Origin of the sequence: Streptomyces yangpuensis (genome assembly GCF_024666385.1) — a bacterium.
Taxonomy (GTDB): domain Bacteria; phylum Actinomycetota; class Actinomycetes; order Streptomycetales; family Streptomycetaceae; genus Streptomyces; species Streptomyces yangpuensis.
The window spans coordinates 1,185,017-1,240,141 of the sequence record NZ_CP102514.1 but is presented as its reverse complement, the minus strand read 5'-3'; the positions used below and the strand labels follow the sequence as shown (position 1 = coordinate 1,240,141).

General features: G+C 73.1%; 56 protein-coding genes and 1 pseudogene (2 of these 57 only partly in view). 32 read left to right on the top strand and 25 right to left on the bottom strand.

The window, feature by feature from the left end; all coding sequences use genetic code 11:
* Positions 1-613 carry the 5' portion of a DMT family transporter gene (locus NRK68_RS05725; RefSeq protein ID WP_257855249.1) on the bottom strand. 404 nt of this gene lie to the left of the window's left edge, so only the first 613 of its 1,017 coding nucleotides appear in the window; it begins with the start codon at positions 611-613; its stop codon lies beyond the left edge, outside the window.
* Between the two features lie 74 nt (positions 614-687).
* Here NRK68_RS05725 and NRK68_RS05720 point away from each other — a divergent pair, with 74 nt between their 5' ends.
* Entirely contained in the window at positions 688-1,596 is a 909-nt protein-coding gene (locus tag NRK68_RS05720) for a LysR family transcriptional regulator (protein ID WP_257855248.1), read from the top strand.
* A 6-nt stretch (positions 1,597-1,602) separates the two neighbouring features.
* Here the strand turns inward: NRK68_RS05720 and NRK68_RS05715 are convergent, their stop codons facing one another.
* On the bottom strand, positions 1,603-2,061 hold the full coding sequence (locus NRK68_RS05715; protein ID WP_183068910.1) for a pyridoxamine 5'-phosphate oxidase family protein: 459 nt from the start codon (positions 2,059-2,061) through the stop codon (positions 1,603-1,605).
* Between the two features lie 76 nt (positions 2,062-2,137).
* Between NRK68_RS05715 and NRK68_RS05710 the strand changes: the two genes are divergently transcribed.
* The gene (locus NRK68_RS05710; protein WP_183068911.1) at positions 2,138-2,785 is read left to right on the top strand and encodes a cysteine hydrolase family protein; all 648 of its coding nucleotides are present in this window, start codon (positions 2,138-2,140) and stop codon (positions 2,783-2,785) included.
* Between the two features lie 276 nt (positions 2,786-3,061).
* Positions 3,062-3,490, top strand: a complete 429-nt coding sequence (locus NRK68_RS05705; protein WP_257855247.1) for a subtilase-type protease inhibitor — start codon at positions 3,062-3,064, stop codon at positions 3,488-3,490.
* 73 nt (positions 3,491-3,563) lie between these two features.
* On the opposite strand, the gene NRK68_RS05700 is transcribed toward NRK68_RS05705, so the two are convergent.
* The gene (locus NRK68_RS05700) at positions 3,564-4,994 is read right to left on the bottom strand and encodes a DUF2252 domain-containing protein (RefSeq protein ID WP_257855246.1); all 1,431 of its coding nucleotides are present in this window, start codon (positions 4,992-4,994) and stop codon (positions 3,564-3,566) included.
* A gap of 223 nt (positions 4,995-5,217) precedes the next feature.
* Positions 5,218-5,556, bottom strand: a complete 339-nt coding sequence (locus tag NRK68_RS05695) for a carboxymuconolactone decarboxylase family protein (RefSeq protein ID WP_046780762.1) — start codon at positions 5,554-5,556, stop codon at positions 5,218-5,220.
* A gap of 267 nt (positions 5,557-5,823) precedes the next feature.
* Between NRK68_RS05695 and NRK68_RS05690 the strand changes: the two genes are divergently transcribed.
* The 9 genes from NRK68_RS05690 to NRK68_RS05650 all read left to right on the top strand — a co-directional run bounded on the left by NRK68_RS05690 (position 5,824) and on the right by NRK68_RS05650 (position 14,673).
* The gene (locus NRK68_RS05690; RefSeq protein WP_257855245.1) at positions 5,824-6,828 is read left to right on the top strand and encodes a hypothetical protein; all 1,005 of its coding nucleotides are present in this window, start codon (positions 5,824-5,826) and stop codon (positions 6,826-6,828) included.
* Between the two features lie 52 nt (positions 6,829-6,880).
* Complete coding sequence (locus NRK68_RS05685) at positions 6,881-8,515, top strand: MFS transporter (protein ID WP_257855244.1); 1,635 nt, start codon at positions 6,881-6,883, stop codon at positions 8,513-8,515.
* An 84-nt stretch (positions 8,516-8,599) separates the two neighbouring features.
* Positions 8,600-9,448, top strand: a complete 849-nt coding sequence (locus tag NRK68_RS05680) for a HipA family kinase (RefSeq protein WP_257855243.1) — start codon at positions 8,600-8,602, stop codon at positions 9,446-9,448.
* The gene (locus NRK68_RS05675) at positions 9,445-9,828 is read left to right on the top strand and encodes a DUF3037 domain-containing protein (protein WP_257855242.1); all 384 of its coding nucleotides are present in this window, start codon (positions 9,445-9,447) and stop codon (positions 9,826-9,828) included. The genes NRK68_RS05680 and NRK68_RS05675 overlap by 4 nt, the downstream gene beginning before the upstream one ends.
* Positions 9,829-9,963: 135 nt before the next feature.
* Positions 9,964-10,725 (top strand): 3-oxoacyl-ACP reductase FabG, encoded by a 762-nt coding sequence (gene fabG / locus NRK68_RS05670; protein ID WP_030820472.1) that lies wholly within the window; start codon positions 9,964-9,966, stop codon positions 10,723-10,725.
* Positions 10,726-10,754: 29 nt separating this feature from the next.
* Positions 10,755-11,516, top strand: coding sequence for an SDR family oxidoreductase (locus NRK68_RS05665; RefSeq protein WP_183068917.1), 762 nt, complete (start codon positions 10,755-10,757; stop codon positions 11,514-11,516).
* 152 nt (positions 11,517-11,668) lie between these two features.
* Positions 11,669-13,252, top strand: a complete 1,584-nt coding sequence (locus NRK68_RS05660; RefSeq protein ID WP_183068918.1) for an ABC transporter substrate-binding protein — start codon at positions 11,669-11,671, stop codon at positions 13,250-13,252.
* 111 nt (positions 13,253-13,363) lie between these two features.
* Positions 13,364-14,032, top strand: coding sequence for a uracil-DNA glycosylase (locus tag NRK68_RS05655; RefSeq protein WP_183069066.1), 669 nt, complete (start codon positions 13,364-13,366; stop codon positions 14,030-14,032).
* Between the two features lie 50 nt (positions 14,033-14,082).
* Complete coding sequence (locus tag NRK68_RS05650; RefSeq protein WP_257855240.1) at positions 14,083-14,673, top strand: hypothetical protein; 591 nt, start codon at positions 14,083-14,085, stop codon at positions 14,671-14,673.
* A 169-nt stretch (positions 14,674-14,842) separates the two neighbouring features.
* On the opposite strand, the gene NRK68_RS05645 is transcribed toward NRK68_RS05650, so the two are convergent.
* Together NRK68_RS05645 and NRK68_RS05640 are read right to left on the bottom strand one after the other, a co-directional pair.
* A complete protein-coding gene (locus NRK68_RS05645; RefSeq protein WP_257857990.1) occupies positions 14,843-15,301 on the bottom strand; it encodes a hypothetical protein in 459 nt (152 codons plus the stop codon).
* A gap of 197 nt (positions 15,302-15,498) precedes the next feature.
* Entirely contained in the window at positions 15,499-16,023 is a 525-nt protein-coding gene (locus NRK68_RS05640) for a DinB family protein (RefSeq protein ID WP_183068920.1), read from the bottom strand.
* Positions 16,024-16,107: 84 nt separating this feature from the next.
* Between NRK68_RS05640 and NRK68_RS05635 the strand changes: the two genes are divergently transcribed.
* Positions 16,108-17,022: a Gfo/Idh/MocA family protein gene (locus NRK68_RS05635; protein ID WP_183069067.1), complete on the top strand. Its 915-nt coding sequence runs from the start codon at positions 16,108-16,110 to the stop codon at positions 17,020-17,022.
* Here the strand turns inward: NRK68_RS05635 and lnt are convergent.
* The 5 genes from lnt to NRK68_RS05610 form a co-directional block, all read right to left on the bottom strand.
* Positions 16,958-18,532 carry an apolipoprotein N-acyltransferase gene (gene lnt / locus NRK68_RS05630; RefSeq protein WP_257855239.1) on the bottom strand — a complete coding sequence of 525 codons (1,575 nt, stop codon included), beginning with the start codon at positions 18,530-18,532 and terminating at the stop codon, positions 16,958-16,960. The genes NRK68_RS05635 and lnt overlap by 65 nt on opposite strands.
* A 79-nt stretch (positions 18,533-18,611) precedes the next feature.
* Positions 18,612-19,079 (bottom strand): nuclear transport factor 2 family protein, encoded by a 468-nt coding sequence (locus NRK68_RS05625; RefSeq protein ID WP_257855238.1) that lies wholly within the window; start codon positions 19,077-19,079, stop codon positions 18,612-18,614.
* A gap of 69 nt (positions 19,080-19,148) precedes the next feature.
* The gene (locus NRK68_RS05620; protein ID WP_106967693.1) at positions 19,149-19,325 is read right to left on the bottom strand and encodes a DUF8839 family protein; all 177 of its coding nucleotides are present in this window, start codon (positions 19,323-19,325) and stop codon (positions 19,149-19,151) included.
* A 113-nt stretch (positions 19,326-19,438) separates the two neighbouring features.
* On the bottom strand, positions 19,439-20,317 hold the full coding sequence (locus tag NRK68_RS05615) for an undecaprenyl-diphosphate phosphatase (RefSeq protein ID WP_046780752.1): 879 nt from the start codon (positions 20,315-20,317) through the stop codon (positions 19,439-19,441).
* A 48-nt stretch (positions 20,318-20,365) separates the two neighbouring features.
* Positions 20,366-21,094 (bottom strand): TVP38/TMEM64 family protein, encoded by a 729-nt coding sequence (locus tag NRK68_RS05610; protein WP_183068924.1) that lies wholly within the window; start codon positions 21,092-21,094, stop codon positions 20,366-20,368.
* A gap of 49 nt (positions 21,095-21,143) precedes the next feature.
* On the opposite strand from NRK68_RS05610, the gene NRK68_RS05605 reads away from it, so the two are divergent.
* From NRK68_RS05605 to NRK68_RS05590, 4 genes are all read left to right on the top strand, one after another.
* Positions 21,144-21,863 (top strand): DNA alkylation repair protein, encoded by a 720-nt coding sequence (locus NRK68_RS05605; RefSeq protein WP_257855234.1) that lies wholly within the window; start codon positions 21,144-21,146, stop codon positions 21,861-21,863.
* Between the two features lie 280 nt (positions 21,864-22,143).
* Entirely contained in the window at positions 22,144-23,325 is a 1,182-nt protein-coding gene (gene tuf / locus NRK68_RS05600; protein ID WP_183068926.1) for an elongation factor Tu, read from the top strand.
* 108 nt (positions 23,326-23,433) lie between these two features.
* The gene (locus NRK68_RS05595) at positions 23,434-24,291 is read left to right on the top strand and encodes a patatin-like phospholipase family protein (RefSeq protein WP_257855233.1); all 858 of its coding nucleotides are present in this window, start codon (positions 23,434-23,436) and stop codon (positions 24,289-24,291) included.
* Between the two features lie 100 nt (positions 24,292-24,391).
* Complete coding sequence (locus NRK68_RS05590) at positions 24,392-25,183, top strand: spermidine synthase (protein WP_257857780.1); 792 nt, start codon at positions 24,392-24,394, stop codon at positions 25,181-25,183.
* Here the strand turns inward: NRK68_RS05590 and NRK68_RS05585 are convergent.
* Both NRK68_RS05585 and NRK68_RS05580 read right to left on the bottom strand, forming a co-directional pair.
* The gene (locus NRK68_RS05585; RefSeq protein ID WP_257855232.1) at positions 25,170-26,552 is read right to left on the bottom strand and encodes an MFS transporter; all 1,383 of its coding nucleotides are present in this window, start codon (positions 26,550-26,552) and stop codon (positions 25,170-25,172) included. The genes NRK68_RS05590 and NRK68_RS05585 overlap by 14 nt on opposite strands.
* 75 nt (positions 26,553-26,627) lie before the next feature.
* The gene (locus NRK68_RS05580) at positions 26,628-27,674 is read right to left on the bottom strand and encodes a DUF8017 domain-containing protein (protein ID WP_183068929.1); all 1,047 of its coding nucleotides are present in this window, start codon (positions 27,672-27,674) and stop codon (positions 26,628-26,630) included.
* Between the two features lie 96 nt (positions 27,675-27,770).
* On the opposite strand from NRK68_RS05580, the gene NRK68_RS05575 reads away from it, so the two are divergent.
* The 4 genes from NRK68_RS05575 to NRK68_RS05560 all read left to right on the top strand — a co-directional run bounded on the left by NRK68_RS05575 (position 27,771) and on the right by NRK68_RS05560 (position 31,961).
* Positions 27,771-28,223 (top strand): DUF4442 domain-containing protein, encoded by a 453-nt coding sequence (locus NRK68_RS05575; RefSeq protein WP_189973593.1) that lies wholly within the window; start codon positions 27,771-27,773, stop codon positions 28,221-28,223.
* 145 nt (positions 28,224-28,368) lie between these two features.
* Complete coding sequence (locus tag NRK68_RS05570; RefSeq protein WP_183068993.1) at positions 28,369-28,569, top strand: type II toxin-antitoxin system VapB family antitoxin; 201 nt, start codon at positions 28,369-28,371, stop codon at positions 28,567-28,569.
* 115 nt (positions 28,570-28,684) lie between these two features.
* Positions 28,685-31,222: a beta-glucosidase family protein gene (locus NRK68_RS05565; RefSeq protein ID WP_257855230.1), complete on the top strand. Its 2,538-nt coding sequence runs from the start codon at positions 28,685-28,687 to the stop codon at positions 31,220-31,222.
* A gap of 58 nt (positions 31,223-31,280) precedes the next feature.
* The gene (locus NRK68_RS05560; protein ID WP_183068995.1) at positions 31,281-31,961 is read left to right on the top strand and encodes a DedA family protein; all 681 of its coding nucleotides are present in this window, start codon (positions 31,281-31,283) and stop codon (positions 31,959-31,961) included.
* A gap of 52 nt (positions 31,962-32,013) precedes the next feature.
* Here the strand turns inward: NRK68_RS05560 and NRK68_RS05555 are convergent, their stop codons facing one another.
* On the bottom strand, positions 32,014-32,565 hold the full coding sequence (locus tag NRK68_RS05555; protein ID WP_183068996.1) for a gamma carbonic anhydrase family protein: 552 nt from the start codon (positions 32,563-32,565) through the stop codon (positions 32,014-32,016).
* Positions 32,566-32,712: 147 nt separating this feature from the next.
* Between NRK68_RS05555 and NRK68_RS05550 the strand changes: the two genes are divergently transcribed.
* A complete protein-coding gene (locus tag NRK68_RS05550) occupies positions 32,713-33,516 on the top strand; it encodes an acyltransferase (protein ID WP_257855229.1) in 804 nt (267 codons plus the stop codon).
* Positions 33,517-33,531: 15 nt separating this feature from the next.
* Here NRK68_RS05550 and NRK68_RS05545 read toward each other — a convergent pair whose 3' ends face one another.
* Positions 33,532-34,398, bottom strand: coding sequence for a DMT family transporter (locus tag NRK68_RS05545; protein ID WP_183068998.1), 867 nt, complete (start codon positions 34,396-34,398; stop codon positions 33,532-33,534).
* Between the two features lie 106 nt (positions 34,399-34,504).
* On the opposite strand from NRK68_RS05545, the pseudogene NRK68_RS05540 reads away from it, so the two are divergent.
* Positions 34,505-35,071: pseudogene (locus NRK68_RS05540) on the top strand (helix-turn-helix domain-containing protein); the annotation flags it as partial.
* Positions 35,072-35,168: 97 nt separating this feature from the next.
* Here the strand turns inward: NRK68_RS05540 and NRK68_RS05535 are convergent.
* Complete coding sequence (locus tag NRK68_RS05535; RefSeq protein WP_183068999.1) at positions 35,169-35,573, bottom strand: CoA-binding protein; 405 nt, start codon at positions 35,571-35,573, stop codon at positions 35,169-35,171.
* Positions 35,574-35,704: 131 nt separating this feature from the next.
* Here NRK68_RS05535 and NRK68_RS05530 point away from each other — a divergent pair, with 131 nt between their 5' ends.
* The 3 genes from NRK68_RS05530 (at position 35,705) to NRK68_RS05520 (ending at position 40,594) form a co-directional block, all read left to right on the top strand.
* Positions 35,705-36,331, top strand: a complete 627-nt coding sequence (locus tag NRK68_RS05530; protein ID WP_183069000.1) for a YigZ family protein — start codon at positions 35,705-35,707, stop codon at positions 36,329-36,331.
* Between the two features lie 85 nt (positions 36,332-36,416).
* Entirely contained in the window at positions 36,417-37,586 is a 1,170-nt protein-coding gene (locus NRK68_RS05525) for an exonuclease SbcCD subunit D (protein WP_257855228.1), read from the top strand.
* Entirely contained in the window at positions 37,583-40,594 is a 3,012-nt protein-coding gene (locus NRK68_RS05520) for an AAA family ATPase (protein WP_257855226.1), read from the top strand. Before NRK68_RS05525 ends, NRK68_RS05520 begins: the two co-directional genes overlap by 4 nt.
* Here NRK68_RS05520 and NRK68_RS05515 read toward each other — a convergent pair.
* Positions 40,584-41,030: an Lrp/AsnC family transcriptional regulator gene (locus tag NRK68_RS05515; protein ID WP_183069003.1), complete on the bottom strand. Its 447-nt coding sequence runs from the start codon at positions 41,028-41,030 to the stop codon at positions 40,584-40,586. The two genes, NRK68_RS05520 and NRK68_RS05515, sit on opposite strands and share 11 nt — an antisense overlap.
* 94 nt (positions 41,031-41,124) lie before the next feature.
* Between NRK68_RS05515 and NRK68_RS05510 the strand changes: the two genes are divergently transcribed.
* The gene (locus NRK68_RS05510; protein ID WP_183069004.1) at positions 41,125-41,640 is read left to right on the top strand and encodes a rhodanese-like domain-containing protein; all 516 of its coding nucleotides are present in this window, start codon (positions 41,125-41,127) and stop codon (positions 41,638-41,640) included.
* A 120-nt stretch (positions 41,641-41,760) separates the two neighbouring features.
* Here the strand turns inward: NRK68_RS05510 and NRK68_RS05505 are convergent, their stop codons facing one another.
* From NRK68_RS05505 to NRK68_RS05490, 4 genes are all read right to left on the bottom strand, one after another.
* Positions 41,761-43,464 carry a DUF885 domain-containing protein gene (locus tag NRK68_RS05505; protein WP_183069005.1) on the bottom strand — a complete coding sequence of 568 codons (1,704 nt, stop codon included), beginning with the start codon at positions 43,462-43,464 and terminating at the stop codon, positions 41,761-41,763.
* 242 nt (positions 43,465-43,706) lie between these two features.
* Complete coding sequence (locus tag NRK68_RS05500; RefSeq protein WP_257855225.1) at positions 43,707-45,134, bottom strand: GNAT family N-acetyltransferase; 1,428 nt, start codon at positions 45,132-45,134, stop codon at positions 43,707-43,709.
* 111 nt (positions 45,135-45,245) lie between these two features.
* Complete coding sequence (locus NRK68_RS05495) at positions 45,246-46,814, bottom strand: alkaline phosphatase D family protein (RefSeq protein ID WP_183069007.1); 1,569 nt, start codon at positions 46,812-46,814, stop codon at positions 45,246-45,248.
* 223 nt (positions 46,815-47,037) lie between these two features.
* Positions 47,038-47,892, bottom strand: coding sequence for an alpha/beta fold hydrolase (locus NRK68_RS05490; RefSeq protein ID WP_183069008.1), 855 nt, complete (start codon positions 47,890-47,892; stop codon positions 47,038-47,040).
* 295 nt (positions 47,893-48,187) lie between these two features.
* Between NRK68_RS05490 and NRK68_RS05485 the strand changes: the two genes are divergently transcribed.
* On the top strand, positions 48,188-48,955 hold the full coding sequence (locus NRK68_RS05485) for a GntR family transcriptional regulator (RefSeq protein WP_183069009.1): 768 nt from the start codon (positions 48,188-48,190) through the stop codon (positions 48,953-48,955).
* A 141-nt stretch (positions 48,956-49,096) separates the two neighbouring features.
* Here the strand turns inward: NRK68_RS05485 and NRK68_RS05480 are convergent, their stop codons facing one another.
* The 3 genes from NRK68_RS05480 to NRK68_RS05470 all read right to left on the bottom strand — a co-directional run bounded on the left by NRK68_RS05480 (position 49,097) and on the right by NRK68_RS05470 (position 52,189).
* A complete protein-coding gene (locus NRK68_RS05480; RefSeq protein WP_183069010.1) occupies positions 49,097-50,254 on the bottom strand; it encodes an ROK family transcriptional regulator in 1,158 nt (385 codons plus the stop codon).
* A gap of 101 nt (positions 50,255-50,355) precedes the next feature.
* Positions 50,356-51,006 (bottom strand): response regulator, encoded by a 651-nt coding sequence (locus NRK68_RS05475; RefSeq protein WP_183069011.1) that lies wholly within the window; start codon positions 51,004-51,006, stop codon positions 50,356-50,358.
* Positions 51,007-51,010: 4 nt separating this feature from the next.
* On the bottom strand, positions 51,011-52,189 hold the full coding sequence (locus NRK68_RS05470; protein ID WP_257855223.1) for a sensor histidine kinase: 1,179 nt from the start codon (positions 52,187-52,189) through the stop codon (positions 51,011-51,013).
* 108 nt (positions 52,190-52,297) lie between these two features.
* On the opposite strand from NRK68_RS05470, the gene NRK68_RS05465 reads away from it, so the two are divergent.
* From NRK68_RS05465 to NRK68_RS05450, 4 genes are all read left to right on the top strand, one after another.
* Complete coding sequence (locus NRK68_RS05465; protein ID WP_183069013.1) at positions 52,298-53,209, top strand: ABC transporter ATP-binding protein; 912 nt, start codon at positions 52,298-52,300, stop codon at positions 53,207-53,209.
* 28 nt (positions 53,210-53,237) lie between these two features.
* On the top strand, positions 53,238-53,987 hold the full coding sequence (locus NRK68_RS05460; protein ID WP_257855222.1) for an ABC-2 transporter permease family protein: 750 nt from the start codon (positions 53,238-53,240) through the stop codon (positions 53,985-53,987).
* Between the two features lie 40 nt (positions 53,988-54,027).
* Positions 54,028-54,465 carry a hypothetical protein gene (locus NRK68_RS05455; protein ID WP_183069015.1) on the top strand — a complete coding sequence of 146 codons (438 nt, stop codon included), beginning with the start codon at positions 54,028-54,030 and terminating at the stop codon, positions 54,463-54,465.
* Positions 54,466-54,537: 72 nt separating this feature from the next.
* Entirely contained in the window at positions 54,538-55,005 is a 468-nt protein-coding gene (locus NRK68_RS05450) for a hypothetical protein (RefSeq protein WP_257857779.1), read from the top strand.
* A gap of 58 nt (positions 55,006-55,063) precedes the next feature.
* On the opposite strand, the gene mug is transcribed toward NRK68_RS05450, so the two are convergent.
* Positions 55,064-55,125, bottom strand: the 3' portion of a protein-coding gene (gene mug, locus NRK68_RS05445) for a G/U mismatch-specific DNA glycosylase (protein ID WP_257857778.1). 493 nt of this gene lie beyond the right edge of the window; 62 of the gene's 555 nt are visible here — the last part of the coding sequence; its start codon lies beyond the right edge, outside the window; the stop codon is at positions 55,064-55,066.

Genomic DNA, 55,125 nt, shown 5'->3' with positions numbered 1-55,125 from the left:
AGCAGAGCGAGGCCAGCAGGGCGAAGGCGGTGCCCTTGGCGTCCACGCCGGAGAAGCCGTGCCAGGCGCCGAGCACGGTCAGCACGCCGAGGAAGCCGAGGCCCAGACCGGCGAAGCGGCGGCGCGTCGGACGGTCCTCGGAGAGGGCGACCAGCGACAGTGCCATGCCCCAGAGCGGGGACGTGGCGTTGCAGATGCCGGCCAGACTGGAGGGGATGCTCAGCTCGGCGTAGGCGAAGAGCGAGAACGGAGCGGTGTTGAGCAGCAGCGCCGCCACGGTGAGGTGCCCCCAGGTGCGCAGGCCGCGGGGGAGCGGCTCCCGGCGGACCATGAGTACGGCGACGAGCGCGAGCGCGCCGAACAGGACCCGGCCCAGGGCCACCTGGAAGGGCGCGTACGCCTCGGTGCCGACCTTGATCAGCAGGAAGCTGAAGCCCCAGATCACCGAGAGGATCGCGAACCGCACCCGCCAGTCGAGCAGGCCGCGGCGACGGGTGGCCGCCGTCGTGACCGCCGCCGACGCCGAAGCCGGCGCGGTCGCGGTGGCGGCGGCTTCGGCGTCGGTCGGTGAAGGCGTCGGAAGGCTCGGCCGAGGGGCTGCGGGTGCGCTCATGACCCATACTGTGCTCGTATCAACTTCGTAGGACAAGCGAATGTTTCTCCTGGTGACGGCGTAGCATTGCTTACATGTTGAACCTGGAACGCCTGCGCACCCTCGATGCCCTCGCCCGCCACGGCTCGGTCAGCGGCGCCGCCGACGGACTCCATGTCACCACCTCCGCCGTGTCCCAGCAGATGGCCAAGCTGGAGCGCGAGGTCGGCCAGCCGCTGCTGGCGAAGAACGGCCGCGGGGTCCGCCTCACCGACGCCGGCCGGCTGCTCGCCGCCCATGCGGCCCGGATCATCTCCCAGGTCGAGCAGGCCCAGGCCGACGTCGAGGCGCAGCGCGGGTGCGCCGTCGGCGAGCTACGCGTCGGCGCCTTCCCCACCGCCATGCGAGGACTGCTGCCCCAGGCCCTGTCCGCGCTCCGCACCGGCCACCCTGACCTGCGGGTCCGGGTGCGCGAGCAGGAGCCCGAGGAGAGCATGGCCGCCGTCGTGCGGGGCGACCTCGACATGGCCCTCGCCATCGACTGGCACAACAAGCGGATGCCGGTGCCCCCCGAGCTCACCCGGACCCACCTGCTGGACGACTCCGTCGACATCGCCGTCCCGGCCGGCCACCGGCTGGCGGACCGGCCCTCGATCTCCCTCGCCGAGTTCGCGGACGACGAATGGATCTCCTGGAACGAGGGCCAGTTCTGCCACGAATGGCTGGTGTTCACCCTGCGCGGTACCGGGATGGAGCCGCGCATCGCGCACATCGCCGAGGAGCACCACACCCAGCTGGCCTTCGTCGAGGCCGGGCTCGGGGTGTGCGTCGCGCCGAAACTGGGCCGCGGCCCGGTGCCGGCGGGCGTGCGGCTGCTGCCCGTCTGCGACGTCGTGCGCCGTCACGTGTACGCCGTCTGGCGCGCGGACGCCGACCGCCGGCCCTCCATCCGGGCCGCGGTCGACGCCCTGCGGACCGCGGCTGCCGAACTCCGGCACGCGTAGGCGCCGTCAGATCTTGCGGAAATCCCAGGAGACGACCGTGTCCGGGGTCAGGCGGATCCACGCGTGCCGTCCGTCGTGCGGCATCTCCTCGATCCCGAAGTTCTTGACCGGGAAGATCCGCTCGGCCTCGGCCAGTTCGGGGCAGGGCTCGCCCGTGCGCGGGGCCTCGCCCACGAAGACCGCGCTGCCGGACAGTTCCACGCCGCGCAGCTCGTCGTACGACTCGCCCGCGTCCACGACCACCGAGATCCGCGGGTCCTTGCGCAGGTCCGCCCAGCGGCGGCTGCGCGTGATCGAATACAGCCACAGCGAGCTGCCGTCCCACGCGAACCACAGGGCGCCCACGTGCGGGCGTCCGTCGGGGGAGACCGTCGCCACCCGGCAGGTCCTCCGCTCCCGCAGGAACGCGTCCACCTCCGCCGCGCTCATCATGATGCGGCGGCCCCGCCGCTGAGTCTCGTCCATCGGTACCGCACCCCTTCACATCTGACTGTGTGTCAGGAAGCATGAGGGCTCTTCCGACGCCACGCCAGGGGGAGTCATGCCGGACCTCGATCCCGCCACGACCGCGCTGCTGACCGTCGAGTGCCAGAACGGCGTCGTGGGCGAGGAGAGCGCACTGCCCGAACTCGCCAAGGAGGCACGGGACTCCGGGATGCTGGGACGGGTCGCCGCACTGGTCGAGGCCGCGCGCGGAGCCGGCGTACAGGTGCTGCACGCGGTCGCCGAGCGGCGGCCGGACGGCCTCGGAGCGAACACCAACGCGCGGCTCTTCCGGGCCGCCGGCCGGCTCCCCGTGCGACAGCTGACCGGGAGCCATGCGGTGGAGGTCGCCGCGCCCCTCACCGTCGCCGAGCGGGACCTCGTCGTGCGCCGCCTGCACGGTCTCTCCCCCCTGGCCGGCACCGACCTGGACGCGCTCCTGCGCAACCTCGGAATCCGCACCCTCGTGGTCACCGGGGTCTCCTCCAACATCGCCATCCCGAACACCGTCTTCGACGCCGTGAACCTCGGCTACCGGGTCGTGGTGCCCGCCGACGCCATCGCCGGAGTGCCCGCCACCTGCACCGCCGAGGTCATCCGCAACTCGCTCGCGCTGGTGGCCTCCATCACCACGAGCGAGGAACTGCTCGGTCGGTGGGCCCCCGAGGGTGGCCGCGGAGCGCACACATCCGGACAAGCTGGGTAGCCGTCGGGTGAACCCGGGGCGCCCCGGGGCGGTGCGGCGCCCGCAACGCCGCACGTCATCGCCGGGGGCCTGCGATGGTGGCGCACGGTGACGGCATGGTCGCACCGCGTCTGAGCTGCCCGAACGGTCATTCGATCACCGCTATGCGGACGAGGTGTCCGTAAATCGGTCGCCGATGTGCAATGCGCCTTCGACTCCGAGAGCCTTTGATGCAACGGAGCGCGATACCGACAGAAATTATCGCGCTCAACCAAAGAATCGAAAGTGAGTCTTCCCGTGCGTTACCGTCGCTCCGCCGCCGTCTCCGCTGCCGCGCTCCTCTGTCTGGCCGGGGCCGCCGGCATCGCGCAGGCCCAGCCCGAGAGCCTGTACGCCCCGTCGGCCATGGTCTTCAGCGTCGCCCAGGGGGACGACGCGACCGCACCCACCGTCCTGCGCGCCACCACCGTCAGCTGCGCGCCGGGTGCCCAGGGGACACACCCCGACCCCAAGGCCGCGTGCGCGGCCCTGAAGTCCACCGGCGGCACGTTCGACCGGCTGCTCTCCACGCCGAACCCGGACCGGGCGTGCCCCATGCACTACGCCCCCGTCACCGTGTCCGCGGTCGGCGTGTGGGAGGGCCGCCGCGTGGCCTGGGACCACACGTTCGCCAACTCCTGCACCATGGCCGCGACCCTCAACGGCAACGCCGTCTTCGCGTTCTGATCCGGAGCCCCCGCCGGCCGGCGCCGCAGGAGGGGATGGCGCCGTCCGGCCCCGCGGGTCCGCGGCCCCGCCGTCAGTCCGCCGGGAGTTCCCGCGCGGGCAGACGGCCGGCCCGTACCGCGTCCACCAGGGCCTGGTGGTCGCGTTCGTTCTGGTCGGCGTACGCCTCCGCGAACCCGGCGAGCGCCCGGTCGAAGACATCGCTCCGGCCGAGGTAGGAGGCGATGGCCACCCGGTCGCCGGAGCGGGCGTGCGCCCGGGCCAGGGTCATCCCGCACGCGTTGCCGAAAGTCTCCAGCTGCGCGGGCGACATCGTCTCCGGCATCGCGATGCCCTTCCAGTCGCGTAGTTGGCGGACGTAGAAGTCCCGCTTCCGGCCGTCGATGCCGTCCACCCGCTCCCAGCCGAGGAAGATGTCGCTCGCCGCCTGCATCAACCGCTGTCCCGACACCACGCGTTCGCCCTGGTTCGCGTACTGGCTGGTGCCGACATGGTCGGCGAGCACAGAGGTGTCGGCCTCCTTGGCCTGGAGGAACAACGGGTCGCGGCCGTCCCTGCCGAGCAGGAGCAGGATCCAGCAGCGGGTGCCGACGCTGCCGACGCCGACCACCTTGCGGGCGACGTCCACCAGACGGTAGTCCTCCAGCAGTGCCCGGCGGTTGCTCTCCAGCGTGCGGCCGTAGTGGCCGACCAGAGCGCCCAGCCGGTCGACCAGCTCGTCGCGCTCGTCGTCCGGCAGCAGGTCGGCGAGCGGCACCAGCAGCGGGGGGTCCGCCGCGATCCTGGGGTGGCCGTCGACCACCTCGGTGAGCTTGTCGAAGACCTGCAGGCTGTCGCGCGACCGGGCCTTCGCCATCGCCGTGGCCAGCTTCTTGCGGCCGCGCTTGTCGAGCTGTTCGGTGACGAGGGCCTGCAGACCCTCCGCGTCGGTCTTCGCGTACCAGACGTCGAGATTCCCCATCCCGGCGAAACCGGTCATCGCCTCGCGGTACGAGCGCACCGCCGAGTTCACGATGCGGGCGCGTTCGGCCTCGTCGAAGCCGTTGGCCCGGGCGGCGATGACGAGACTCGTGGACAGCCGCTTGACGTCCCACTCCCAGGGGCCGGGCAGCGTCTCGTCGAAGTCGTTGATGTCGAACATCAGCCGCCGCTCCGGCGAGGCCAGGAGGCGGAAGTTCAGCAGATGCGCGTCACCGCAGAGCTGCGCGGCGATGCCCGAGGCCGGGGTTCCGGCCAGGTCGGACGCCATGATCGCGGCGGCTCCCCGGTAGAAGCGGAACGGGGACTCCGTCATCCGGGCGTAGCGGATCGGGACCAGCTCGGGCACCCGTGTCGCCGACTGCGCCTCCAGGATGCTCAGGGGGTCCGGCCGGTCGGGGGACGGCTGGTACACGGCGTGCCCCGACCGGGGGCACCGGCGGCGGGCGTCCTTGCCCATGGCCGCGCGCTCCTCGGGCGTGGCGCCGGGCACCGCGCGCATCGCGGTGATCGCACTCCGGGACATGGAGGCCCTCCTGATCGTGCCTGGCCTGACTGATCTGCCTGCTGCCTGCTGCCTGCTGTCTGCTGCTGCGTGCCGCCTGCGTGCCTGTCTGTGCGCCTGTCTGTTGCCTGTCGGCGTGACCGCCCCGCCCGACGGACGGCGGTGACGGCTCACGGACCGCCCGGCCGGGGCCGGACCGGGCCGGACCGGTCGGTCACCCGACCGGTCCGGCTGTCGTTCCGGGTCAGCCCATGGCGTCCATCTCGGCCTGAGCCTCCGCCTCGGCGACGGCGATCGCCACGCCGAGCGCCCTGGTGATGTTGCCCGCCGCCGTCATCACACGGGCGGTGCCGACGATGGGCGCGATGGCGACCAGGACGTCCTGCAACTGCTCCGCCGTCAGGCCGGCCTTGAGCGCGGGGTCGATGTGGGCGAGGTAGGAGATCGGGGGAGCGTCCGAGGCGGCGAGCGCCGCGATCCGGGTCATGAGGAGCATGGACGGGTCCAGCCCGCACCGCTCGAGGGAATCGACCGTCATGGCGGCGAGGGTGTCCAGAACCGGGGTTTCAGATGCAGTGGACATGTCGCATGCCCTCCTGGGGTTGTCGCGCCCTGGCGCGGGGACTGGGCCAAGGGAGCGGCCGCCCCGAGTCCCGGCACGCCACCTCGCCCTCAACTCTAGGGCTGCCGCCCGCCGGGCGCGCGAGGGCGCCCGGCGGCCACCGTGCGGGACGGAGACGGACGCCCTACGCGGTGCCGCCGGGGAGCCCGCGTACGGCCGGGGGTGCGGGGACGGTCGGCGGTGCGCAGCATGGAAGCACCCTCGCCGGAACCGAGCCGGGAGCCTGCCGTGAAGAGACCGAGCCCCGCACCACCGGCCCGCGCCGCCGCGGTCCTCCCGGCGGCCGCGCTCACCGCTCTCACCGCGCTCGCCACTCTCGCCGCCCTCGTCGTCCTGCCGAGCGGTCCGGCCCATGCCTTCACGGGCGACAACCACGAGGACATCACCCGGCGCGCCCTGCCGTGGCAGCCCGCCACGCTCACCGAGATGGCCGACGCCCGCGAGGGGGCGGTCAACGCCAACGACCGGCCCCCGTACTTCGAGCTCGGCCCGCTGCACTGCGACAACGCCGACTACCTCTCGCCGCGCCACGCCCCCGGCTACCCCCGTACCCGGGACGAGGCCACCACCGAGCTCGTCGCCTGCGTCGGCACCTCCGTGGCGCGGTTCCGCAAGGCCGTACGGGCGGCCGACGGCCTCGTCGACGCCGGCGGCAGGGTGCGCGCCGACCAGACCGACCTGTCCGCGCACTGCACCTGGGACGAGCGGCCCGCACCGGCCAAGTGCGCCGTCCTGGAACAGCTCGGCCGAGGCTGGCACCAGCTCGAGGACTTCTACTCGCACTCCAACTGGACCGACGAGGCCGCACCCGGCCCGGCCGGGGTCGCCAACCCGCCGGGGCTGGGACGTACCGGGGCCGTCCCGTTCTTCGACATCCGCCGCTACAGCGGGATGAAGGACGCCGACTGGAGCCGGGAGGTCCGGGCGGTCGTCCCCGAGGACCTCGCGAGCGGCTGCTATCCGGACTTCGACTCCACCGGGGTCAAGCCCGCCGGCTGCGCCGGCCGCGTGGCCCACAACCGGGACCTGAACAAGGACACGCCCGCGTCCGCCCGGGCGCAGACGGGCGACAACTTCCGCCGCGCCACCGCGGGGGCCACGGCCGAGATCACCCGGCAGTGGAAGGCCTTCGAGGAGGAGCTCCGCGCCGCCTACCCCGAGAACCGGCGCGGCGACCGGATGGTCTGCGCCCTCGTCCACGACGATCCGGTCGCCGACTGTCCGTCCGGCTGACTCCCGGGCGGGTCGTCCGGCCGCTCCCGCGGACGGCTGGAAGCATGCAGCCATGGCATCCAGGGCAGGGACGGCGACCGGCAACCCCGCGAAGGCGCGACTCGTCCTGATGACGCTCGCGGCGGGCCAGTTCCTGATGGCGCTCGACAGCTCCGTCATGAACGTCTCCATCGCCACCGTCGCCGGGGACCTCGGCACGACCGTGACCGGCATCCAGGGCGCCATCACCGCCTACACCCTCGTGATGGCCATGCTCATGATCCCCGGTGGCAAGGTCGGGGTGCTGATCGGCCGCAAACGCGCCTTCCTGATCGGCTGCGTGATCTACGGCTGCGGCTCCCTCGTCACCTCGATCGCACCGAACCTCACCGTGCTGCTGATCGGCTGGTCGTTTCTGGAAGGGGTCGGGGCGGCGCTCATCCTGCCCGCGATCGTGGCCCTCGTCGCCGGGAACTTCCCCGCCGAACGCCGCCCCGCCGCCTACGGCCTCGTGGCGGCGGCCGGTGCCATCGCCATCGCGCTGGGGCCCCTCATCGGCGGGATCGCCACGACCTACTTCTCCTGGCGGTGGGTCTTCGCCGGCGAGGTGCTGATGGTGGCCGGCATCCTCGTGCTCGCCCGCCCCATCGCGGACGCCGTGAGCGAGGAACGCCCGCGCATCGACCTCGTCGGCGTCGTCCTGTCGGCGCTCGGGCTCGGGACCTTCGTCTACGGAGTGCTCCGGTCGGACGAGTGGGGCTGGTTCAGGCCGAAGGAGGGCGGGCCCGCCTGGTTCGGGGTGTCGCCGACCGTGTGGCTGATGCTGCTGGGGCTCTTCCTGGTCTGGCTCTTCCTGCGCTGGGAGGGCCGGCTGGTGCAGCGGCGGAAGGAGCCGCTCGTCGACCCGGCCATGCTGCAGAACAAGCAGCTCACCGGCGGGCTGACCATGTTCTTCTTCCAGTACCTCGTGATGATGGGCGTCTTCTTCGTCGTCCCGCTCTACCTGTCGGTCGCGCTGGGCCTGTCCGCCCTGGCGACCGGTGCCCGGCTGCTGCCCCTGTCGATCACGCTGCTGGCGGCCGCGACCCTGATCCCGCGCTTCCTCCCGCACGTCTCACCGCGGCGCGTGGTCCGGCTCGGGACCCTCGCCCTGCTCGTCGGAGCGGTGGTCCTGCTGGGCGCGCTCGACGTGGACGCGGGAGCGGAGGTGGTCACCGTCCCGCTGCTGCTGATCGGGTTCGGCATGGGCGCCCTCGCGTCCCAGCTGGGCGCGGTCACCGTGTCCGCGGTGCCGCAGGCACAGTCCGCGGAGGTCGGAGGCGTCCAGAACGCCGTCACCAACCTCGGCTCGTCCATCGGTACGGCCCTCGCCGGATCCATCATGATCGCGACGCTCACGTCCTCCTTCCTGACCAGCGTCACGGAGAACCCGGCCGTCCCCAGCTCGGTCAAGAGCCAGGCGACCGTCCGGCTCGCGAGCGGGGCGCCCTTCCTCTCGGACGCCCAGCTGGAGAGCGCGCTCGCCGAGGCCGGCGTCAGCCCCGAGGTGACCGACGCCGCCCTGGAAGCGAACGAGGAGGCCCGGGTCGACGGCCTGTGCGCGGCGCTCTCCGTCCTGGCCTTCGCCGCGCTCATCGCGCTCTTCTTCACCCAGCGCATCCCGGCGGTCCAGCCCTCCGGCAAGGCCGCGGACACCCCGTCGGGGTGAGCCGGCGGGGACGGTTCGCCCCTATTCGCCCCGAGCGGGAAAATCCTTTGATCGTGCACCTTGTTCGCCCTATAGCCTGGGAAAATGCTCACAGAAGTGATCGCGACCCGCTATGTGACGCCCCTGCGTGAAGGCGGCTCGCTTCCCGGCATCGTCGAGGCCGACGACCTCGGCACCTACGTCATGAAGTTCACCGGAGCCGGCCAGGGCCGCAAGACCCTGGTCGCCGAGGTCATCTGCGGCCGCCTGGCCCAGCGGCTGGGACTCAGGGTCCCCACGCTGGTGCAGATGCAGCTCGACCCCGTGATCGGGCTCGCCGAGCCCGACCAGGAGGTCCAGGAGCTGCTCAAGGCCAGCGGCGGCCTCAACCTCGGCATGGACTACCTGCCGGGCTCCATCGGCTTCGACCCGCTCGCCTACCGGGTGGACCCGGTCGAGGCCGGGCGCGTGGTCTGGTTCGACGCCCTGATCAACAACGTCGACCGGTCCTGGCGCAACCCGAACATGCTGGTCTGGCACGGGGACCTCTGGCTCATCGACCACGGCGCCACCATGATCTGGCACCACAACTGGCCCACGGCCCAGGCGGCCGCCGCCAAGCCGTACAACGCCTCCGACCACGTACTGGCCCCCGCGGGCCCGGACATCGGGGCGGCGGCCGCCGCACTCGCCCCGCTGGTCACCGAGGAACTGCTCACCGAGGTCACCGCCGAGGTCCCGGACGAGTGGCTGGTCGACGAGCCGGGATTCGACTCCACCGACGCGCTGCGCCGCGCCTACGTGGAGGCGCTGCTGCCGCGCGCGGCCACGATCCACGAGAGGATCTCGCTGGAGGCCGAGGTGAAGGCGTCGGCCGGACCTCCCGGCTGGCTCACCGACCACCTGCCGGAATGGCCCCACAAGACCGACAAGAAGAAGAGCGGCGACGAGTGACCGAGCGGGACGTGTTCGAGTACGCACTGGTGCGCGTGGTGCCCCGGATGGAACGCGGCGAGTGTTTCAACGCCGGCGTGATCGTCTACTGCCGGGCGCATTCCTACGTGGCCGCCCGCACCCACCTCGACGAGGCGAAGCTCCTCGCGCTGGACCCGGGGGCCGACGTGGCCGGCGTACGGGCCGCCCTGCGCGGGGTCGAGGGCGTGTGCGGCGGCGGCGAGGCGGCCGGGCAGGCGGCGGGTGACGACGCGGGCCGCCGGTTCCGCTGGCTGATCGCCCCGCGCAGCACGGTGGTGCAGCCGGGGCCGGTGCACACCGGCCTGACGGCCGACCCCGCGGCGGAGGTGGAACGGCTCCTGGACCTCCTCGTCCGCTGAGGGCGGGTCCCCGGCCGGTATCGTACCGGCGGCCGTTGACACGGGGTGCCAGGGCTCCTAGCGTCTCCTCAGCTGAAGCTACTAAGCGGTTGCTCACCTCTGGGCGGCCGTCTCTCAAGGGCGAGGAGAACCAGCATGTCCACCACCGAGCAGCGCGTCGCCATCGTGACCGGGGCGGCCCGGGGCATCGGCGCGGCCACCGCCGTGCGCCTGGCCGCCGAGGGCCGCGCCGTCGCCGTACTCGACCTCGACGAGGCGGCCTGCAAGGACACCGTCGAGGCCATCACGGCGGCCGGCGGCCGGGCGCTGGCGGTCGGCTGCGACGTCTCGGACGGGGCCCAGGTGGAGGCGGCCGTCGAGCGCGTCGCCGCCGAACTCGGCGCTCCCACCATCCTGGTCAACAACGCGGGCGTGCTGCGCGACAATCTGCTCTTCAAGATGAGCGAGACCGACTGGGACACCGTCATGAACGTGCACCTGCGCGGCGCCTTCCTGATGTCGAAGGCGTGTCAGAAGTACATGGTGGAGGCGAAGTTCGGCCGGATCGTGAACCTCTCCAGCAGCTCGGCCCTCGGCAACCGCGGCCAGGTCAACTACTCGGCCGCCAAGGCCGGTCTGCAGGGCTTCACCAAGACCCTCGCCATCGAGCTCGGCAAGTTCGGCGTCACCGCCAACGCCGTCGCCCCCGGCTTCATCGTCACCGAGATGACCGCGCAGACGGCCGCCCGCGTCGGCATGGGCTTCGAGGACTTCCAGGCGGCCGCGGCCACCCAGATCCCGGTCCAGCGCGTCGGCCGGCCGGACGACATCGCCAACGCCATCGCCTTCTTCACCGGTGAGGCCGCCGGCTTCGTCTCCGGCCAGGTCATGTACGTGGCCGGCGGCCCCCTCAACTGACGCACCGAACGAGAGGCAGGGCGCACGTCATGACCTACAGCGGTACCGACAGCGGCAAGGTCGCGCTGATCACCGGGGCGAGCCGGGGCATCGGCTACGGCATCGCCGAGACGCTGGTCGCCCGGGGCGACCGGCTCTGCATCACCGGACGCAACGAGGAGGCCCTCAAGGAGGCCGTGGAGCGCCTCGGCGCCGACCGGGTGATCGGGGTGACCGGGAAGGCGCACGACGAGGCCCACCAGGCCCACGCCGTCGAGCGCACGATGGAGGCCTTCGGCCGGGTCGACTTCCTGGTGAACAACGCGGGCACCAATCCGGTCTTCGGCCCGATCGCGGACCTCGACCTCGGGGTCGCCCGGAAGGTCTTCGAGACCAATGTGATCTCCGCGCTCGGCTTCGCCCAGCGGACCTGGCACGCCTGGCAGAAGGAGAACGGCGGCGCGATCGTGAACATCGCGTCGATCGCCGGCGTCTCCGCCTCGCCCTTCATCGGCGCGTACGGGATGAGCAAGGCCGCCATGGTCAACCTCACCCTCCAGCTCGCCCACGAGATGGCGCCGGGGGTCCGCGTGAACGCCATCGCCCCCGCGGTGGTCAAGACCAAGTTCGCCCAGGCGCTCTACGAGGGCCGGGAACAGGAGGCCGCGGCGGCCTATCCGCTCGGCCGGCTCGGTCTCCCGGAGGACATCGGCGGGGCCGCGGCGTTTCTTACATCTGCACAAGCGGAATGGATCACGGGCCAAACTCTGGTCGTCGACGGTGGGATGTTCCTCAATGCCGGGGTTCACTGACCGATAATCGGACGTATTTGCCTCCGAAAGGGAGGCAAATACGTATCGAATATGCACGGAACCGGTCAAGTGCCTCACGAAACCAACCCATTGGATTCGTGGGGCACTGCGGTAGGGTCTGCCGCACCCCTGGCTGATCGAGGAGCGTGCACGTGTTCAACCGGACCAGATGCCTGCAGATCACTGCGGCCCTTGCGTCCATATCCCTGCTCGCCGGTTGCGGCCTGCTGTCGGATGACGACGGCGACGAGGCGAAGCGGATCGTCGTAGGGACCACGAGCGCGCCCAGCACCCTCGATCCCGCCGCGGCGTGGGACGGCTCCTGGGAGCTGTACCGGAACGTCTACCAGACCCTCCTGGCGTTCCCCACGGGCTCCACCAAGCCCCAGCCGGACGCCGCCCAGAACTGCGAGTTCACCGACGGCGCGAGCCAGGCCTACCGGTGCACCCTGCGCAAGGGCCTGAAGTTCTCCAACGGCGAGCCCCTCGACTCCAAGGCCGTCAAGCACTCCCTCGACCGGATCCGGACGATCGGTTCCAAGGTCGGCCCGAAGGACCTCTTCGGCAGCCTCGACAAGATCGAGACCCCCGACGCGCTGACGGTCGTCTTCCACCTGAAGACCTCGGACGCCACCTTCCCGTACGTCCTCGGCTCGCCCGCCGCCTCGCTGGTCGCGCCCAAGGACTACCCCGCCGACAAGGTGCGGGAGGACGGCAAGATCACCGGCTCGGGCCCCTACCTGCTGGACTCCTACAAGGACGGCGGCGAGGCCGTCCTGTCCGAGAACAAGGGCTATGCCGGTTTCGCGAACCGCCAGAACAAGGCCGTGACCATCCGCTACTACGCGGACTCCCAGAAGATGGTCGCGGACCTCAAGGCCAAGGAGCTGGACGCCACCTACCGAGGCCTGTCGGCCCCGCAGGTCACCGACCTCCAGAGCCCCGACGCGCACGCGGTGGGCGTCCAGGTCGTCGAGAACGTCGGCGCCGAGATCCGCTACCTGGTCTTCAACCCCAAGGACCCGGCGGTCAACAAGCTGGCCGTCCGCCAGGCGATCGCCCAGATCGTCGACCGCGGCACCCTCGTCTCCAAGGTCTACCAGGGCACCGCGGAGCCGCTGTACTCGATGGTTCCCAAGGGCGTCGTCGGCCACAAGACGCCGTTCTACGACAAGTACGGCGCCGCGGACGTCGGCAAGGCCAAGAAGATCCTCAAGGAGGCCGGGATCAACCAGCCGGTCGACCTGACCTTCTGGTACACCACCGACCGCTACGGCTCCTCCACCGCCGAGGAGTTCACCGAGCTCAAGCGGCAGCTGGACGAGAGCGGCCTGTTCCGGATCACCCTGCGCAGCCAGCCCTGGAAGGCCTTCCAGGAGGGCTACAAGGGCCAGGAGTACCCGGTCTTCGGCCGAGGCTGGTTCCCCGACTTCCCGGACCCGGACAACTTCATCGCGCCGTTCGTCGGCAAGGAGAACGCGGTCGGCACCCCGTACGAGCAGAACGAGATCCTCACCGAACTGCTGCCCAAGTCCCGCCGCGACAGCGACCGCTCCACCGGGGTCCAGCAGTTCGAGAAGGCCCAGCAGATCTTCGCCGAGGACGTCCGCCTGCTGCCCCTGTGGCAGGGCAAGCTCTACGTCGCCGCACGCGAGGACATCGCGGGCGCCGAGCGCGCCCTCGACCCCCAGACCGCCATGCAGATGTGGGAGCTGTACCGCAAGACCAGCTGGTAGCCGCCGGGCCGCCCGGGTGATCTCCCGGGCGGCCGACGCGTTGTCAGTGGCCCCCGGTAGGTTCAGGAGCAGTTGCACGAACTTGTACCGGAGGTTGTCGCCGTGACCCAGATGCTGCCCGAGTCCTGGCTCCCCGTCCTCGGCGGGGAGCTGGACCAGCCCTACTTCAAAGAGCTCACCGAGTTCGTCGAGAAGGAGCGGGCGAACGGGCCGGTCTACCCGCCCCGCGAGCAGGTGTTCGCGGCTCTGGACGCCACGCCCTTCGAGAAGGTAAAGGTCCTCGTCCTCGGCCAGGACCCCTACCACGGCGCCGGCCAGGGCCACGGCCTGTGCTTCTCCGTGCAGCCCGGGGTCAAGACCCCGCCCTCGCTGCGCAACATCTACAAGGAGATGAAGGAGGAGCTCGGCCTGGAGGTCCCGGACAACGGGTATCTGATGCCGTGGGCCCAGCAGGGCGTCCTGCTGCTCAACGCGGTGCTCACCGTCCGCGAGGCCGAGCCGAACTCGCACAAGGGCAAGGGCTGGGAGAAGTTCACCGACGCCGTGATCCGCGCGGTCTCCGAGCGCCCCGACCCGGCCGTGTTCGTCCTATGGGGCGCCTACGCCCAGAAGAAGATCCCGCTCATCGACGAGGAGCGGCACGTGATCGTCAAGGGCGCCCACCCCTCGCCGCTGTCGGCCAAGAAGTTCTTCGGCTCCCGGCCCTTCACCCAGATCAACGAGGCCATCGCCGCCCAGGGACATGAGCCGATCGACTGGCGGATCCCGGACCTCGGCTGACGTCCCACCGCGCCTCGGCGCCATCGCCGGTGCCTCCGGCTAGCTTCTTGATGATCAGACCGGCGCAGGTCTGGCAGAGCGAGCCGGAGGCCGCGGTGACCGAGCAGCAGGAGGCGTCGGCGTCGGAGGACGCCGTCATGACGAGGATCGGCCAGGCGGTCATCCTGCTGCACGCAGGGGACCGCGAGGAGGCACGCAACCGGCTCGGCGAGATCTGGCAGGAGATCGGCGAGGAGGGCGACTGCCTGCACCGGTGCACCCTCGCCCACTACATGGCCGACGCCCAGGACGATCCCGCCGACGAGCTGGCCTGGGACCTGCGGGCCCTGACCGCCGCCGACGCCTCGCGCGACGGGCCCGGCACCGGCTGCGGGGACGGGCGCGCGGTGCAGCGGGAACCGCGCCCCGCGATGCGCGTCTTCTACCCGTCCCTGCACCTCAGCCTGGCCGCCGACTACCTGAAGCTGCAGCGGCCGGATGCCGCCCGGGTCCACCTGGCGCGGGCCCGCGCGGCCTCCGGGGCGCTGGCGGACGACGGCTACGGCAACGGCGTACGGGCGGGCATCGCACGGCTGGAGCGCCGCCTCGCCGGGGAAGCGGGGCCGGGCCCCGGCCCCCGCCCCTTCCCCGAACAGGGCTAGGGGGTGTCCCGCCCGGCCCGGGGCGCCCGGCACGGCACCTCGCCGCGTTGTCGGAGCGCCCGAGTACGTCCACTGCTCGGGCGCCCTCCGCCGTGCGATGCCGGGCGCCGCGGGCCTGACCGGCGCTACGTCGACGACAGGTCCTGGTTCCGCCTCCGGCCGCCTTCGGTCAGCCGCCGTGGACGCCCGCGCAGATCCGGGCCTCCGGACTGTCGGGATGCCAGCGGCCGTGGCGGCGGCCCAGCGCGCAGACGTCGGCCGGCCGCACCGGCAGCTTCCGCACGAGCTCACGCTCCGCCCCGGTGTCGGGCCGGGCACGGCGACGGGGGCCGTCAGGATGCCCCTGAGCGGCTTCGGCGGCCCGCCGGGGCTCCGGGATGTCGGGTACCGGCGGAGAGCCCTGCACGGGCCCGCCGGAGGCTTCCTGTGCGGGCCGCCCGGCGGCCCGCACGGCGGGGGCCGCGACCGCCGGGCTCGCGGGCTGCTCCGGGGCCGCCTCGACCGCCTCCAGCGCCTCCAGGGCGGGCGCCCGGACGGCCACCGGGGCGGCCCCCGGCCCGCTGCGCGGCTCGTGCCGGGGCGGCCCCGCGGCGGGGGCCGCCGCGGGCTGCACGGGTCCGGGGCTCACTTGAACACAGCCCGACACCGCCGAAACGGCGCAGGCGACTCCCAGGAGCAGCTTTGTCGTGGTTCGCGTTGGATGCACCCGCGCAACTCTGCTGTGCGAGGACCCCGTTGTGAAAACCGGGAGCCCATATTCACCCCGCACGGGTGACGCGCGGCGGGGTGACCGGCGGACACCCGCCCCCCGGGCCGCGCCGCGGCTCACTCGCCGGTGGCGCCGTCTATGTGCTCGCGCAGCAGGTCCGCGTGCCCGTTGTGGCGCGCGTACTCCTCGATCATGTGCGTGTAGACCCAGCGCAGGCTGAACACCTCGCCGCGGTGGTGGCTCTCGGCCCGCGAGCGCAGGTCGAGCGAGCGGCCCGCGGCGGCCCGGCGCGCGAGTTCGACCTCGGCCCGCCACTCCCGCTCGGTCTCGGCCCAGGTGGCCGCCTCGGTGAAGTGGAAGTCCCCGTCCCGGTCTTCGTCCGTGACGTACAGCTCGGGAAGGTCCTCGCCCAGCATGATCTCCCGGAACCAGTACCGCTCCACCTCCGCCATGTGCCGTACGAGGCCCAGGAGGCTCAACTCGGAAGGGGCGAGCGGGGTGCTGCGCAGTTCCTCGTCCCGCAGCCCCTCGCACTTCCACAGAAGGGTTTGACGGTGGTAGTCGAGCCAGCCGTCGAGCATCTCCCGCTCGGCGGCGGTGGTGGCGGGTTCGGTGCGGTGTGATCCTGAACTGGTGGTCATGAGGATCATCCTCGGCGAACCGAGCCCCCGGCCACCAGGGATTAAGCTGCCGAGATCCCACAAGGACCGAATTTGGAGGCCCCGGTGAAGGTCGGCTGCATCGGACTCGGCGACATCGCGCAGAAGGCGTACCTGCCCGTCCTCACCACCCGCCCGGACATCGAGCTGCACCTGCAGACCCGCACCCCCGGGACCCTGGAACGGGTCGGCGCGCTCCACCGCGTCCCGGCTGCGTACCGGCACACCGAGCTCGACGCCCTGCTCGCCGAGGGGCTGGACGCGGCCTTCGTGCACGCGCCGACCGCCTCCCACCCCGAGATCGTCACCCGGCTGCTGGAAGCCGGCGTACCGACGTACGTGGACAAGCCGCTCGCCTACGAGCTGACGGCGTCACGGCACCTGGTCGAACTGGCCGAGGAGCGCGGGGTGTCGCTCGCCGTCGGCTTCAACCGCCGTTACGCGCCCGGCTACGCGCAGTGCGCCGACCACCCGCGCGAGCTGATCGTCATGCAGAAGAACCGGATCGGGCTGCCCGAGGACCCGCGCACCCTCGTGCTCGACGACTTCATCCACGTCGTCGACACCCTGCGCTTCCTGCTGCCGGGCGAGGCCGAGCACACCGACGTGCGCGCCGTGGTGCGCGACGGCCGGATGCACCAGGTGGTGCTCCATCTCTCCGGCGCCGGCTTCAGCGCGCTCGGCATCATGAACCGCCTGTCCGGATCCAACGAGGAGGTCCTGGAGGTGTCGGGCCGGGACACCAAGCGGCAGGTCGTCAACCTCGCCGAGGTCATCGACCACAAGGGCCAGCCGACCGTGCGGCGGCGCGGGGACTGGGTGTCCGTCGCCCGCCAGCGCGGCATCGAGCAGGTGGTGGACCACTTCCTGGAGGCGGTCGCGGCGGGCCGGACGCTCAGTGCGCGCGACGCCCTGCTCACCCACGAGCTGTGCGAGCTGGTGGTGAACTCGGCTCTTGCGCAGGAGCAGAAGGCCTTGTGAGCCGACGGCCGCCCGCCGCACCGCAGTAGAGGGCCAGGGCGGCGAGGGCGGCGGATACCGGCCAGTCCCCGAAACGGACGTAGAGGGTCGAGCCCCGGGCGAGCGGCACCTCGTACACCTGCGCGGTCCGCGCCGACGTCGGCAGGGCGGCGCCGATCCGCTCGCCGGAGGGGCCGTTCACGACGCTGACCCCCGTCAGGGTGGCATGCACCATCGGCCGGCCGTTCTCGGCCGCCCGCAGGGCCGCCAGCGAGGCGTGCTGGGCCGGCGCCCAGCTCTCCTGGAAGGTGGAGGTCGCCGACTGGGCGATCAGCAGGGAGGCGCCGTCGCGGGTCAGGCGCCGGCTCATGTCGGGGAACGCGGACTCGAAGCAGACCAGCGGGCCGAGCCGGACGACCGCCTCCCCGTCCCGCTGTCCCGGCAGGTCCATGACGACCGGAGCGCCCCCGCGCATGCGGTCCTCGCCGGCCGCCCTGCCGACCGAGGTCGCCCAGCCCAGCAGCGACCGGGCCGGCACGTACTCCCCGAAGGGGACCAGCCGCATCTTGTCGTACCGGTCACCCGTCGGGCCGCCGGGGCCGACCAGCACCGCGCTCTTGTAGATCCCGGGCCGGTCCGCCCGCCGCGCGTCCACGTTCACCAGCAGCGGAGCCCCGACCTCCGCCGACAGCGCGGCGAGCCGGCGGGCCAGGTCCGGGCGGGCCGACAGGTCCTCGCCCACGCTGCTCTCGCCCCACACCACCAGGTCCACCCGCTGCCCGGCCAGCGGCCGGGTCAGCCGCTCACCGGCCGTGAACCGCCGCTCCACGCTGTCCGGGCCGTCGGGCACCGGACCCGGCTGTACGACGGCCACGCGCAGCCCGCCCGACTCCGCCGGCCGGCCCGCCCACACCCACACCGCACCCGTCAGCAGCGCACAGCCCGTGAGCCCGGCCACCGCCGGGACCCGCGCCCCCGGCACGGCGACCAGCAGCACCCCGGCGCAGTTCACCGCCACCACCAGCAGACTGATCAGCCACACCCCGCCCACCGAGGCCAGCCGCAGCGCGGGCGCCACCTGCCACTGACTGGCCCCCAGCAGCCCCCACGGCCCGCCCAGCCCCTGCCAGGACCGGACCAGCTCCGACAACAGCCACCCCGCCGGCACGAGGACCAGCGCCCCGGCCGCCCGGCCCGCCGAGGGACGGCCGCCGAGCAGCTCCCGCACCAGCAGCGCCCAGGGGATCCACAGCACCCCCAGCAGCGCCGCCACCGGGACCAGGAACACGTGCAGGCTCGGCAGCAGCCAGTGGTGCACGGCCAGGATGAACCCGGCGCCGCCCAGCCAGCCCTCCAGGGCCGCCCGCCGCCCGCCGGGGGCCGACCTCAGCAGCAGCATCCAGGGCACCAGGGCCACGTAGGCGAACCACCAGAGCGCGGGAGCGGGGAACGCGAGGGCGGGCAGCGCGCCGGCGGCCACCGCGGCGGGCCCGCGCCAGCGGCGGGACCACCCGTTGTGCGTGACGATCATGGCGCGCCTCCGCTTCCAGTGTGGCAGTGCAGGGCGGAACCGCCCTCCGGGCCGCGCGTCCGGCCCGGGCCGGACCGGCTCACGCGGTCATGTGCCGCCACTTCTCGTGCACGGTGACCCGGGTGAGCCGCCAGCCGTCCCGGGTGCGCGCCAGGGCGAAGGTGTAGCGCCCGGCGGCCACGAAATCGGGCGAGGTGACCGTGCCGTCGTCCTCCGGCCCCGCCAGCCGCATCGGGTTCAGGAAGTCGGCCCGGACCTCGGCGCCGTCCCCGGGTGCCCCGGCGACGTCCTCCAGCCGGATCAGCCGGTTGACGATCAGGTGCTGACGCACGGGGAAGAGCTTCATGGTCTCCGCGAGCCAGTCCGCGACCTGCGCCACCGGACCCTCGATCCCGCCCGCCGAGCGGTAGTCGGCCCGCCCGCCGGTCGTGAACAGGGCCCGGTAGGCGGCCCAGTCGCCGTCGTCGACGGCCATCGCGTAGCCCGTGACCACGTCGTCGATCGCCAGCCGGTCCATCACCGTCGCGAGATCCACACGCTGAGTCATCGGGTCAGTGTGGGGCTGCGCGGGCGCGAGGCCAAGGGGCGTGCGCCGACAGGATCTCCGCGCGGTCCGTCAGTGACCGGAACGCGCCTCCCGCTGCCGGACCACGACGAGGAACGCGTCGCTGGCGAGATCCATGACCACCTCGGCCGGCACGCCCTCGCGCATCCGCTGCGCCGCGTACTCCTCGGCGGGCCAGCTTCCCCGCGGACTTCCGGCCGGAAAACGCTCCAGTACCACGCGACCCATGGGACACCCCCTGCTCCTTGCCCTGCGCTCTCTTCGTCAACAACGACGCGGAGGCCGCCCGGGAACGTTCCCGGGCGGCCTCCGATTCACGCGAAGTGGTGGTGCGGACCCCGCTACGAGCCGGACTCGCCGGCGTGCGGGCTCAGCACGCCCATGCCGATCAGCACGAACAGCAGGATGCCCAGCAGGATCCGGTAGATCACGAACGGCATGAAGCTCTTGGTGGTGATGAACTTCATGAACCACGCGATCACGGCGTAACCCACGAAGAAGGCGATGACCGTCGCGAAGATCGTGGGACCCCAGGAGATGTGGCCCGGGTCCTCCATCACGTCCTTGATCTCGAAGGCGCCCGAGGCCAGCACCGCCGGGATGGCCAGGAGGAAGGAGTATCGGGCCGCCGCCTCGCGGGTGAAGCCCAGCAGCAGACCGCCGGAGATCGTCGCGCCGGACCGGGAGACACCCGGGATCAGCGCCATCGCCTGGCAGAAGCCGAAGATCAGGCCGTCCTTGACGCCCAGCTGCTGGAGCGTCTTGCGCTCACGGATCGCCCGGTGCCGGCCGCCCTCCTCGTCGCGCGCGGCCAGCCGGTCGGCGACGCCCAGCACGATGCCCATCACGATCAGGGTCGTGGCCGTCAGCCGCAGGTCGCGGGCCGGACCGACGATCGCGTCCTTGAAGACGAGGCCGAGGACGCCGATCGGGAGCGATCCGACGATCACCAGCCAGCCCATCTTCGCGTCCTGTTCGGAGCGCAGGGCCTTGGTGTACAGGGACCGGAACCAGGTGGAGACGATCCGTGCGATGTCCTTGCGGAAGTAGATCAGCACGGCGGCCTCGGTGCCGATCTGGGTGATGGCCGTGAAGGCCGCTCCTGGGTCGTGCCAGCCGGCGAATGCCGCGGTCAGCCGCAGGTGGGCGCTGGAGGAGATCGGGAGGAACTCCGTAAGCCCCTGGACGAGACCGAGGATTAGGGATTCGAACCAGCTCATGTCGGGGTGCGCTCGTCCTTGTGATCGTCGGGCAGTTCGCCCCCGATGCTAGGGCCCGTGTGAAGCGCCGCTGACCACAGGGGGGTGCTGCGGCGTCAGTTCGTACGCCGGACCGTCGTTCCGAGGGGCTGCCAGACGGTGCCTTTTGCGCCAGCCGACGACTCCCGCGGCCACCACAGAGACCACGATGAAGCCGAACGAGACGAGGAAGGCGGGGGACCCGGGGGAGGACGCGCTGGCCCCCGCGATCACGTACGCCGTGGTGTTCGGGACCACGCCGAGTGCCGTCGCGAGCAGGAACGGCGCCCAGCCGCAGCGGGACACCGCGGCGCCGTAGTTGGCCACCACGAAGGGCACCCCGGGGAACAGCCGCACCGCCAGCATCGAGCGGAATCCGTGCCGGCTGAGCTGCCCGTCGGCCGCCTCCAGCAGACGTCCGCGCAGGAACGGACGCAAAGCCTCCTGACCCATGACCCGGCCCAGCCCGAAGGCGATGCCCGCACCCAGCACGGTGCCTCCGACCGCCGCGACGAGGCCGAACTGCGTGCCGAAGACGGCTCCCGCGGCCAGGTTGAGCAGCGGGCGCGGCACGAACGCGGCCGAGCACACGCCGTACACGGCTGCGAACAACACAACGGCCGTGCCCACCGGGAGACCGGGGGGCCAGCCCTCCGAGAGGATCCGCTGGGGTTCGTAGACCAGCACACACGCGCCTGCCGCCGCGAGCAGCACGACGAGCAGCGCCAGCCGGGTCCACGGCGTGAGGAGGAGGGACATCCCGGGAGACTAGCCGAGGTGTGCGGCATCGCGCCGTAATCTGGGCCTCATGCTGTCGAACGACGGAGGACCTCCCAGGGTTCCCCGCAGTGACCTCGCGGACACCCTGCTGGAGCGGCTCACCGGGACCTACCCGGCCGCGGCCGACCCGGTGCGCGCCGACGCCATGGCCGCGTACATGAAACACGTCGCACCCTTCCTCGGCATCCCCGCACCACTGCGCCGGGACCTGTCGAAGACAGTGACGAAGAACACTTCCCGGCCGTCGGAGACGGACTGCGTGGCGCTCGCGCTGCGCTGCTGGCGGCTCCCGGAGCGGGAGTACCACTACTTCGCCGTGGACCACCTGCGCCGCCACGTCGCCCGGTGCTCCTCCGGCATCCTCCCGGTCGTCCGGCACCTGATCACCACCGTCCCCTGGTGGGACACCGTCGACCTGCTCGCCGCGCACACGGTCGGCCCGCTGGTGGCCGCCGACCCGGACCGGCTGGCCCCCGTGATGGACGAGTGGATCGAGAGCGAGGACCTGTGGCTCGCCCGCGCCGCCCTCCTCCACCAGCTCGGCCGCAAGGACTCCACCGACACCGGACGGCTCTTCGCCCACTGCCGCCGCCGGGCCGGCGACCCGGACTTCTTCCTTCGCAAAGCCATCGGCTGGGCCCTGCGCGAGTACGCCAGGACGGACCCCGACGCGGTGCGCGCCTTCGTCGACGCCGAACGCGACGCCCTGTCCCCGCTGTCCGTGCGCGAAGCGCTCAAGAACCTCTGAACGCCCGCCGGTTCGCCCGATAAATCGTTCGACGGGCGCGGGAGGGTCCGGCAGGATCAGTGGCATGTCCCGGTACGCCTTCCCCGCAGCGCCATCCGCAGTCGCGGGCGCGCCGAAGGCTGCCGAATGCGCGGACGCACCCGTCGTCGCCGCACCCGTCTTCGCCGCATTCGACGGCGCACGAAGCTGACCCTTCCCGGATCGTCCGGCGGACCCCGCAGGGGGAGGGTCGGCTCGGTTCAGGGGTCCCGTCCACGCTTCGAGCAAACGGGAAGAGATCATGGCCAAGACGGCCTTCGTGCGGACCAAGCCGCACCTCAACATCGGCACCATGGGCCACGTCGACCACGGCAAGACCACCCTCACCGCCGCCATCACCAAGGTCCTCGCCGGGCGCGGGGGCGCCTCCTTCGTGCCCTTCGACCGCATCGACCGGGCCCCCGAGGAGGCCCGCCGCGGCATCACCATCAACCTCACGCACGTCGAGTACGAGACCGACACCCGTCACTACGCCCACGTCGACATGCCCGGTCACGCGGACTACATCAAGAACATGGTCACGGGAGCCGCGCAGCTCGACGGCGCGATCCTCGTCGTCTCCGCGCTCGACGGGGTCATGCCACAAACCGCCGAGCACGTGCTCCTCGCCCGCCAGGTCGGCGTCGACCACATCGTGGTCGCGCTCAACAAGGCCGACGCCGGGGACCCCGAGCTGACCGACCTGGTCGAGCTGGAGGTCCGCGAGCTGCTCACCGCGCACGGCTACGGCGGTGACACCGCACCCGTCGTACGGGTCTCCGGGCTCGGGGCGCTGGAGGGCGACCCGCGGTGGACCGGGGCGATCGAGGCACTGCTGGACGCCGTGGACACCTACGTGCCGACACCCGTGCGGTACACGCAGGCGCCGTTCCTGCTGCCCGTCGAGAACGTGCTGACGATCACCGGCCGCGGGACGGTCGTGACCGGCGCCGTCGAGCGCGGCGGCGTACGCCCGGGCGACCGCGTCACCGTCCTGGGCGGCGACGGCGAGCCGCTCGAGACGGTCGTCACCGGCCTGGAGACCTTCGGGAGGCCGATGGAGTCCGCCGAGGCCGGGGACAACGTCGCGCTGCTGCTGCGCGGCGTCCCGCGCGACGGCGTGCGCCGCGGGCACGTGGTGGCCGCCCCCGGCAGCGTGACGCCCAGGCGGCGCTTCACCGCGCGGGTGTACGTGCTCTCCGGACGCGAGGGCGGCCGTACGACCCCGGTGGCCAGCGGCTACCGGCCGCAGTTCTACATCCGCACCGCCGACGTGGTGGGGGACGTGGACCTGGGAGTCGCGGGTGTCGCCCGGCCCGGCGAGACGGTCACGATGACCGTCGAGCTCGGCCGGGACGTCCCGCTGGAGGCGGGGCTCGGCTTCGCCATCCGTGAGGGCGGCCGGACCGTCGGCGCCGGGACGGTGACGGCCGTCCTGGGCTGACCCGCCCGATCGTGATCCCGCTGTGGTGACGGCAGGAAGGCTGCGCCAGACTGCCGTCACCACAGGCACGCGCGGACACGGCGGACGCGACGGAGGGGGCGGGCGGAGATGAGCGGCGACACGGCACTGGTGCTCGGCGGCGGCGGACTGACCGGCATCGGCTGGGAGTGCGGCATCCTCTACGGGCTCGCCCGCGCGGGCGTGGACCTCACCACCGCGGACCTGGTCGTCGGCACCTCGGCCGGCTCGGTGGTCGGCGCCCAGCTCACCTCCGGCCGGCTCAGCCCCCAGGAGCTGTACGAACGCCAGCTCGGCGACGCCTCGGGGGAGGCCGTCGCGAAGCTGGGAGCGGGCGTCATCGCCCGGTACGCGCTGGCGATGGCGCGCTCGCGCCGCGACGCGGCCGCCTACCGCCGGCGGGTGGGCGCGATGGCCCTGGTCGCGGACACCGGCCCCGAAGCGGAGCGCCGCAAGGTGCTGGCGGCCCGGCTGGTCTCACACGAATGGCCCGAGCGGCGGCTCGTGGTCACCGCGGTGGACGCGCTCAGCGGTGAGCTCGAGGCCTTCGACCGGGAGAGCGGCAGCGGACTGGTCGACGCCGTTGCGGCGAGCTGCGCCGTGCCCGGAGTATGGCCCCCGGTCACGGTCGGCGCACGCCGTTTCATCGACGGGGGCGTCCGCTCCGCCGCCAACGCCGACCTCGCCGCCGGCCACGCGCGCGTGGTGATCATCGCCCCGATCGCACTCGGCTCGGGGCTCGTCCCCGCCCCGGCCGCGCAGGCGGCCCGGTTGCGCGAGGCGGGGGCGAAGGTGCTGCTCATCACCCCGTCGGCCACCGCCCGCAAGGCCTTCGGGCGCAACCTCCTGGACCCGGGCCGGCGGGACCCGGCGGCCCGCGCCGGCCTGGCGCAGGCCGCGGAGCACGCCGCCGACGCGGCGGCCGTCTGGTCGGACGGGAAGGCCTGAGGCCCCCGCTCCGGTGTCCCGGGGCCTGCCGGACAATGGAGCCGTGAGCGACGAACGGATCCCGGTGATACGGGACGTGGGCCAGGGCACCGCCAAGCTGATGCCGGACGTCGACGGGGAACGGGCCTGGCTGCTGACCGTCGACGGGGCACCCCAGTCCTATGTGGACCTGGACGATCCGCAGCACCTGGAGTTCGAGTACGTACGCCGCCTCGCGCACGTCCTGGACTGCGCGGCGGAGCCGGGGCTCCCACTGGACCTCCTGCACCTGGGCGGCGGCGCGCTCACCCTGCCCCGCTACGCCGCGGCCACCCGGCCCGGATCCCGGCAGTCGGTGGTGGAGTTCGACGCCGGCCTGGTCGAACTGGTCACCGAGCACCTGCCGCTGCCGGACGGGTCCGGGATCACCCTGCACACCGCCGACGCCCGGGCCTGGCTGGAGGCGGCGCCGACGGGAAGCGCCGACGTGGTCGTGGCCGACGTGTTCGGCGGTTCGCGGGTCCCCGCCCAGCTGACCTCGCTGGAGTACGCGCGGGAGGCGGCACGGGTGCTGCGGCCCGGCGGGCTGTACGCGGCGAACCTGGCGGACGGGGCGCCCTTCGGCTTCCTGCGGACGCAGCTGGCCAACTTCGCCACCGCCTTCGCGGAACTCGCGCTCGTCGCCGAACCGGCGGTGCTGCGCGGGCGGCGCTTCGGCAACGCCGTGCTGCTCGCCTCCGACGCGCCCCTGGAGGTGCGCGCCCTGGCCCGGCGGTGCGCCTCCGACGCCTTTCCCGCCCGGGTGGAGTACGGCGACGGCCTGGCCCGCTTCGTCAGGGGCGCGGCGCCCGTCACCGACGCGGACGCGGCTCCCTCACCGGCTCCGCCGGAGGGTGCGTTCAGCCTGGGGTGAGGCCGGACGGGGCGGCGGGGGCGGTGGCGGGGGCGCCGGCGTCCGTGTCCCCGTTCGGGTCCGCGTCCGTGTCGGCGTCCTTGTCGGCGGCGGGGCCTCCGGTCCTGTGGACGGACGGCCGGCGCGTCATGCGCCGCACGTCCGGGACCAGCAGGACCAGGGCCGTGACCAGGACGACCAGGCTCGCGCAGCCCCACAGGGCCTCGGTGCGGCCGAAGGCCGATTCGACCGGCCCGGCCAGGGCGGTGGCCAACGGGAGCATCGAGACCGAGCCGAACCAGTCGTAGGCGGAGACCCGGGAGAACTTCTCCTCGGGGATCTCCTGGTGCATCGTCGTCATCCAGTTCACGCCGAAGACCTCGATCGCGGCCCCGCTGACGAACATCACCGCGCACAGCCCCCACACCGGCAGCGGCACGGCCAGCCCGGCCGACGGGAGCGCCAGCGGGAACACGCACAGAGTGCCGACCAGCAGCAGCCGCCGGGGCTTCCACACCATCATCAGGACGGCCCCGGCGATGGTGCCGACCCCGAACAGGGCGAGGGCCAGGCCCCAGGGCGCCGGCCCGCCCAGTCGGTCCCGGGCGACCAGCGGACCGTAGACCGCCTCCGCGGCGCCGACGACGGCGACCACGACGGAGAACTGCAGCACGATGCTCCACAGCCAGGGCCGGGTGTGGAACTCCACCCAGCCCTCCCGCAGGTCGGCCAGCAGGCCACCGCCGGGAGCCCGGTCGGGCGAGGAACCGACATCGAGGAAGGCACGCAGTGCCCCGGCGATCGCGAACGCCGCGGCGTCCACGGCCAGCACCCACCCCGGGCCCATCGCGGCGATCATCGCGCCGCCGAGGGCCGCACCACCGATGCCGGCGCCGTTCATCGCCATGCGGAAGAGGGCGAAGGCGCGGTTGGCGTGTTCGCCGGAGACCGTGGAGAGCAGCATGCCCTCGGCCGCCGGGTTGAAGAAGGCCGTACCGGTGCCGCACAGCGCCGTCAGCAGCATCATCTGCCACAGCTGCGGGTCGCCGGTGAGGACGAGCAGCGCGAAGACGGCCTGCGAGACGCAGTTCAGGGCGTTCGCCGCGACCATCACGCGGTGGCGCGGCAGCCGGTCGGCCACCGCGCCGCCGACGAGGAGAAAGAGGACGAGCGGCAGGGTGCGGGCGGCCGCGACCAGGCCCACGTCGCCGCCCGAACCGCCGGCCTCCATCACGGCGAAGGCGGAGGCGATGAGCGCCCCGTGACTGCCGAGGTTGGTGACCACCGCCGCACCCGTGAGCAGGGTGTAGTTGCGGCCGGCCCACTCCGGCCGGGCGGGGCGGGTGCGGGGCGCGGGCGTGCGGGGCGGTGTGCCGGGGGGAGAACTCACCCCCGGACTATCCCCGCCCCGGGCCCAGAATCCAAACGGAATACCGGTCCGGGGCGGGACGGGTTCAGCCGGAGATCATCCGGTGGCGAGCCGGATCGAGCCGAGGATCTTGTCGGAGATCTCCGTCGAGACCTCTTCCTTCACACCGGCCGCGGAGACCAGGGCGAAGCTGGCGAAGTCACCCGCGGCGTTCCGGAAGGCGAAGCCGACCGCCTTGCCGTCGGTGGAGCACTTGTGCTCCTTCTTCACGTTCGGCGCGGTCGCGACGACCATGTGGCCCTTGATCCCGGAGGAGGTCGTGAACTCCTTGGGCTCGGTCACCTTGACCGTTCCCTTGGGCTCCTTCTGCGCGAAGCCCGCCCACACCCACGTGCCGGTGTTGTCGGTCGCGGCCTGCGCGGTGTCCTTGGCGCCCTGGGCCCCCTTGACGCCGGCGTCCGCGATCGAGAACTTCTCGAGGTTGCCGTCGGCGTCCTTGTCGACCGTGCACCACTCCTGCTTGAGGGTGGCGGTGCCGGACATCGTGATGACCGGCTTGCCGTCGTTCTTGACCTCGTCGTCGTAGAAGAGGGAGACGCCGGGGTCGTTGACGTTCCACTCCGGGGGGACGTCGTAGGCCACGTTGTACTTCGTGTTGACGACGACCTTCCAGCCCGGGACGACTGGCTGCATGGCGCCGCCGGCCCGCGGGTTCGCGCTGCTGCCCGCCGGGGCGGGCGCCTCGACCGGGGCGGAGGGGCTCGCGGCCGGCGGCTTGCCGTCGGCCTCGGTGTTCTTGTCGTCCCGGGTCAGGACGTACGCGCCGGTCGCGGCGGCCGCCACGACGACCGCGGCGGCCGCGACGATGGCCACGGTTCTGGTCGAATAGGGGCTCCCGCCGGAGGGCTGGGGCTGCTGGGGCGCCTGTGGCGCCTGGGGCTGGCTCCAGGGCTGGCCCGGGGCGCCCGGCTGCTGGTAGCCCGGCTGCTGGGGGTAGCCGGGCTGCTGCGGGTATCCGTAACCCGCCTGCTGCTGGTACGGGTTCGGCTGAGCCGGCTGTCCCGGCGGCTGCGCGTACGGGTTCTGATGCGCGTCCTGGGGGTTCTGCTCGCCCCCGGGCGGCTGCTGCTGTCCTGGCCACATGGCCGGTAACGATAGTGGGAGCGGTCCGGAGGAGCCACGGCCGCCCCCTGAAGAGCTCTGGCCAATCCTGTCTACTCGTGGGTAACATCGCGGTCCATGAGCGCAGATCAGATGAACGTGGGCGAACTGCTCGCCGCGACCGTGCCCATGGCCCGGACCCTCAACCTCCAGTTCCTGGAGACCACCCCCGAGCGCGCGGTCGTCCGGCTCCCGGACCAGCCCGACTACCACAACCACGTCGGCGGCCCGCACGCCGGCGCCATGTTCACCCTCGCCGAGTCCGCGAGCGGCGCGATCGTCCTGGCCGCCTTCGGCGACCAGCTCTCCCGGGCCGTGCCCCTCGCCGTGAAGGCCGAGATCGGCTACAAGAAGCTCGCCAAGGGCGTCGTCACCGCCACCGCCACCCTCGGCCGCCCGGCCGCCGAGGTCGTGGCCGAACTCGACGCGGGCGGCCGCCCCGAGTTCCCGGTCACCATCGCCATCCAGCGCGAGGACGAGGCCGTGACCGGCGAGATGACCGTCGTCTGGACGCTGCGCCCCAACGCCTGACGCCCTGACGCCCGGCCCGGAACGTGCCCGCCGCCCCATGGGGCGGCGGGCACGTTCCGTCTCCCGGTGCGCGGGCCGCGCCGTCGGACCGCGCGAGCCCGCCCGGACGGTCTAGAGTCCTCGCACGACGATGGAGGGGGTACCCGTGGCCAAGGTCAACATCAGCCTCGACGCCGAACTCGTGGTGGAGGTGATGGTGCTCGCCGGGGTCGGCTCCCCGCAGGACGCGGTGGAGGCCGTCGTACGGGACTACATCGCGCGCGGACACCGCACCGAGGCCCGCGTCCAGAGCCAGGACGAGCCGCGGCGCACCACCGACAGCCGGCCGCCCCTGCCGGAGGGCTGAACCTGGGCGCCCCCGGTGGCGCGTCTCGGCCGGGCCCGCGCACCCGCGGCGCACAGTGGCCCGGGGAGCGGTCCGGCGCGGGCCGCTCCCGCCGACCGCGTCGCAGGGAGCAGCCATGAGCCAGGACGTGTCCAGACGTTCGGCGATGCGGCTGATCGCGGCCGCGGGCACGGCGGCGGGAGCCCTCGGAGCCGCCGGCTGCGTCCCCGCCGTCCCGCCGCCCGGCGCCGTCCCGCGCGGGCCCGCGCCCGGCGCACCGGGCGCACCCGCCGCCGGGAGCGGGACCGGCACCGGTACGGGCGGAGCCGCCCGCATCGACGCGCTCGTGCAGCGGCTCACCCTCGAAGAGAAGACCGCCCTCCTGCACGGGGCCCCCGACCCCGCCTCCCGCGGCCAGACCGGCTACGTACCCGGCGTACCGCGACTGGGCATCCCGGCCCTGCGCCTCGCCGACGGGCCCGCCGGGGTACGGGTCGACCGGCCCGCCACCGCCCTCCCCGCGCCGGTGCTCCTCGCCTCCGCCTTCGACCCGGCGCTGGCGCGCGAGTACGGACGCGTCATCGGCCGCGAGGGCCGCGCCCTCGGCCAGGACGTCGTACTGGCCCCCATGGCCAACCTCATCCGAACCCCCTACGCCGGCCGGAACTTCGAGACCTTCGCCGAGGACCCGCGCCTGACCGCGGACCTGGTCGGCGAACTGGTCCGCGGCATCCAGGACGAGGGACTCATCGCCACCGTCAAGCACTTCGCCCTGCACCATCAGGAAGCGGGCCGCGACACCGTCGACGTGACCGTCGGCGAACAGACCCTGCGTGAGACCGAGCTACGGGGCTTCGAGGCCGCCGTGACCGCCGGCGCGGGCGCCGTGATGGGCGCCTCCCGCAAGATCAACGGCGTCCACGCCTGCGAGAGCGGACCGCTGCTCGACGAACTGCTCCGCGGGAACTGGGGGTTCGACGGCTGGGTGGTCTCCGACCGGGGCGCCGCCCACGGCACCGTCGCCGCCGTCCGGGCCGGCCTCGACATGGAGATGCCCGACGGCACCCACTTCGGCGGGCCGCTGCGCGAGGCCGTGCGCGGCGGCTCCGTACCGGAGGCCGCCGTGGACCAGGCCGTGCACCGGATCCTGACCACCATGGACCGCTTCGGGCTGCTGGCCGCGCGGCAGCCCGCCCGGCCCCCGCGCGACGCCGCGGCCGGCGCCCGGGTCGCCCGCAAGGTGGCCACCGCCGGGGCGGTGCTGCTGCGCAACGAGCGCGGCACGCTGCCGCTGACCGGGGCGGCGGCCCGCTCGATCGCGGTGATCGGACCCACCGCCCAGGTGCCGTTCACCGGCGGCGGGGGCAGCTCGCACGTGGTCCCCGACAGTGCGACCGCCCCGCTCACCGCCATCCGGCGGCGGGCCGGGAAGGGCGCGGCCGTGCGCCACGCCCTCGGCGAGGACCTGTACGGGCGGCCGCTCCCGGCGAAGCTGCTGACCCCGGCCGCGGACCTGGAGGACCGGGAGGTCGGACCGGGACGCACCTGGACGTACGAGGGGGAGTTCCGCCTCGCGGCGGACGACGAGTGGACCCTCCTGGTCCACTACACCGGGGAGCGGCCCGGCGTACGTCTCGACGGGGCGGAACTCTTCCCCGTCCGGCCGGGCACGGCCGAGCACCACGAGGGCGGACTGCTCGGCTCCGCCCCCGACGGCATGGCCGTCCGCCGCCACACGCTCGCCCTCGCGGCGGGCACCCACCGGCTCGCCGTGACGGCCGACGGCGGGAACAAGGGACAGCGCCTGCGGCTGCGCCACATCACCGGGGCGATCCGGGCGGCGGACCTCGCCGAGGCGGTGCGGACCGCGAAGGCGGCCCGCAGCGTGATCCTGTTCGCCTACGAGGACTCCACCGAGGGCCGGGACCGGACCTCCCTGGCCCTCCCCGGCGGGCAGGAGCGGCTGATCGAGGCCGTGGCCGCCGCGAACCCCCGTACGACCGTCGTGCTGAACACCCCCTCCGGTACGACGATGCCGTGGCTCTCCCCCACCGGAGCGGTCCTCCAGATGTACTACCCGGGGCAGGAAGGCGCCGGAGCCACCGCCGACGTCCTCTTCGGCGACGTGGATCCCGGGGGCCGCCTCACCCAGACCTTCCCGGCCGACGAACGCAGGACCCCGGTCGGCGCGGGCCGCTCGCGCTACCCGGGGGTGGGCGGCCGGCAGGAGTACTCCGAGGGCGTCCACGTGGGCCACCGCTGGTACGACGCCCAGCGGGAGACCCCGCTCTTCCCCTTCGGGCACGGCCTGTCGTACACGACCTGGCAGTACGAGAAGCTCACGGTCCGGCCGCAGCGCGGCGGGCTGCGCGTGGAGTTCACCGTGCGCAACACCGGCCGGCGCAAGGGCACCGACGTGGCCCAGGTGTACGTGGGCCCCTCCGCGGAGCTCCGGCTCGACCAGCCGGTGCGGGCGCTCGCCGGCTACCGGCGGATCACCCTGGCGCCGGGCACGGCGCAGCGCGTCACCGTCGACATCGACACCCGGACGCTGTCGTCCTGGGACCCGGAGAAACACGCCTGGGTGCTGGGCCACGGCCGCCGCGAGGTGTTCGCGGGCCGTTCCTCGCGCGAGCTGCCGCTGAGGTCAAAGGTCGTGCTGGAGAGCCGATAGGCTGCCCGTTCGGCGTGCCACAGGGGGCGCGCCGGGGACGATTCGGGAGGACGCACCGGTGCACATCCAGGAATGGCTGGAGACGATTCCGGCGGTCAGCATCTACCTCCTGGTGGGTCTGGTCATCGGCCTGGAGAGCCTCGGCATCCCGCTGCCCGGCGAGATCATCCTGGTCAGCTCCGCACTTCTGGCCTCCCAGCACGGGGAGGTCGACCCCGTCGTCCTGGGGCTGTGCGCCATCACCGGTGCGATCGTCGGCGACTCCATCGGCTACGCCATCGGGCGCAGGGGCGGCAAGCCGCTGCTGGAGCGGCTGGGCCGGCGCTTCCCGAAGCACTTCGGGCCCCAGCAGGTCGCGCTGGCGGAACGCTCCTTCGAGAAGTGGGGCATGTGGGCCGTGTTCTTCGGCCGGTTCGTGGCCCTGCTGCGGATCTTCGCCGGGCCGCTGGCCGGCGTGCTGCACATGCCGTACTGGCGCTTCCTCGTCGCCAACGTCCTCGGCGGGATCCTCTGGGCGGGCGGGACCACCGCCGTCATCTACTCCGTCGGCATCGTCGCGGAGCCCTGGCTGAAGCGGTTCTCCTGGCTGGCCCTGGGCCTCGCGGTGGCGTTCGGCCTCGTCGTGACCCTGGTGGTGCGCAGCCGGATGAAGAAGGCGGCCGAAGCCGCCGGCACGGCGGCCACGGCCGAAGCGGACATCCCCGCGCAGCCGGCCGCCCGCGCCACCGTCGCCGAGTGACGGTGGCGCGCCCGGGTTCCGGCGGGACGGCTTCCCGGGCGGCGCGGTACTTCTAGCCCTCGGGGGTGACCGCGGCGCGGTGCTGTTTGGCCAGCTCCACGTACATCAGGGCGTTGACCTTGATGCCCTCGCGCTCCTCGTCGGTCAGCTCGCGGCGCACCTTCGCGGGGACGCCGGCCACGAGCGAGCCGGGCGGGACGACCATGCCCTGAGGGACCAGCGCCTGCGCGGCGACCAGGGAACCGGCGCCGATCACCGCGCCGTTCAGGACGGTGGCGCCCATGCCGATCAGGCAGTCGTCCTCCACGGTGCAGCCGTGCACGACGGCGTTGTGGCCGATGGAGACGCGCTCGCCGATGGAGACGGGGAAGCCCGGATCCGTGTGGAGCGTGCAGTTGTCCTGCACGTTGCTGTCGGCGCCGAGCGTGATCGGGCCGCAGTCGGCGCGAAGCACCGCCGAATACCAGACGCCGGCGCCGGCGGCGAGGGTGACATCCCCGATCACCACCGAGGTGGGAGCGGTGAAGGCCGTGGGGTCGATGTCCGGGTGCTTTCCGCCGACACCCGCCACGAGTGCCGCGGCCCGGGCCGCCTGGTGCGTCATGTCTGTTCCTCTGTCGTCAGTGGTCTGTCTGCCATCGTCGCCGCGCCAACAGCACCGTAGGGCACGCGGGCCCCCGTGCCCGCGATGGGGTGAAGATCACAGGATCGTCGTCCGGACGACCGGGGCCCGGCGCATTACCGTGGCCGGGTGCCGAAGAAACAGAACACGTTCTCATCTGTGGCGGTCCTGCGCCGCAGGCTGGCGAGCCGCGTGGTCCACACCGGCTGGCGCTGGATGCAGCAGGCCGGCGCGGTGACCGCGCAGACGCCGGGCCGGCTGCGGTTCGGCGCGATCGGGGACGGCACCCGGCTCGCCTTCCCGCAGGGGACCGTCTTCGGCGAGCGGTGGATCCGGCTCGGCGGGCACTGCATCATCGGCGAGCAGGTCACCCTCACCGCCGGCATGATGCCCGGCCTCGACCTGGGCGCGGAGCCGATGCTGGTGCTCGGCGACGGGGTCGTCATCGGGCGGGACAGCCACGTCATCGCCGACGCCCGCATCGAGATCGGTTCGAACACCTTCTGCGGTCCCGGTGTGTACATCACGTCCACGAACCACAGCTACGACGACCCGCACGAGCCCATCGGCCGCCAGTGGCCGCGCAGCGCGCCGGTGGAGATCGGCCCCGGATGCTGGCTCGGCACGGGTGCGGTGATCCTGCCGGGCGCACGGCTGGGCCGCAACGTGGTGGTGGCCGCGGGTTCCGTCGTACGGGGCGAGGTGCCCGACCACGCCGTGGTGGCGGGGGCGCCGGCGCGCATCGTACGGCGCTGGACTCCGGAGGCGGGATGGCAGCCGCCGCTGCGGACCCCGGCGCCCGTGCCGATCCCGGACGGCATGACGTCGGAGCAGCTGCGGGGGCTGGCCGAGCTCACCGAGGCCGAACTGGCAGAGGTCGAACTGGCGGAGGGCGAACTGGCGGAGGCCGGGCTCGCGGAGGCCGACAAGTAGCGCCCGCCGCGCCGTTCAGCCCGCGGCCAGCAGGACCGTTCCGGCGAGGGCCAGGCCGGCGCCCGCCGCCTGGACGGTGCGCAGCCGTTCCTTGAGGACGGCGAAGGCGGCGAGCGCGGTGATCACCGGGTAGAGCGAGGACACCACGGCCGCCATGGTGACCGGGCCGTTCTGGGCGGCGACGGAGTACGTGCCGTTCGCCGCGACGTCCGCCAGGCCGACGAAGGCCAGGGCGGGCAGCAGCCCCCACAGGATCCGCGGCCCGGTGCCCTCCGGCAGGGCGCGGACCCCGCGCCGGGTCTGCGCCCACAGCGCGGCGCCGCCGACGGCGACGTTGGTGACCCGCTGGACGAACAGGGCGAGGAAGAGTCCGGTGACGGTGGTCGAGGCCTCGGCGATCAGGGCCATCACCGCGCCGAAGCCGAAGGCCGCGACCAGGGTGAGGACCACGGCCTGCCGCTGGACGGGGGCGCCGCGCAGCTCGGGGCCGCCCGCGAGGACGATGCCGACGACGGCCACGGCGATGCCGGCGAACTGGCCGGGGCCGGGCCGCTCACCCAGGATCAGCCCGGCACCGACGGGGACGACCACGCCGAGGGAGCCGAGCGGGGAGACCACGCCCATCGGGCCGAGAGCCAGTGCCTTGTAGAAGCTGAGCATGGCGACCGGTCCCACCAGACCGGCGGCGACCGCGAACCACAGCTGCGGACCGGCCTCGTGCCAGGCGCCGGTGCCGAGGACCACGGCGCCGAGCACGACGACGGCGACGATCTGCGAGACGACGACCACCGTGAGAGCCGGAATCCGGCGCGTCAGCAGGCCGCCGCCGAAGTCGGCGAGGCCCCACAGCACAGCTGTGGCCAGGGCGAAGAAGGCGGTCATCGGGGGCCTCGCAGTACAGTGCGGTGAACGTCGGAGTGCAGCATCGGATACGGAACACGTTAGTGCACCCTGTTGGACTGCGTCATCCAGAATATTGGACGGAATGGTGTCGGATCTCGAACAGCTCACCCAGGCGCTCGCCCGGAACCTCAAGAGGTGGCGTGGGGAGCGCGGCTTCACGCTGGACGCGCTGGCGGCCCGCGCCGGCGTGAGCCGGGGGATGATCATCCAGATCGAGCAGGCCCGTACGAACCCCAGCGTGGGTACGACGGTCAGACTGGCCGACGCGCTGGGCGTCAGCATCTCCGCGCTCCTCGACTACGACCGCGGCCCACAGGTCCGGGTGGTCCCGCCGGACCAGGTGGTACGGATCTGGTCGAGCGAGGCGGGCAGTTCGACGACCATGCTGATCGGCACCGACGAGCGCGGGCCGATGGAGCTGTGGACCTGGCACCTGGTGCCGGGGGAGGGCACGGACTCCGTCCCGCACCCCTCCGGCACGATCGAGATGCTGCACGTCACGGCGGGGGAGCTGACGCTGGTGGTCGGCGAGGACCGGTTCCGCGTCCCCGCCGGGGCCGCGGCCGCCTTCGAGGCCAACCTCCCGCACTCCTACCGCAACGAGGGCACCGAACCGATGGAGATGACCCTCGCGGTGTCCGTCCCCCCGGTGTCCGCGCCGGTCCCCGCGGCCGCCACCGCCCACACGCACGGCGGTGCGACGGCGGCGGAGGGCCAGGGGGTGTCCGGCGGATCAGGGTCGGACACCCCTAGAGGGCGGGGATCTCGATCGCCGGGCAGCGGTCCATGACCATCGTCAGCCCGGCCTCCCGGGTCCGGTCGTAGGCGGCCTCGTCGATCACGCCGAGCTGGAACCACACGGCCTCGGCGCCGACGGCGGCCGCCTGGTCGGCGACCGTGCCGGCCAGCTCGCTGTTCACGAAGACGTCCACCACGTCCACCTTGAACGGGATCTCCTCCAGCGAGGCGAAACCGGGCTCGCCGTGCACGGTCTCGGCCTTCGGGTGCACGGGGACCACGCGCTTGCCGTACTGCTGGAGCACCCGGGCCACCCCGTAGGCCGCCCGGTCCCGGTTGTTCGAGAGGCCCACCACGGCCCAGGTGTCGCCGAGCTCGGTGAGGATCTTGCGAATGGTTGCCGGATCGCCGTACACGCGTGCCGCCTCCTGCTGCTGACTGCCGTCGTCAAGTGCTGTTCAGCCGCATCAACCGCACAGCCGCACCGCCGATTCCCGCGGCGTCCGGGAGCGCCGGGGCTTTCTGCGGTACGGCTTAGGGTGGAGCGGTGAAGGCAGACCAGTATGTGACGGTGGCCCGTGAGGGCGTGCACGAGTCGGAGATCAACCGCTCGCGCTTCCTGTGCTCACTCGCGCCCGCCGCGACCGAGCAAGAGGCGCAGGAATTCATCGCGCGCATCCGCAAGGAGCACCCCACCGCCACGCACAACTGCTACGCCTACGTCATCGGCGCCGACGCCGCCGTCCAGAAGGCCAGCGACGACGGGGAGCCCGGCGGCACCGCCGGGGTGCCCATGCTGCAGATGCTCATGCGCCGCGACGTCCGCTACGCGGTCGCCGTGGTCACCCGCTACTACGGCGGCGTGAAGCTCGGCGCCGGCGGGCTGATCCGGGCCTACGGAGGCGTCGTCGGCGAGGCACTCGACGAACTCGGCACCGTCACCCGGCGGCGCTACCGGCTCGCCACCGTCACCGTCGACCACCAGCGGGCCGGCAAGACGCAGAACGACCTGCGCTCCACCGGGCGGACCGTGGTGGACCTGCGCTACGGGGCCGCCGTGGAGATCGAGGTCGCCCTCCCGGAGGCGGACCTGCCCGCCTTCGAGGCCTGGCTCGCCGACAGCACGGCCGGCACGGCCGGTCTCACCCTGGGCGGGGAGACGTACGCGCCCTGAGCGCCCCCGGGGACGGGTTAGCGTAGTGGGGTTCAGCGAGCGGGAGACGACCAGGGGGAGACGGCATGTGCGGCGGGGCCGGCGAGTGAAGTTCCTGCACACCTCCGACTGGCACCTCGGCCGCGCCTTCCACCGCGTGAACCTGCTCGGTGCCCAGGCCGCCTTCGTCGACCATCTCGTCGAGACGGTCCGCGCGCACGAGGTCGACGCCGTCCTCGTCGCCGGCGACGTCTACGACCGTGCCGTGCCCCCGCTGCCCGCCGTCGAGCTGTACGACCGGGCCCTGCACCGGCTCGCCGAGCTCCGGGTGCCCACCGTCATGATCTCCGGCAACCACGACTCCGCCCGCCGGCTCGGCGTCGGGGCCGGGCTGATCGGCCGCGCCGGGATCCACCTGCGGACCGATCCGGCCGGCTGCGCCGACCCCGTCGTACTGGCCGACGTACACGGTGACGTGGCGCTGTACGGGCTGCCGTACCTGGAGCCCGCCCTGGTCAAGGACCAGTTCAGCACGCAGCGGGTCAGCCACGAAGCGGTCCTGGGCGCGGCCATGGACCGGATCCGGGCCGACCTCGCCACCCGCCCGCCCGGCACCCGCTCCGTCGTCCTGGCCCATGCCTTCGTCACCGGCGGGCAGGCCAGCGACAGCGAACGCGACATCAGCGTCGGCGGCGTGGAGGCGGTCCCCGCCTCCGTCTTCGACGGAGTGGACTACGCCGCCCTCGGCCACCTCCACGGCTGCCAGACGATCAACGAACGGGTCCGCTACTCCGGTTCCCCGCTCGCCTACTCCTTCTCCGAAGCCGACCACCGCAAGACCATGTGGCTGATCGAACTCGGCGCGCGGGGAGAGATCGTCACCGCCGAGCGCATCGACACCCCCGTACCCCGCGCCCTCGCCAGGCTGCGCGGTCGCCTCGACGACCTGCTCTCGGACCCCGCCCACGCCGTGCACGAGGACGCGTGGGTGGAGGCCACCCTCACCGACCCGGTCCGCCCCGACGACCCCATGGCCCGCCTCGCCACCCGCTTCCCGTACACCCTCACCCTGGCCTTCGACCCCGAGGGCCGCCGGGAGGAGACCGGCGCCTCCTACGCCCAGCGGCTGCGCGGCCGGACCGACCAGCAGATCGCCGAGGACTTCGTCGCCCATGTACGCGGCGGCGGCCTCCCGGACGAGGCCGAACGGGCCGTCCTCCAGGGCGCCTTCGACGAGGTACGCGCCGACGACAGCGTCCGGGAGAACCACCGATGAGGCTCCACCGGCTGGCCGTGACCGCCTTCGGCCCCTTCGCCGAACCCCAGAAGATCGACTTCGACGCACTCTCCGGGGCCGGCATCTTCCTGCTGCACGGCCCCACCGGTGCGGGCAAGACCTCCGTCCTCGACGCCGTCTGCTACGCCCTCTACGGCTCCGTGCCCGGCGCCCGCCAGGCCCCCGGCACCACCCTGCGCAGCGATCACGCCGCCGCCGGCACCCCGACCGAGGTCACCCTCGAACTCACCGCGGGCGGCCGCCGTCTGGAGATCACCCGACGCCCCGAACAGGAGCGACCGAAGAAGCGGGGGACGGGCACCACCAAGGACAAGGCGCAGAGCCGGCTGCGCGAGCACACCGGCGAGGGCTGGGAGCCGCTCAGCCGCTCCCACCAGGAGATCGGCGAGGAGATCGAGCAGCTGCTCGGCATGAGCCGCGAGCAGTTCTGCCAGGTCGTGCTGCTGCCCCAGGGGGAGTTCGCGCGGTTCCTGCGCGCCGACGAGGCGGCCCGCGGCCGGCTCCTCGGCCGGCTCTTCGACACCCGCCGCTTCGCCGCCGTCGAGACCCTCCTCGGGGAACGGCGGCGGGCCGCCGAGGCCAGGGTCCGGGCCGGCGACGAGAAGGTACTCCACACCGCGCAGCGGCTCGCCCAGGCCGCCGGCGACAGCGCGGACCTGCGGGCCTGGCCGCTGCCCGGGCACCAGCCGGGAGACCCCGGGCTCGCCGGGGCGGTCCGGGCCTGGGCGGCCGTCGCCCGGTGCTCGGCGCGGGAACGGCTGGACGTCGCCGCATACGCGCTGGCCGCGGTCGAGAGCCGGTACGCCGCCGCCCGGCGGGCCGCCGAGGACGCGCGGGAGCTCGACCGGCTCCAGCGCCGGCACGCGGAGACCACCCGCCGGGCCGCCCTGCTCGCCGAGGCGGAGCCCGAGCGCGAGCGGGTACGCGGCCTGCTGGACGGGGCCCGGCGGGGAGCCCTGGTGGCGCCCGCCCTGGAACTGCGCGGCGCGGCCGGCTCGGCCCACCTCGCCGCGGCCCACGCCGAGACGACGGCGCGCGCGGAGCTGCCGCCCCCGCTGCGGGAGGCCGGCGCCGAACAGCTGGCCACCGTCGAGCAGCGGCTGCGCGAGGAGCTGGGCGCGCTCGGCGCCGCCCACCGCACCGAGCAGCGCAGCGCCGAGATCGGCCGCGAACGCGCCGACCTGGAACGGGAGTCCCGCGCCGCCGAGGAGCAGCGCCAGGAGTCCGCCGAGTGGCTGGAGCGCTGGGAGGAGACCCGCAGCGCCCTGCAGGAGCGGGTGGACGCCGCCCAGCAGGCCGCCACCCTGGCCGAGCAGCTCGCGGGCCGGCTGGAGCCGGCCCGGATGAACCTCAACGCCGCCCGCCGGCGCGACGAGTTCGCCGCCGACGCCGAGCGCGCCGAGCGCGAACTGCTCGACCTGCGCGAGGAGTCGGCCGCCGCGCGCGAACGCTGGCTGGAGCTCAAGGAGGCCCGGCTGCGCGGCATCGCCGCCGAACTCGCCGAGGCGCTGGTGGCCGGGGAAGCCTGCACCGTGTGCGGATCGGCGGACCACCCGGCTCCGGCCCGCCCGGCCCCCGGCCATGTGGACCGGGCCGCGGAGGGCGCCGCCCACGCCGCCTTCGAACGGGCCGACCAGGCCCGGGCGGCCGTCGAGCGCGGCCTCGCCGCCGCCCGGGAGGCCCGCGCCGAGGCCGCGTCCGCCGCCGGGGACGCCACGACCGACGAACTCCTTGCCCTGACCGCCGACCTGAGTGCCCGGCACGCCGCCGCCCACGCCGCGGCCGCCGGCCTGCACGCCGCCCGGGAGCAGCTCGCCCGGGCCGAGCGCGAGCACTCCGTGCGCAGCGCCGACCGCCTCGACGCCGAGACCCGGGCCGCCGCCCGGGCCTCCCGCCGTGAGGCCCTGGACCGGGAACAGGCCTCGCTGGAGGCCGAACTCGCCCTCGTACGGCGGGACGCGCCCACCGTCGCGGCCCGCGCCCGGACCCTGGAGGACCGGGTCCGGATCGTCGCCGGGGCCGCCACCGCCCTGCGCCGGGCGGAGACGGCCGCCGCCCGGCTGAAGGAGGCCGACGACCAGCTCGCCGACGCCGCCTTCAAGGCCGGCTTCGACACGATCGAGGCCGCCGCCGACGCCGTCCTCCCGGAATACGAACGCACCGCGCTCCAGCACCGGCTGGACGCCTGGCAGGCGGAGGAGGCACTCCTCGCGGACCGCCTCGGCGAGACCGGCGCCGCCGAGGCGGCGGCGCTGCCCCCGGCCGCACCGGAGGCCGCCGAGGCGTACGCGGCCCAGGCGGCGGCGAAGCTCCGTACGGCGGGCTCCGCCTGTGACGCGGCCCGGGTCCGCTGCGCGGAGCTGGACCGGCTCTCGCGGCAGATGGAGCAGGAACTGCGCGCGCTCGGCCCGTTGCGGGAGGCCTACGACCGGGTGGCCCGGCTGGCCGGCCTGACCGCGGGCACCTCCGCCGACAACGAGCGCAGGATGCGGCTGGAGGCGTACGTGCTGGCCGCCCGCCTGGAGCAGGTGGCCGCGGCCGCGACGGTACGGCTGCTGCGCATGTCCGGCGGCCGCTACACCCTGGTGCACTCCGACGCACGAGCGAGCGGACGCGGGCGTTCCGGCCTCGGGCTGCACGTGGTCGATGCCTGGACCGGCAGCGAGCGGGACACCGCCACCCTGTCCGGCGGCGAGACCTTCTTCGCCTCGCTCGCCCTCGCGCTGGGCCTCGCCGACGTGGTCACCGACGAGGCGGGCGGCACCCGCCTCGACACCCTCTTCATCGACGAGGGCTTCGGCAGCCTCGACGACCAGGCGCTGGACGAGGTGCTCGACGTGCTGGACTCCCTGCGCGAGCGGGACCGCAGCGTCGGCATCGTCAGCCACGTCGCCGACCTGCGGACCCGGGTCCAGGCCCAGCTGGAGATCGTCAAGCAGCGCGGCGGTTCCGTCGTGCGGCACCGCACGGCTGCGCTCACGGACTGAGCGGGCGGCGGGGCAGCGGCGAGGAGTAGACGACGCTCGTCGTCACCGAGCCGAGTCCCGCGATCCGGCCGGTGACCTCCTCCAGGTGCCGCATCGAGCGGGCCGCGACCTTGAGGACGAAGCAGTCGTCGCCCGTGACGTGATGGGCCTCCAGGATCTCGGGAGCGGCCTCCAGGAAGTCGTGGAACGGCTTGTAGTTGCCGTGCGGGTAGCGCAGCCGCACCAGCGCGAGGATCGACTTGCCGAGCTTCTCCGGGTCCACCACGGCCGTGTAGCCGGTGATCACCCCGGCCTCCTCCAGCCGGCGGACCCGCTCGGTGACGGCGCTCGCGGACATGGACACGCAGCGGGCGAGCTCGGTGAAGCTGGCGCGGCCGTCCCGCTGGAGCGCTTCGAGGATCCGCCAGTCCGTGGCGTCAGGGGAATAGTCGGTCATGAGGCAGGTCTAGCAGGGGATTCCCCGGCAGGACAAGGAATGCGCCGGGGAAAGTGACTTCCAGTGAAGATCGACGGATCATAGATTTCTGGCCATGACGACACCGCAGAACGCCTCCTCCGCCCCGGCCGCCGGCAACCCCGTGCTCCGTGTGCCCCCGGCCTCCCCGGCCGCGGCCGCCGCCTACTTCGCCGCGAGCCTCGCCTTCCACGCGGACGTCTCGGACGTCGCGAGCGCCTTCCGGGCCCACCGCGCCTCGGGCGCCGAGCTGGGCTTCCAGCTCGTCGACTCCCGTTCCACGCCCTCCTGGGACCAGGCGCACGTGCCCGGCGCGATCCACCTGCCCACCGCCCTCGTACCCGAGCAGGCCGAGCGGCTCCTGGACAAGAACGTCCCGGTGGTGACGTACTGCTGGGGCCCCGGCTGCAACGGCGGTGCCCGCTCCGCCCTCGCCCTGGCCGAACTCGGCTTCCAGGTCAAGGAGATGCTCGGCGGCATCGAGTACTGGATCCGCGAGGGCTTCGAGGTCGAGACCTGGCAGGGCACCCGGCGGCGCGACGAGGCCGACCCGCTGACCGCGCCGACCGGCTCGGACGACTGCGGCTGCTGACGTGCCCGCCGCACGCGTACGGGCCGCTCGCCCCCGGGGGAGACGAGCGGCCCGTACGTACGGCATACGACGTGCGGCCGTGGTGCCACGACATCACGGCACCACGGCTCCGCGGTGCCGTCAGAGCTTCGAGAGCTCGTCCAGCAGGTCGTCCAGCCCCAGCGAACCCTGCGACAGCGCCGCCATGTGCCAGGCCTTCAGGTCGAAGGACTCGCCGTGCGCCGCACGTGCGTTGTCCCGGCCCATCAGCCAGGTGCGCTCGCCCAGCTTGTATCCGATCGCCTGCCCCGGCATCGACAGGTAGCGGGTCAGCTCGCTCTCCACGAACTCCGCCGGCCGGCCGCTGTGCAGGCCGAAGAACTCCTGCGCCAGGTCCACGGTCCACGTCTCGCCCGGGTGGAACGGCGAGTCCGCCGGGATCTCCAGGCCCAGGTGCATGCCGATGTCGACGATGACCCGCGCGGCGCGCATCATCTGGCAGTCCAGGTAGCCCAGACGCTGCTCGGCGTCCTTGAGGTAACCCAGTTCGTCCATCAGCCGCTCCGCGTAGAGCGCCCAGCCCTCGCAGTTGGCGCTGACCCAGCCGACGGTGGCCTGGTAGCGGGAGAGCTGGTCGGCCACGTGCGTCCACTGCGCGAGCTGCAGGTGGTGGCCCGGAACGCCCTCGTGGTACCAGGTGGACACCAGGTCGTAGACCGGGAAGCGGGTCTGCCCCATCGTGGGCAGCCAGGTGCGGCCCGGCCGGGAGAAGTCCTCCGACGGGGAGGTGTAGTACGGGGCCGCGGGGCCGCCCGGAGGGGCGATCCGGGACTCCACCTTGCGGACGCGCTCGGCGAGTTCGAAGTGGGTGCCGTCGAGGTTCTCGATGGCCTCGTCCATCAGGCCCTGCAGCCAGGCCTGCACCTCGTCCACACCCTCGATGTGGGTGCCGTGCTCGTCCAGGTGCGCCAGGGCCTCCCAGGGGCCGGCGCCCGGGAGGATCTTGGCCGCCTCGGTCTTCATCTCGGCGAGCAGCCGGTGGTACTCCGACCAGCCGTAGGCGTACGCCTCGTCCAGGTCGAGGTCGGTGCCGTTGAAGTACCGTGACCAGCGGGCGTAGCGCTCGCGGCCCACGGTGTCGGGCCGGCCCTCGACCGCGGGGGCGTACACCGCGGTCATCCAGTCGCGCAGTTCGACGACGGCGGAGGTCGCGCCGGCGGCCGCCGCGTCCAGCTCGGTGCGCAGGGCCTCGGGGCCGCCGGAGGCGAAGTCCTCGAAGAAGGCCGGGGCGGTGCCGTCCTGGCCGGCCCAGGTGGTCAGCTGGCCGATCATGGTCTCGGTGGCGCGCGGGCCGCCGTACAGGCCGCGCTCCAGGCCGAGTTCGAGGCTCTCGCGGTAGCCGGCGAAGGCGGCCGGGACGGCGCGCAGCCGCTCGGCGATCGCCGCCCAGTCCTCGTCGGTGTCGGCCGGAGTCAGGGAGAAGACCTCGCGGACCGAGTGCACGGGGCTGTGGATGTTGCTGACCGCGCGCAGGTCCTCGTCGGCCTCGTGGACCGCGAGTTCGGCGGTGAGCCGCTCGCGGAGCAGACGGCCGCAGCGCCGTTCGGCGTCGATGTCGGCACCGGGGAGCGCCTCGGCGGCGTCGAGACGGGCGAGGGTCTCACGGGCGAGGCCGGCGACGGCCGCGCGGCCCGCCGGGGAGAAGTCGGGGAGCTTGGCGGAGCTCTCGGCTACACCCAGGTAGGTGCCGGTGATCGGATCGAGGGCGATGAGGCCGTCGACGTAATCGTCGGCCACCTGGCGGGGCAGCCGGGGGGCGCTGCCGGTGTGGAGGGTCTCTGACATGCGGCCATCTTCGTATGCGACCCGTCCTCCCGTCATCACCGATTGGCGTCAGCCTCCTGACACGGGCTGGAGCACGGCTGTCGGACTCGGTCGGTCACGGCCAACCACCCTCGCGCACAAGCGACTTCACGGATGGGAGGGGGAGCTGTGGCCGGCGGCGCGGATCCGAGTTTGGCCGGATCCGAACGGAGGCGCCCGCTCCGGGGGAGCGGGCGCCCGTGCGTGCCGCGGCCGGCCGGGGCTCAGTGCGGGCGTCGCGGAGCCCCGTGCCCGTGCGGGAGCCCGACGGGGACCTCGTACGGGAGCCGCGAGCCGACGGGCGTGGCGTCCAGCCGGGCCGTGATCACCAGGGTGCCCTCCTCGATCTGGTAGTCGAGGGGGAGGCCGAGGCCGCGCATGGCGGCGACCATGCCGGTGTTGGCGGCCTGGGTGACGGCGTACACGCTGTCGCACCCGGCCTCGACGGCCATGGCGAGGAGCCGGCGCAGCAGTTCGGAGCCGATGCCGCGGCGCTGCCAGTCGTCCTCGATGAGCAGGGCGACCTCGGTCTCGTCCCCGTCCCACAGCAGGTGGCCGAGGGCGACGAGCTTCCCGGACGCGGTGGTGGCGGCGAGGGTGCGGCCGAAACGGGGGCTGAGCAGGTGACCCAGGTAGCGGTCGGCGTCGGCGACGGGGCCGTGGTAGCGCAGGCCGAGGGTCCGCTCGGAGCAGCGGTCGTGCATGGCGCGGGCCGCGGGCAGGTCGGAGCCGTCGGCGCGGCGCACGGTGATCTCGTTGCCCTCGGGCAGGGTCAGTACGTCCTGGCTGCGCGGGACGCGCGGGCCGAGCCGGGCGTCGAGCTCGACCAGGGCGCGGGCCCGGGCGAATTCGGTGGGGGTGAAGGGCAGGTAGGGCCGTTCCACGGTGATCGCGCCGCCCGAGGGGTCGCGCAGCCGCATGACCGTGGCCTCCAGGACCCCCTCGACCGGGGCGTCCGCGCCGGCGTTCGGGCGGCCGGAGAGCGTGGTCGCCGGGATCGAGTGGATCGTGCAGCGGCCGAGGAGCTGGCGCAGGGCGAGGGGGAGCTCGGCGGCGTCCAGCGCGGTGCGGGTGGCCAGGCCCAGCAGCCGGGTCGGGGTGTCGACGAGGTCGTGGGCGTCGGCGCGCTCGATCCAGGTGCTGTGGCCGCCGGCCCGGGAGACCGCCCGGCTGAGGTCGGCGGAGGGCAGCCGCTGCGGGGCGCGCAGCAGGAACTCGTCCACCGTGCCGCCCTCGGGCAGCGGGTGCGTCTGCAGCGTCAGGATGTCCACGCCGTTGCGGGCGAGGGCGGTGCAGAGGACGGCCAGGGAGCCGGGCTGGTCGCGTACGGTCGTGCGCATCCGCCACAGGGCGGTGGCCCCGGCCTCGCCGGGGGCGGCGGGCTCCGAGGCCGCCGGCTCGCCGGGCGGCGGTGTGCTGGGCGGCGGCGCATGGCTGTGGCGCCGCGCCCACCAGGTGTGGAAGGCGGCGGTCACCAGCAGCGCGATGGCCGAGGCGACCAGCAGGACCGGGCCCCTGGGGCCGTGCACGACGAGATTGGCGATGGCGTCGGCGACCGCGACGGCGCAGAACAGTGCGGCGAGTTCGACGACGTCGCGGCGCCAGTGGTGACGGTGGGGACGCTGGGCGGAGGCGTGGATACGGTCAGTCATGCACACCACTGTTGCTCAAGGGTGTTGCGTGATCACGAACGGTCTGTGACCGACTGGTTAAGTGTCCATCTGGCCGATTTCACCCAGTTTTCGGGCTGTTTTCCGGAGGCTCTACTGGCCCACCCGGCCGGGCTGCAGGGTTTTGGTGAAGAGGACGCCCCCTCCCTGGCGCCGCAGCCGGACGGTGAGGTCCCCGCTGCCGCCGTCGATGTCGACCTCCCCGTAGTACGGCGGGTTCTCGGACGGCGACATGTTGGCGAAGGGAGCCGACCGGACGAAAGCCGTCTCGGGGCCGAAGGTGGCGTCGAGCCGCCCGGCCGGGAAGCCGCCCGCCCCGATGGGGCCGGAGACGAACTCCCAGAACGGAGCGAAGTCGGTGAAGGCGGCCCGCTCGGGCGCGTAGTGGTTCGCGGCGGTGTAGTGCACGTCGGCGGTGAGCCAGAGGGTGCCGGTGATGCGCCGGTGTTTGATGTGCCGCAGCAGCTCGGCGATCTGCAGTTCCCGGCCCAGCGGGGCGCCCGGGTCTCCCTGGGCGACGGCCTCGAAGTTCGCCGGCCCGTCGGGGACGACGATGCCCAGGGGCATGTCGGCGGCGATGACCTTCCAGGTGGCCCGGGAGCGGGCGAGTTCGCGCTTGATCCAGGCCAGCTGTTCGGTGCCGAGGATGCCGATGGGGTCCTCGGTCCGGCCGCCGGGGGAGTTGGCGCCCCGGTAGGTGCGCATGTCGAGGACGAAGACGTCGAGGAGCGGGCCGTACCGCATCACGCGGTACATCCGGCCCTCGGTGCGGCCGCCACGCAGGTCGGTGACCGGGAAGTACTCGCCGAAGGCCCGGCGGGCGCGGGCGGCGAGGACGTCGGCCTCCCTGACGGTGTAGCGGGGGTCGTCGATCAGCTGGCCCGGGTACCAGTTGTTGCGCACCTCGTGGTCGTCCCACTGGGCGAGGACGGGGACCTGGGCGTTGAAGCCGAGCAGGTTCCGGTCGAGCAGGTTGTAGCGGAAGTTCCCGCGGAACTCGTCGAGTGTCTCGGCGACCTTCGACTTCTCCGAGGTGGTGATGTTGCGCCAGACGGTGCCGTCGCGCAGGGGCACGGCCGCCTTGATCGGGCCGTCGGCGTAGATCGTGTCCCCGCTGAAGAGGAAGAAGTCGGGATCGCGCTGCCGCATCTCGTCGAAGACGCGGTAGCCGCCGACGTCCGGGTTGATGCCCCAGCCCTGGCCCGCCAGGTCCCCGGACCACAGGAAGCGCACGTCGCGGCGGCGGGAGGCCGGGGTGGTGCGGAAGGTGCCGTGGACGGGCTCGGCGGTGCGGCGGGGGTCGTCTGGGTCGGCCAGGACGACCCGGTAGTGGATCTGCTGCCCCGGCGGGAGGTCGCGCAGGACGGTGGTCCCGGTGAAGTCGCTCGACGGGCCGAGCAGCGGGCCGCGGTGGCGGCGTACGGCGTAGCGGAACGCCTCGCTCGGCGAGGTCTCGACGTACATCCGCGCAAGGCGGTCGGAACGGGCCCACACGGTGGCCGAGTGCGCGGTGATCTCGCCGGACTGGACGCCCCAGTGCGCGTTCGGCCGGCCGGAGCGGGCGAAGGCGGGGGCGGCGAGCGCCGGCGCGGCGAGCAGCGCGGAGGACAGGGCGAGGGAACCGCCGATAAGGGACCGTCGGGTGTGCGGGGTCGAAGCCATCGGTGCGTCTCCAGGGGGGCGGCGAGGACGGGTCGGACCAGCGTGCCGTCGCGCACCGGCCCGGCCGCGTCGCCCACGCGAACCGCGGATGAACAGCCGCCAGCCGCTCATCCGTTCAGACGTTCCACCTCTTGACCCGGACCGGCTCCGCACGCTCACGGTCCGGCGTGTTCACCGGTCCCGTGTACCGGCCGGTCCGAGTGGCGCAGCGGTTTGGCCGCGCTCAGGCGACGACCGGGACTGCGGCCCTGCGAGCCGTGTCGAGCACCACGCGGGCGACGAGCGCCGGATCGTCGCTCATCGGGACGTGGCCGCAGCCGGGGAGGCGGACCAGCCGGGCGCCGGGGACGGTGTGCTTGGCGCGGACGCCCTGGCGGCGCAGCAGCAGGTGGTCGCGGGTGCCCCACGCGATGGTGACCGGCAGCCCCGGCACGTCGTCGGTGAAGCGTACGGAGCCACCCGCGGCCAGGGTGTCCTCGAACCCGGTGGCGTGCCGCAGGGCGAGGGTCTCGGCGACCACGGCCTCGGGCGAACGGCGCGCCGGACGGGCGTAGATGATGCCGGTGAGCGCGGTCCGGCCGGCGACGCTGCGCGAGAGCCGGTGGACGGCGGGCAGGGGCAGCGCCCTGGCACCGGCCCGCAGGGCGAGCAGTGCGGCGAAGGCGTAGCGGCGTTCGCCCTCGGTCCAGAACCCGGCGGGGGAGAGGGCCGTGACGGAGCGGACGAGACTGCTCCGGCCCATTGCGAGAGCGAGCAGGCCGCCGAGGGAGTTGCCCGCGACGTGCGGGCGCTCGACGCCGAGGGCCGTGCAGAGCGCTCCGAGCGCCGGGGCCACGGTGTCCAGGGAGTACGGCAACCCCTGGGGCAGCGGCTCCGAGGCGCCGAAGCCGGGCAGGTCGACGGCGATCACGTCGTGTTCGGCGGCCAGGATGTCGGTCACCGGGTGCCAGGCCTGGAGGTGATGGCCTATGCCGTGCAGCAGGAGGAGCGGTTCGCCCGATCCCTTGCGTTCATAGGCGACGGTGGCGGCGCGGGGGCCGAGCGGCGAATCGATCGTGAAGGAGACCGTGGCGGTCATGCTGCTCCTCGTCGGTTGGACTGCTGCGAGACAGGCTGTCAGGAGTGCCCACCGCATGATTACCGTCGGGTAGCCCTTGACTACAAGCCTTTGTGTGCCAGGAAGCCACGAGAGCATCCCGTGAACGGCCTGATACATATGCCCGATCTGCCCGGCAAAGGTACGAGCATTGGTCTTGACCAAGGGGGTGCGCCGTCCTATCGTCGCAGGGATAGTGCAGGAACCTTTAATAAACAAAGGCGCGGAACTGCCGCTGGAACACACGGCGAGTGCAGCGATGGCAGGAGGAGTCAGGGTGGGGACCACGCAGCTCGAAACGGTGCCGGAGCCGAAGTACTGGCACCTCAAGACCGTCCTCAGCGAGGCGCTCGACCAGGACTTCGCCGTCGGCGAGGTGCTGCCCAACGAGCGTGAACTCGCGGCCCGCTTCGGAGTCGCCCGCGCGACCCTGCGTCAGGCGCTGGAGCAGCTGGAGCTCGAAGGCCGGCTGCAGCGCCGCCGCGGTGTCGGTACCACCGTCGCCCCGCCGCGCGTGGGCGTCGCCGTCGGCAGCGCACAGCACAGCTGGCCCGGGGAGTCCGCCGACGGCTGGGAGCCGCAGGACGCCTCGGAGTCCCTGCCGCCCGCCGCTGTGGTGAAGGTCCTCGGCGCCGGCGGGGCGTTCGCCGCCGACCAGCCGGTCCACACCGTGCGCCGGACCAGGATGACGAACGGTCAGGCCGTCGCCGCGGAGCTGTTGTACGTCCCGGCCGCCTCGGTGCCCGGTCTGCCCGCCATCGAGGCCCCGTCGGGACCGGCCCGCGCCCGTGCCGTCCTGCGCGAGCTGCAGCGGCTGGTCCTCGACGGTCAGGACCGCTCGGTGGAGCTCGGCTCCGCCCGGGCCGACGACGCCAAGGAACTGGACCGGCTGCCCGGCGCACCGGTGCTCCTGGTCACCACCCGGTACTTCACCGCGGCGGGCACGGCGGCGGTCTCGGTGGCCACCTACCGCGCCGACACCTGCCGTCTCACCTTCGGCGACTCGGGCGGCGTGGAGATCACGCACGAGCCCGTCGCCTCCTGAGCGGTCCCGCCCGGTCCGACTCCTCCTGAACCGTCCGAGCCGGTACGGCCGTGGTCTGCCACGCCGTACCGGCTCTCGGGCTTTTCGGGGGCCGGGTGTTCCGGTCCGGGTGCCGGAGGGGACAGGAGGAGACGGGGAGCGTCAGCGGCGGCGGGCCGTGACGGTCTTCTCCACGGCGAAGAGCTCCTCCTCGACATGGTCGAGCGCGAGCCGGAGGGCACCGGTCGCCACCGCCGCCTCGCCGAGCAGCGACAGGGCCACTCGCGGAGGGCGCAGGCAGTAGCGCTCCAACTCCTGGCGCAGGGGATCCAGGACCCCGTCCAGCCCGGCCGCCCAGCCGCCGACGACCACCAGCTCCGGATCCATCGCCAGGACCAGCGCCGCCACATCGTGGACCAGACGCTGCAGGAAGCGGTCCACGGCGGCGACCGCCTGCTCGTCGCCCCGCTTGGCCATCGCGAAGACCTCCGCGACGGCTGGCTCGTCCAGCGGGTGCAGCGGCTCGCCCGTCGTCGACAGCAGCCGCTCGGGCGTCGCCTCACGGCCCAGCAGGTGCAGGGCGCCGATCTCCCCGGCGGCTCCGCCGAAGCCCCGGTGCAGCCGGCCGCCGATGAGCGAGCCCGCGCCGGGACTGAGGCCCGCCATCACGAAGACCATGTCCCCGGTGTCCCGGGCGGCACCCTTCCAGTGCTCGGCGACCGCCGCCGCGTTGGCGTCGTTCTCCACCTGCACCGGGCAGCGGAACGAGCGCCGCAGCCGGTCCCCGAGCGGCAGCCCGGTCCACCCGGGCAGGGCGGTGCCGAGGCGCACCGTGCCGTCCGCCTCCACGATCCCGGGGCTGCCGACCCCGACCGCCCGCAAGGAGTCCCGCGGCACACCGGCCCGGCGCAGCAGATCGGCGACGGCCGCGCGCACCCGCTCCAGCCGCTCGTCGGCCGAAGCCGTCTCCGCCACCTCCTTGGTTCCGGCGCCGATGATCCTGCCGTCCAGCCCGGACAGCAGCACCGCGACGCGGTGCGAGCCGATCTCGATGCCGAGCAGGTGGCCGGCCTCGGCCCGGAACCGGAACCGCCTGGCCGGCCGCCCCTGGCGCCGCGTGCCCTCCTCGGCCTCGGCCTCGACGACGAGCCCGGTCCCGATCAGCCCTTCCACGACCCCTTCGACGGTCGGCCGGGAGAGCCCGGTCAGCCGGGTGAGGTCGGTCAGGGTCGGCGACCCGGCCGTGCGCAGTGCTCGCAGCACCACCGCGGAATTGATCCGCCGGAGCAGAGAGGGGTCCCCGCCGGTCAGCTGCCCCAACGTGTGTCCTCCCAGCTAGCGAGCTTGTCAGCCGGATCGTACTGCGCGCCGGGTACGGCGGCGAGAAGCAGCCCCCCATCGGCCGGAGCGGGCCCTTCCTGTCAGGCGGGGGAGACGAAGCCCGACTCGTACGCCGTGATCACCGCCTGGGTGCGGTCCCGCGCCCCCAGCTTCGCCAGGATCGCACTGACGTGGGACTTGACCGTCTCCGTGCCGATGATCAGCTCGGACGCGATCTCCACGTTGGTGAGCCCCCGCGCCATCAGCCGCAGGACCGCCTCCTCCCGCTCGGTCAGGGCGGCCCGTTCCAGCACCGCCCGCGCCTGCCGGTTGCCGTACTCGGCGGCCAGGGCCCGCACTGCCGCCGGGAAGAGCAGCGTCTCGCCCTCCGCGACCAGCCGTACCGCGTGCACGATCTCCGAGGGCCGGGCCCGCTTCAGGAGGAACCCGTCGGCCCCGGCCCGCAGCGCCTGGTAGACGTACTCGTCGTTCTCGAAGGTGGTCACCACGAGGATCTTCGGCGGGGAGTCCACCGTCCGCAGCACCGCGCGGGTCGCCTCGATCCCGTCGAGCAGCGGCATCCGTACGTCCATGGCCACCACGTCCGGCCGCAGCTGCCGCACGAGCGGGATCACCGAGGCGCCGTCGGCCGCCTCACCCACCACCTCGATGTCGGGCTGGGAGTCCAGGACGGCGCGCAGACCCGCGCGGACCAGGGGTTCGTCGTCGACGAGCAGTACGGTAACCGGCATCCGGTCAGCGTATTCGCTCCAGCGGAAGCCGTGCGCGCACCCTCCAGCCACCCTCGTACGGTCCGGTCTCGGCCTCCCCGCCCAGCAGCGCGGCCCTTTCCCTCATCCCGCGCAGTCCACTGCCGCTGCCCGGTGTCACACCGGGCCGTTCCGGCAGCGAGTTCGTCACCTCCAGTTCCAATCGGTCCGCAGCCATCTCCACCCGCACCCGGACCGGTACGGGCCCGCAGTGGCGCAGCACATTGGTGAGCGACTCCTGCAGGATCCGGTACCCCTCCCGGGTGACCGGCCCGGGCAACTTCTCCAGCGGTCCGGTCAGTTGCGCGTCCACTTCCGAGCCGGAGGCCCGGGCCGACTCCAGCAGCCGGTCGGCCTCCGCCAGCGTCGGCCGCTGCGACGGCGGCTGACCGGTCTCCCGCAGCACTCCCAGCACTCGCTCCAGGTCTTCCAGCGCGGCCCTGCCCGTCTCCTCGATGGCGCACAGCGCCCGGTCGGTGAAGGCGGCGTCGCCCGCGGCGCGCGCCGCCCCCGCCTGCACGACGGCCACGGTCAGCGCGTGCCCGATCGAGTCGTGCAGTTCCCGCGCGATCCGGGTCCGCTCCAGCAACTGCTCCGTACGCGCTTCCAGTGCGCTCAGCCGCTCGGCGGCCGAGGGACCGAGCAGCCGGGTGGCGGCAGCGGTGATCAACTCGCCGAGCAGGACCACGACGACCATCAGGACCAGGAGGGGAACGGGTGCCAGCAGCGCGGCGACCCAGCGACGCTCGGGTATCAACGGCGCCATCGGACCCGGATCAAGGGAATAGCCGAGCGCGCTCGCGATGAGATCGACCGTCAAAGCGGGCATCCAGACGGTGGCGGCCACCGCGCCGAACGCGATGACCATCCGCGTCTCCAGCCACAGCACCGTCCGCCAGCGGTCTCCCCAACGCGCCGAAGGAGCCAGACTTATGGCGCCGTCCGCCGAGCCGCGGTCATACGGCGTGAGCAGGAACTGCGCCTGCAGGCCCTCCGCGAGCCGCACCCACGGCACCAGGCCGAAGGGCAGGACGAGGAGCATCGGCCCCCACGGCCACTCCGGCATCACGAACATCCATATGGCCAGCAGCAGCAGGGGCACGCAGAGGTGCAACCAGCGTGAATAGGTCACTGGTCGGAACGGAGCCCGCAGCAGTCGGTACATGCCCCCATCGTGTCAGCGCCCCGCTCGGGTCCGTCTCCCCCATGTGGGGGAGACGGCACCCTCGCACGGGGGAGGGAAGGCGGTGGGGCCGGCGGCGAATCTTGAGCCATGAACAGCATCGAGATCCGAGAACTGACCAAGGCATACGGCGCCCACCGTGCGGTGGACGGCCTCACCTTCGATGTCCTGCCCGGGCGGGTCACCGGATTCCTCGGCCCCAACGGCGCCGGGAAGTCCACCACCATGCGCCTGTTGCTGGGCCTGGACCGGCCCACCTCCGGCACGGCCACCATCGGCGGCCGGCGCTACTTGGACCTGCCGGACCCGCTGCACCGGGTCGGCGCCCTCCTGGACGCGCAGTCGGCCCACGGCGGGCGAACCGCCCGCGACCACCTGCGCTTCCTCGCCGCCGCCGGCGGCATTCCGGTGCGACGGGTGGACGAGGTCCTGGAGCAGGCCGGGATGGCGTCCGCGGCCAAGCGGCGCATCAAGTCCTTCTCACTCGGCATGCGCCAGCGCCTCGGCATAGCCGCCGCGCTGCTGGGCGACCCCGGGGTGCTGCTCCTGGACGAGCCGACCAACGGCCTCGACCCCGAGGGCATCATCTGGATCCGCGAGCTGATGCGCGGCCTCGCCGCCGAAGGACGCACCGTGCTGGTCTCCAGCCACCTGATGTCCGAGACCTCCGCCCTCGCCGACCACCTGATCGTGCTCGGCAACGGCCGGCTTCTGGCCGACACGTCGATGGCGGACTTCATCGACGCTCGCAGCACCCGGCGGGTGCGCCTTCGCACCTCCGATCCGGGCCGGCTGCGGTCCGCCCTGGCCCGGGACGGCTTCGAACTCGCCGCCGCGGAGGACGGGCGATGGACCGTCGAGGGCATACAGGCCGAGCAGCTCGGCAATCTGGCCGCCCGTGAGGGCATCCCCATGCTGGAACTGTCCGACGAGCGCGCCTCGCTCGAACAGGCCTACCTCGATCTCACCGCCGATCACGCGCAGTTCACCGCTACCCGCTGACTTCCCCGAACCTTCAGGAGGCCCCGCCATGCGCGCCGCCCTGCCCACCGTCCCCACCCTGCACTCGGAATGGATCAAGATACGGTCCCTGCGCGGCACCCTCGGGGGCCTGATAGCCGTCCTCGTCGCCACCGCGGGCATCCAGGCGCTGACGGCAGCCGCCATCGGCCGGTCCGAGGAGGGCAGCATGGGAGACGATCCGCTCTTCGCGGCCTACTACGGCGTCTCCTTCGGGCAGATCGCAGCCATGGTCTTCGGCGTCGGCGCTGTGGCCGGAGAGTTCCACAACGGGGCGCTGCGCACCTCGCTGGCGGCGGTTCCGAACCGCACCCGTTTCTACCTGTCGAAGATCGCCACAGTGGGTGTGCTCGCCCTGCTGGTGGGTCAGGTCACCGGGCTGGTCACCTTCGTCGCGGGTCAGGCGTTCATGGGCCAGTACGCCCTCGACCTCGGCGACCCGGGTACCTACCGTGCTGTTGTCGGCAGCGGGCTCTACCTCACCCTGATGGCGCTGCTCGCGGCCGGGCTGACCGCCGTACTGCGCAGCGGGACGGTCGTCCTGAGCCTGCTCATACCCTTCGTGCTGCTCGTTTCCTTCGTCGTCGGCGAGGCCGCGGGTGGCGCCGCCCAGTACCTGCCGGACCGGGCCGGGCAGTTGGTGCTGCACGCCCGGACGCAGGGTGATCTCGGCCCCTGGGCCGGGCTGGGTGTGATGGCCCTGTGGGCCGCGGCCGCGGTGTTCGGCGGCTGGCTGGCGGTGCGCCGCAGGGACGCGTGACAGCAGGCCAGTTGTCAGTGCCGCTCGGGATACTGACGGCATGACCACGGCAGAGCACCTCGACACGATCGACCGGCTCCTGGCGCAGGAGTTCCCGAAGGAGCCGGTCCGGACCGTCGACAGCAGCAGCGGTCCGGGCTTCCACCTGGTGCATCTCTCCCGGACACGGCACTTCTGGGACGACGACGGCTCGGGCCGGATCGAGGCGGCCGACCAGATCAGTGCCGAGTACGGGGCGATCACCCAGGCCGTGACCGAGCGGTGGGGGGAGCCGCAGGTCTTCAGCCTGGGGACGGTGCTGGAGCGGGGATTCGAGGGGGAGGCGATAGAGGAGCCGTGGAGCGAGCTGAGCAGCTGCACCGACCACGTCCATCTGTGGCGGGCCGGAGAGCGCTGGCTGGTGGTGTGTGTGGCGCAGTGGGACCGTGAGGCGCCCTATCTGCTGACCGCAGGGGTCACCGTCGTGGACCCGCCGTAGGGGGCGGGCATCGCGGCACCGGCCCGGAGGGGCGTGTCGGTGGCCCGCACTAGAGTTCCGCGGGTGAGTGACATGTACGAGCTGATGATTGCCGTCGACCTGCGGGACGAGATCTCCGAGGCGGAACTCGCCGAGCTGAGCTGGCATCTGGGGGTCGGTCAGCAACCGGAACGGCTGTCCATCGTCACGCGGTTCCCGGTCGTGGTGACGGACGACTCGGGGATCCCGCACGTGGAGGACGATCCCCGTCCACTGCTCGCCGGGCGCGGCGCGGCATGGCGGGTGGGCGGCGTGCTCTGTTCGGCCCTGGCGAGTCGTGCGGACCTGCCGGTGAGGGGCTGGGCGCTGATGTCCCGGCAGGAGATCCACCCCGATGAATTCGACCAGGTCGGTGAGCTGCTCCGCTGGCTGGCGGCAAGGGCCCACCCGACGCACCTCCGGGAGGACGGTGCGGTCGGTATCGGATTCCTCAGGTTCCATGAGGACGAGATCCCCGCGGTGCTCCGGGTCGAGAGCGGGCAGGTCGGCTGGCCGGCCTGAGCGCCCGCCGGGGTGCTGTCACCCTGCTCACGGCCGGATCCAGGGGCGGTGCGAGCGTTCAGGGGAGCCGGTCGTCGGAGGAATGCGCGGCCTCGCGGAGGCGGGCGTACTCCTGGGCCA

Coding starts and splice junctions, on each gene's coding strand:
- NRK68_RS05655 (WP_183069066.1), top strand. CDS start 13,364: ATGCTGCCCGAGTCCTGGCTCCCCGTCCTCGGCGGGGAGCTGGACCAG.
- NRK68_RS05715 (WP_183068910.1), bottom strand. CDS start 2,061: ATGGACGAGACTCAGCGGCGGGGCCGCCGCATCATGATGAGCGCGGCG.
- NRK68_RS05455 (WP_183069015.1), top strand. CDS start 54,028: ATGACCACGGCAGAGCACCTCGACACGATCGACCGGCTCCTGGCGCAG.
- NRK68_RS05450 (WP_257857779.1), top strand. CDS start 54,538: ATGTACGAGCTGATGATTGCCGTCGACCTGCGGGACGAGATCTCCGAG.
- lnt (WP_257855239.1), bottom strand. CDS start 18,532: ATGATCGTCACGCACAACGGGTGGTCCCGCCGCTGGCGCGGGCCCGCC.
- NRK68_RS05490 (WP_183069008.1), bottom strand. CDS start 47,892: ATGACCGCCACGGTCTCCTTCACGATCGATTCGCCGCTCGGCCCCCGC.
- NRK68_RS05610 (WP_183068924.1), bottom strand. CDS start 21,094: ATGTCCCTCCTCCTCACGCCGTGGACCCGGCTGGCGCTGCTCGTCGTG.
- NRK68_RS05695 (WP_046780762.1), bottom strand. CDS start 5,556: ATGTCCACTGCATCTGAAACCCCGGTTCTGGACACCCTCGCCGCCATG.
- NRK68_RS05465 (WP_183069013.1), top strand. CDS start 52,298: ATGAACAGCATCGAGATCCGAGAACTGACCAAGGCATACGGCGCCCAC.
- NRK68_RS05475 (WP_183069011.1), bottom strand. CDS start 51,006: ATGCCGGTTACCGTACTGCTCGTCGACGACGAACCCCTGGTCCGCGCG.
- fabG (WP_030820472.1), top strand. CDS start 9,964: ATGTCCACCACCGAGCAGCGCGTCGCCATCGTGACCGGGGCGGCCCGG.
- NRK68_RS05615 (WP_046780752.1), bottom strand. CDS start 20,317: ATGAGCTGGTTCGAATCCCTAATCCTCGGTCTCGTCCAGGGGCTTACG.
- NRK68_RS05605 (WP_257855234.1), top strand. CDS start 21,144: ATGCTGTCGAACGACGGAGGACCTCCCAGGGTTCCCCGCAGTGACCTC.
- NRK68_RS05625 (WP_257855238.1), bottom strand. CDS start 19,079: ATGACTCAGCGTGTGGATCTCGCGACGGTGATGGACCGGCTGGCGATC.
- NRK68_RS05520 (WP_257855226.1), top strand. CDS start 37,583: ATGAGGCTCCACCGGCTGGCCGTGACCGCCTTCGGCCCCTTCGCCGAA.
- NRK68_RS05595 (WP_257855233.1), top strand. CDS start 23,434: ATGAGCGGCGACACGGCACTGGTGCTCGGCGGCGGCGGACTGACCGGC.
- NRK68_RS05500 (WP_257855225.1), bottom strand. CDS start 45,134: ATGACTGACCGTATCCACGCCTCCGCCCAGCGTCCCCACCGTCACCAC.
- NRK68_RS05640 (WP_183068920.1), bottom strand. CDS start 16,023: ATGACCACCAGTTCAGGATCACACCGCACCGAACCCGCCACCACCGCC.
- NRK68_RS05555 (WP_183068996.1), bottom strand. CDS start 32,565: ATGACGCACCAGGCGGCCCGGGCCGCGGCACTCGTGGCGGGTGTCGGC.
- NRK68_RS05470 (WP_257855223.1), bottom strand. CDS start 52,189: ATGTACCGACTGCTGCGGGCTCCGTTCCGACCAGTGACCTATTCACGC.
- NRK68_RS05515 (WP_183069003.1), bottom strand. CDS start 41,030: ATGACCGACTATTCCCCTGACGCCACGGACTGGCGGATCCTCGAAGCG.
- tuf (WP_183068926.1), top strand. CDS start 22,144: ATGGCCAAGACGGCCTTCGTGCGGACCAAGCCGCACCTCAACATCGGC.
- NRK68_RS05710 (WP_183068911.1), top strand. CDS start 2,138: ATGCCGGACCTCGATCCCGCCACGACCGCGCTGCTGACCGTCGAGTGC.
- NRK68_RS05510 (WP_183069004.1), top strand. CDS start 41,125: ATGACGACACCGCAGAACGCCTCCTCCGCCCCGGCCGCCGGCAACCCC.
- NRK68_RS05720 (WP_257855248.1), top strand. CDS start 688: ATGTTGAACCTGGAACGCCTGCGCACCCTCGATGCCCTCGCCCGCCAC.
- NRK68_RS05505 (WP_183069005.1), bottom strand. CDS start 43,464: ATGTCAGAGACCCTCCACACCGGCAGCGCCCCCCGGCTGCCCCGCCAG.
- NRK68_RS05665 (WP_183068917.1), top strand. CDS start 10,755: ATGACCTACAGCGGTACCGACAGCGGCAAGGTCGCGCTGATCACCGGG.
- NRK68_RS05590 (WP_257857780.1), top strand. CDS start 24,392: ATGCCGGACGTCGACGGGGAACGGGCCTGGCTGCTGACCGTCGACGGG.
- NRK68_RS05495 (WP_183069007.1), bottom strand. CDS start 46,814: ATGGCTTCGACCCCGCACACCCGACGGTCCCTTATCGGCGGTTCCCTC.
- NRK68_RS05575 (WP_189973593.1), top strand. CDS start 27,771: ATGAGCGCAGATCAGATGAACGTGGGCGAACTGCTCGCCGCGACCGTG.
- NRK68_RS05545 (WP_183068998.1), bottom strand. CDS start 34,398: ATGACCGCCTTCTTCGCCCTGGCCACAGCTGTGCTGTGGGGCCTCGCC.
- NRK68_RS05700 (WP_257855246.1), bottom strand. CDS start 4,994: ATGTCCCGGAGTGCGATCACCGCGATGCGCGCGGTGCCCGGCGCCACG.
- NRK68_RS05580 (WP_183068929.1), bottom strand. CDS start 27,674: ATGTGGCCAGGACAGCAGCAGCCGCCCGGGGGCGAGCAGAACCCCCAG.
- NRK68_RS05685 (WP_257855244.1), top strand. CDS start 6,881: ATGGCATCCAGGGCAGGGACGGCGACCGGCAACCCCGCGAAGGCGCGA.
- NRK68_RS05460 (WP_257855222.1), top strand. CDS start 53,238: ATGCGCGCCGCCCTGCCCACCGTCCCCACCCTGCACTCGGAATGGATC.
- NRK68_RS05650 (WP_257855240.1), top strand. CDS start 14,083: ATGATCAGACCGGCGCAGGTCTGGCAGAGCGAGCCGGAGGCCGCGGTG.
- NRK68_RS05565 (WP_257855230.1), top strand. CDS start 28,685: ATGAGCCAGGACGTGTCCAGACGTTCGGCGATGCGGCTGATCGCGGCC.
- NRK68_RS05680 (WP_257855243.1), top strand. CDS start 8,600: ATGCTCACAGAAGTGATCGCGACCCGCTATGTGACGCCCCTGCGTGAA.
- NRK68_RS05620 (WP_106967693.1), bottom strand. CDS start 19,325: ATGGGTCGCGTGGTACTGGAGCGTTTTCCGGCCGGAAGTCCGCGGGGA.